The organism is Photobacterium nomapromontoriensis, assembly GCF_050336815.1.
Taxonomy (GTDB): Bacteria; Pseudomonadota; Gammaproteobacteria; order Enterobacterales; family Vibrionaceae; genus Photobacterium; species Photobacterium nomapromontoriensis.
On sequence record NZ_JAKJSL010000044.1, the window covers coordinates 1 to 56,484 of the forward strand.

At 46.3% G+C, this 56,484-nt stretch carries 59 protein-coding genes and 2 tRNA genes (1 of these 61 only partly in view); 38 read left to right on the forward strand and 23 right to left on the reverse strand.

Features of this window, described 5'->3' with window-relative positions:
* Positions 1-302: 302 nt before the first annotated feature.
* The 4 genes from frsA (at position 303) to L4D12_RS18505 (ending at position 4,742) form a co-directional block, all read left to right on the forward strand.
* Positions 303-1,562: an esterase FrsA gene (gene frsA, locus L4D12_RS18490; protein ID WP_428449311.1), complete on the forward strand. Its 1,260-nt coding sequence runs from the start codon at positions 303-305 to the stop codon at positions 1,560-1,562.
* A gap of 186 nt (positions 1,563-1,748) precedes the next feature.
* Positions 1,749-2,153 carry a sigma factor-binding protein Crl gene (crl, locus tag L4D12_RS18495; RefSeq protein ID WP_428449312.1) on the forward strand — a complete coding sequence of 135 codons (405 nt, stop codon included), beginning with the start codon at positions 1,749-1,751 and terminating at the stop codon, positions 2,151-2,153.
* Positions 2,154-2,306: 153 nt separating this feature from the next.
* On the forward strand, positions 2,307-3,452 hold the full coding sequence (gene proB, locus L4D12_RS18500; protein ID WP_428449313.1) for a glutamate 5-kinase: 1,146 nt from the start codon (positions 2,307-2,309) through the stop codon (positions 3,450-3,452).
* A 33-nt stretch (positions 3,453-3,485) separates the two neighbouring features.
* The gene (locus L4D12_RS18505) at positions 3,486-4,742 is read left to right on the forward strand and encodes a glutamate-5-semialdehyde dehydrogenase (RefSeq protein WP_428449314.1); all 1,257 of its coding nucleotides are present in this window, start codon (positions 3,486-3,488) and stop codon (positions 4,740-4,742) included.
* Positions 4,743-5,037: 295 nt separating this feature from the next.
* Here L4D12_RS18505 and L4D12_RS18510 read toward each other — a convergent pair whose 3' ends face one another.
* From L4D12_RS18510 to L4D12_RS18525, 4 genes are read right to left on the reverse strand one after another with little or no spacing between them, the layout of a single operon-like run.
* Positions 5,038-5,253, reverse strand: a complete 216-nt coding sequence (locus L4D12_RS18510; protein WP_428449315.1) for a DUF2897 family protein — start codon at positions 5,251-5,253, stop codon at positions 5,038-5,040.
* Positions 5,254-5,961 carry a M15 family metallopeptidase gene (locus L4D12_RS18515; protein WP_428449316.1) on the reverse strand — a complete coding sequence of 236 codons (708 nt, stop codon included), beginning with the start codon at positions 5,959-5,961 and terminating at the stop codon, positions 5,254-5,256.
* Positions 5,961-7,091, reverse strand: a complete 1,131-nt coding sequence (dapE, locus tag L4D12_RS18520; protein ID WP_428449317.1) for a succinyl-diaminopimelate desuccinylase — start codon at positions 7,089-7,091, stop codon at positions 5,961-5,963. The genes L4D12_RS18515 and dapE overlap by 1 nt, the downstream gene beginning before the upstream one ends.
* Before the next feature lie 14 nt (positions 7,092-7,105).
* Entirely contained in the window at positions 7,106-7,459 is a 354-nt protein-coding gene (locus L4D12_RS18525) for an ArsC family reductase (protein ID WP_428449318.1), read from the reverse strand.
* A gap of 314 nt (positions 7,460-7,773) precedes the next feature.
* On the opposite strand from L4D12_RS18525, the gene L4D12_RS18530 reads away from it, so the two are divergent.
* Positions 7,774-8,055 carry a winged helix-turn-helix domain-containing protein gene (locus L4D12_RS18530; protein ID WP_428449319.1) on the forward strand — a complete coding sequence of 94 codons (282 nt, stop codon included), beginning with the start codon at positions 7,774-7,776 and terminating at the stop codon, positions 8,053-8,055.
* 32 nt (positions 8,056-8,087) lie between these two features.
* On the opposite strand, the gene L4D12_RS18535 is transcribed toward L4D12_RS18530, so the two are convergent.
* The 3 genes from L4D12_RS18535 to narQ are packed head-to-tail and all read right to left on the reverse strand — an operon-like array spanning position 8,088 to position 10,755.
* Positions 8,088-8,426: a DUF4156 domain-containing protein gene (locus L4D12_RS18535; protein WP_428449320.1), complete on the reverse strand. Its 339-nt coding sequence runs from the start codon at positions 8,424-8,426 to the stop codon at positions 8,088-8,090.
* A complete protein-coding gene (locus tag L4D12_RS18540; RefSeq protein WP_428449321.1) occupies positions 8,426-9,052 on the reverse strand; it encodes a response regulator in 627 nt (208 codons plus the stop codon). Before L4D12_RS18540 ends, L4D12_RS18535 begins: the two co-directional genes overlap by 1 nt.
* Positions 9,049-10,755: a nitrate/nitrite two-component system sensor histidine kinase NarQ gene (narQ, locus tag L4D12_RS18545; RefSeq protein ID WP_428449322.1), complete on the reverse strand. Its 1,707-nt coding sequence runs from the start codon at positions 10,753-10,755 to the stop codon at positions 9,049-9,051. Before narQ ends, L4D12_RS18540 begins: the two co-directional genes overlap by 4 nt.
* Before the next feature lie 302 nt (positions 10,756-11,057).
* Here narQ and napF point away from each other — a divergent pair, with 302 nt between their 5' ends.
* The 6 genes from napF to L4D12_RS18575 all read left to right on the forward strand — a co-directional run bounded on the left by napF (position 11,058) and on the right by L4D12_RS18575 (position 15,615).
* On the forward strand, positions 11,058-11,552 hold the full coding sequence (gene napF, locus L4D12_RS18550) for a ferredoxin-type protein NapF (protein ID WP_428449323.1): 495 nt from the start codon (positions 11,058-11,060) through the stop codon (positions 11,550-11,552).
* A complete protein-coding gene (locus tag L4D12_RS18555) occupies positions 11,552-11,824 on the forward strand; it encodes a chaperone NapD (protein WP_428449324.1) in 273 nt (90 codons plus the stop codon). Before napF ends, L4D12_RS18555 begins: the two co-directional genes overlap by 1 nt.
* Entirely contained in the window at positions 11,821-14,307 is a 2,487-nt protein-coding gene (napA, locus tag L4D12_RS18560; protein WP_428449325.1) for a periplasmic nitrate reductase subunit alpha, read from the forward strand. Before L4D12_RS18555 ends, napA begins: the two co-directional genes overlap by 4 nt.
* 113 nt (positions 14,308-14,420) lie before the next feature.
* Positions 14,421-14,864, forward strand: coding sequence for a nitrate reductase cytochrome c-type subunit (locus L4D12_RS18565; protein ID WP_428449385.1), 444 nt, complete (start codon positions 14,421-14,423; stop codon positions 14,862-14,864).
* A gap of 28 nt (positions 14,865-14,892) precedes the next feature.
* A complete protein-coding gene (locus tag L4D12_RS18570) occupies positions 14,893-15,468 on the forward strand; it encodes a NapC/NirT family cytochrome c (RefSeq protein WP_428449326.1) in 576 nt (191 codons plus the stop codon).
* 12 nt (positions 15,469-15,480) lie between these two features.
* A complete protein-coding gene (locus L4D12_RS18575) occupies positions 15,481-15,615 on the forward strand; it encodes a TIGR02808 family protein (protein ID WP_428449327.1) in 135 nt (44 codons plus the stop codon).
* A 98-nt stretch (positions 15,616-15,713) separates the two neighbouring features.
* On the opposite strand, the gene L4D12_RS18580 is transcribed toward L4D12_RS18575, so the two are convergent.
* The 3 genes from L4D12_RS18580 to L4D12_RS18590 form a co-directional block, all read right to left on the reverse strand.
* Positions 15,714-15,905 carry a hypothetical protein gene (locus L4D12_RS18580; protein ID WP_428449328.1) on the reverse strand — a complete coding sequence of 64 codons (192 nt, stop codon included), beginning with the start codon at positions 15,903-15,905 and terminating at the stop codon, positions 15,714-15,716.
* Positions 15,906-15,969: 64 nt separating this feature from the next.
* Entirely contained in the window at positions 15,970-16,449 is a 480-nt protein-coding gene (locus L4D12_RS18585; RefSeq protein ID WP_428449329.1) for a DUF1499 domain-containing protein, read from the reverse strand.
* Positions 16,450-16,474: 25 nt separating this feature from the next.
* Positions 16,475-16,819 (reverse strand): DUF2956 domain-containing protein, encoded by a 345-nt coding sequence (locus L4D12_RS18590; RefSeq protein ID WP_428449330.1) that lies wholly within the window; start codon positions 16,817-16,819, stop codon positions 16,475-16,477.
* Positions 16,820-17,319: 500 nt separating this feature from the next.
* Here L4D12_RS18590 and L4D12_RS18595 point away from each other — a divergent pair, with 500 nt between their 5' ends.
* Positions 17,320-17,772, forward strand: a complete 453-nt coding sequence (locus tag L4D12_RS18595) for a DUF2919 domain-containing protein (RefSeq protein ID WP_428449331.1) — start codon at positions 17,320-17,322, stop codon at positions 17,770-17,772.
* A 14-nt stretch (positions 17,773-17,786) separates the two neighbouring features.
* Complete coding sequence (locus L4D12_RS18600; RefSeq protein ID WP_428449332.1) at positions 17,787-18,197, forward strand: hypothetical protein; 411 nt, start codon at positions 17,787-17,789, stop codon at positions 18,195-18,197.
* A gap of 4 nt (positions 18,198-18,201) precedes the next feature.
* Here L4D12_RS18600 and L4D12_RS18605 read toward each other — a convergent pair whose 3' ends face one another.
* The gene (locus L4D12_RS18605; RefSeq protein ID WP_428449333.1) at positions 18,202-19,263 is read right to left on the reverse strand and encodes an ABC transporter substrate-binding protein; all 1,062 of its coding nucleotides are present in this window, start codon (positions 19,261-19,263) and stop codon (positions 18,202-18,204) included.
* A 175-nt stretch (positions 19,264-19,438) separates the two neighbouring features.
* On the opposite strand from L4D12_RS18605, the gene L4D12_RS18610 reads away from it, so the two are divergent.
* Positions 19,439-20,335: a Dyp-type peroxidase gene (locus L4D12_RS18610; RefSeq protein WP_428449334.1), complete on the forward strand. Its 897-nt coding sequence runs from the start codon at positions 19,439-19,441 to the stop codon at positions 20,333-20,335.
* Between the two features lie 310 nt (positions 20,336-20,645).
* On the opposite strand, the gene crr is transcribed toward L4D12_RS18610, so the two are convergent.
* From crr to cysZ, 5 genes are all read right to left on the reverse strand, one after another.
* Positions 20,646-21,155, reverse strand: a complete 510-nt coding sequence (crr, locus tag L4D12_RS18615; RefSeq protein WP_428449335.1) for a PTS glucose transporter subunit IIA — start codon at positions 21,153-21,155, stop codon at positions 20,646-20,648.
* A gap of 40 nt (positions 21,156-21,195) precedes the next feature.
* Positions 21,196-22,923: a phosphoenolpyruvate-protein phosphotransferase PtsI gene (ptsI, locus tag L4D12_RS18620; RefSeq protein WP_428449336.1), complete on the reverse strand. Its 1,728-nt coding sequence runs from the start codon at positions 22,921-22,923 to the stop codon at positions 21,196-21,198.
* 52 nt (positions 22,924-22,975) lie between these two features.
* The gene (ptsH, locus tag L4D12_RS18625; RefSeq protein ID WP_428449337.1) at positions 22,976-23,233 is read right to left on the reverse strand and encodes a phosphocarrier protein Hpr; all 258 of its coding nucleotides are present in this window, start codon (positions 23,231-23,233) and stop codon (positions 22,976-22,978) included.
* Positions 23,234-23,542: 309 nt separating this feature from the next.
* Entirely contained in the window at positions 23,543-24,511 is a 969-nt protein-coding gene (gene cysK, locus L4D12_RS18630; RefSeq protein ID WP_428449338.1) for a cysteine synthase A, read from the reverse strand.
* Positions 24,512-24,628: 117 nt separating this feature from the next.
* Entirely contained in the window at positions 24,629-25,402 is a 774-nt protein-coding gene (gene cysZ, locus L4D12_RS18635; protein ID WP_428449339.1) for a sulfate transporter CysZ, read from the reverse strand.
* 444 nt (positions 25,403-25,846) lie between these two features.
* Between cysZ and zipA the strand changes: the two genes are divergently transcribed.
* From zipA to L4D12_RS18655, 4 genes are all read left to right on the forward strand, one after another.
* Positions 25,847-27,034, forward strand: a complete 1,188-nt coding sequence (gene zipA / locus L4D12_RS18640; RefSeq protein ID WP_428449340.1) for a cell division protein ZipA — start codon at positions 25,847-25,849, stop codon at positions 27,032-27,034.
* Between the two features lie 296 nt (positions 27,035-27,330).
* Complete coding sequence (locus L4D12_RS18645) at positions 27,331-29,277, forward strand: BRCT domain-containing protein (RefSeq protein ID WP_428449341.1); 1,947 nt, start codon at positions 27,331-27,333, stop codon at positions 29,275-29,277.
* A gap of 732 nt (positions 29,278-30,009) precedes the next feature.
* Positions 30,010-31,035, forward strand: coding sequence for a porin (locus tag L4D12_RS18650; protein WP_428449342.1), 1,026 nt, complete (start codon positions 30,010-30,012; stop codon positions 31,033-31,035).
* An 83-nt stretch (positions 31,036-31,118) separates the two neighbouring features.
* The gene (locus tag L4D12_RS18655) at positions 31,119-31,811 is read left to right on the forward strand and encodes a YccT family protein (protein WP_428449343.1); all 693 of its coding nucleotides are present in this window, start codon (positions 31,119-31,121) and stop codon (positions 31,809-31,811) included.
* A gap of 133 nt (positions 31,812-31,944) precedes the next feature.
* Here the strand turns inward: L4D12_RS18655 and L4D12_RS18660 are convergent, their stop codons facing one another.
* Positions 31,945-32,136 (reverse strand): hypothetical protein, encoded by a 192-nt coding sequence (locus L4D12_RS18660; RefSeq protein ID WP_428449344.1) that lies wholly within the window; start codon positions 32,134-32,136, stop codon positions 31,945-31,947.
* A gap of 250 nt (positions 32,137-32,386) precedes the next feature.
* On the opposite strand from L4D12_RS18660, the gene gltX reads away from it, so the two are divergent.
* Together gltX and L4D12_RS18670 are read left to right on the forward strand one after the other, a co-directional pair.
* Positions 32,387-33,811 carry a glutamate--tRNA ligase gene (gene gltX, locus L4D12_RS18665; RefSeq protein ID WP_428449345.1) on the forward strand — a complete coding sequence of 475 codons (1,425 nt, stop codon included), beginning with the start codon at positions 32,387-32,389 and terminating at the stop codon, positions 33,809-33,811.
* 197 nt (positions 33,812-34,008) lie between these two features.
* Positions 34,009-34,084, forward strand: a tRNA-Ala gene (locus tag L4D12_RS18670).
* 36 nt (positions 34,085-34,120) lie between these two features.
* Here the strand turns inward: L4D12_RS18670 and L4D12_RS18675 are convergent.
* The 3 genes from L4D12_RS18675 to L4D12_RS18685 form a co-directional block, all read right to left on the reverse strand.
* Positions 34,121-35,449, reverse strand: a complete 1,329-nt coding sequence (locus tag L4D12_RS18675; RefSeq protein WP_428449346.1) for a mechanosensitive ion channel family protein — start codon at positions 35,447-35,449, stop codon at positions 34,121-34,123.
* A gap of 174 nt (positions 35,450-35,623) precedes the next feature.
* A tRNA-Arg gene (locus tag L4D12_RS18680) sits at positions 35,624-35,700 on the reverse strand.
* A gap of 40 nt (positions 35,701-35,740) precedes the next feature.
* Positions 35,741-36,883 (reverse strand): flagella assembly protein FlgT, encoded by a 1,143-nt coding sequence (locus tag L4D12_RS18685; protein ID WP_428449347.1) that lies wholly within the window; start codon positions 36,881-36,883, stop codon positions 35,741-35,743.
* Positions 36,884-37,107: 224 nt separating this feature from the next.
* Between L4D12_RS18685 and L4D12_RS18690 the strand changes: the two genes are divergently transcribed.
* Complete coding sequence (locus L4D12_RS18690; RefSeq protein WP_428449348.1) at positions 37,108-37,743, forward strand: FlgO family outer membrane protein; 636 nt, start codon at positions 37,108-37,110, stop codon at positions 37,741-37,743.
* 9 nt (positions 37,744-37,752) lie between these two features.
* Complete coding sequence (locus L4D12_RS18695) at positions 37,753-38,178, forward strand: LPP20 family lipoprotein (protein WP_428449349.1); 426 nt, start codon at positions 37,753-37,755, stop codon at positions 38,176-38,178.
* A 21-nt stretch (positions 38,179-38,199) separates the two neighbouring features.
* Here L4D12_RS18695 and L4D12_RS18700 read toward each other — a convergent pair whose 3' ends face one another.
* From L4D12_RS18700 to flgA, 3 genes are all read right to left on the reverse strand, one after another.
* Positions 38,200-38,628 (reverse strand): flagella synthesis protein FlgN, encoded by a 429-nt coding sequence (locus tag L4D12_RS18700; RefSeq protein WP_428449386.1) that lies wholly within the window; start codon positions 38,626-38,628, stop codon positions 38,200-38,202.
* A 24-nt stretch (positions 38,629-38,652) separates the two neighbouring features.
* Positions 38,653-38,976 (reverse strand): flagellar biosynthesis anti-sigma factor FlgM, encoded by a 324-nt coding sequence (gene flgM / locus L4D12_RS18705; RefSeq protein WP_428449350.1) that lies wholly within the window; start codon positions 38,974-38,976, stop codon positions 38,653-38,655.
* Positions 38,977-39,084: 108 nt separating this feature from the next.
* Complete coding sequence (flgA, locus tag L4D12_RS18710) at positions 39,085-39,774, reverse strand: flagellar basal body P-ring formation chaperone FlgA (protein WP_428449351.1); 690 nt, start codon at positions 39,772-39,774, stop codon at positions 39,085-39,087.
* A 188-nt stretch (positions 39,775-39,962) separates the two neighbouring features.
* Here flgA and L4D12_RS18715 point away from each other — a divergent pair, with 188 nt between their 5' ends.
* The 16 genes from L4D12_RS18715 to L4D12_RS18790 all read left to right on the forward strand — a co-directional run.
* Positions 39,963-40,880: a chemotaxis protein CheV gene (locus tag L4D12_RS18715; protein ID WP_428449352.1), complete on the forward strand. Its 918-nt coding sequence runs from the start codon at positions 39,963-39,965 to the stop codon at positions 40,878-40,880.
* 20 nt (positions 40,881-40,900) lie between these two features.
* Entirely contained in the window at positions 40,901-41,731 is an 831-nt protein-coding gene (locus L4D12_RS18720; RefSeq protein WP_428449353.1) for a CheR family methyltransferase, read from the forward strand.
* Between the two features lie 431 nt (positions 41,732-42,162).
* Positions 42,163-42,558 (forward strand): flagellar basal body rod protein FlgB, encoded by a 396-nt coding sequence (flgB, locus tag L4D12_RS18725; RefSeq protein WP_428449354.1) that lies wholly within the window; start codon positions 42,163-42,165, stop codon positions 42,556-42,558.
* A gap of 3 nt (positions 42,559-42,561) precedes the next feature.
* Positions 42,562-42,978 (forward strand): flagellar basal body rod protein FlgC, encoded by a 417-nt coding sequence (flgC, locus tag L4D12_RS18730; RefSeq protein WP_428449355.1) that lies wholly within the window; start codon positions 42,562-42,564, stop codon positions 42,976-42,978.
* A gap of 17 nt (positions 42,979-42,995) precedes the next feature.
* Entirely contained in the window at positions 42,996-43,709 is a 714-nt protein-coding gene (flgD, locus tag L4D12_RS18735; protein ID WP_428449356.1) for a flagellar hook assembly protein FlgD, read from the forward strand.
* Between the two features lie 23 nt (positions 43,710-43,732).
* A complete protein-coding gene (gene flgE / locus L4D12_RS18740) occupies positions 43,733-45,154 on the forward strand; it encodes a flagellar hook protein FlgE (protein WP_428449357.1) in 1,422 nt (473 codons plus the stop codon).
* Positions 45,155-45,361: 207 nt separating this feature from the next.
* Entirely contained in the window at positions 45,362-46,111 is a 750-nt protein-coding gene (gene flgF / locus L4D12_RS18745) for a flagellar basal-body rod protein FlgF (protein WP_428449358.1), read from the forward strand.
* Positions 46,112-46,130: 19 nt separating this feature from the next.
* Positions 46,131-46,919 (forward strand): flagellar basal-body rod protein FlgG, encoded by a 789-nt coding sequence (gene flgG, locus L4D12_RS18750; RefSeq protein ID WP_428449359.1) that lies wholly within the window; start codon positions 46,131-46,133, stop codon positions 46,917-46,919.
* Positions 46,920-46,935: 16 nt separating this feature from the next.
* Complete coding sequence (flgH, locus tag L4D12_RS18755; RefSeq protein WP_428449360.1) at positions 46,936-47,706, forward strand: flagellar basal body L-ring protein FlgH; 771 nt, start codon at positions 46,936-46,938, stop codon at positions 47,704-47,706.
* Between the two features lie 60 nt (positions 47,707-47,766).
* Positions 47,767-48,825 carry a flagellar basal body P-ring protein FlgI gene (locus L4D12_RS18760; RefSeq protein ID WP_428449387.1) on the forward strand — a complete coding sequence of 353 codons (1,059 nt, stop codon included), beginning with the start codon at positions 47,767-47,769 and terminating at the stop codon, positions 48,823-48,825.
* 152 nt (positions 48,826-48,977) lie between these two features.
* Entirely contained in the window at positions 48,978-50,003 is a 1,026-nt protein-coding gene (gene flgJ / locus L4D12_RS18765) for a flagellar assembly peptidoglycan hydrolase FlgJ (protein WP_428449361.1), read from the forward strand.
* A 186-nt stretch (positions 50,004-50,189) separates the two neighbouring features.
* Entirely contained in the window at positions 50,190-52,073 is a 1,884-nt protein-coding gene (gene flgK, locus L4D12_RS18770; protein WP_428449362.1) for a flagellar hook-associated protein FlgK, read from the forward strand.
* Between the two features lie 15 nt (positions 52,074-52,088).
* Positions 52,089-53,279: a flagellar hook-associated protein FlgL gene (flgL, locus tag L4D12_RS18775; RefSeq protein WP_428449363.1), complete on the forward strand. Its 1,191-nt coding sequence runs from the start codon at positions 52,089-52,091 to the stop codon at positions 53,277-53,279.
* 299 nt (positions 53,280-53,578) lie between these two features.
* On the forward strand, positions 53,579-54,718 hold the full coding sequence (locus L4D12_RS18780) for a flagellin (RefSeq protein WP_428449388.1): 1,140 nt from the start codon (positions 53,579-53,581) through the stop codon (positions 54,716-54,718).
* Between the two features lie 245 nt (positions 54,719-54,963).
* Positions 54,964-56,097: a flagellin gene (locus tag L4D12_RS18785; RefSeq protein ID WP_428449364.1), complete on the forward strand. Its 1,134-nt coding sequence runs from the start codon at positions 54,964-54,966 to the stop codon at positions 56,095-56,097.
* Positions 56,098-56,256: 159 nt separating this feature from the next.
* Positions 56,257-56,484 carry the 5' portion of a flagellar protein FlaG gene (locus L4D12_RS18790; protein ID WP_428449365.1) on the forward strand. 129 nt of this gene lie beyond the right edge of the window, so the window shows 228 of its 357 coding nt (coding positions 1-228); its start codon is at positions 56,257-56,259; its stop codon lies off the right edge, out of view.

Here is a 56,484-nt window from a genome sequence, read left to right on the forward strand (position 1 = left end):
TCAATGAACTTGGTTTAGTCAATATTGAACATGTTGTGACAGGGCATGTGTTCAGCACTTACGCTGAATGGAAATGTACATGAGCCGTATACGAGGTCCGTACGTACGGTTCTGTGAGAGGGATGAGGCGGCGACGCCTCACCCTACTCGATGTCTGTAAGTGGGGTCTTTGAGTTAGAAGAGCTTGTCTCTCCTGCTAGGTGGTATACTGTTGATATTACATGTGTGATTGCCGAACTCTGCTTATATGTAGAGGGTGAAAGGCAGCATTGGAGCATGCGTGACAATAACTGGAGCCTATTGTGTCTGATCCGTCTAAAACAAACCTGTCTGAAAAATTGTTTGCCCCTCGACAAACATCCAAAGAAACATCCAATTTAGTCAAGTTGGCCAATGTGGTTGATACCCCTGTTCATAATGCACTGGATGGTGATAGTGAAACAGGATGGTATCGAGTGTTACGCCGTCCGCAATGGGCATGGCAGGGTATTGATCCGATAGAAATGGAGGCGATTTTTTCCCGATTAGCGAACTCTACCGCTCCTCGTACACGTGACGATCAGCTTGATACGGTGATTGGCTATAAACCGGGTAACTGGGTCTATGAATGGTGTCAGTCTGGTGCGATGTACCAAAAAACCGCCCGTGAATTGCTAAATAATGGTAAAAATAAAGAAGCGGCGGCTCAACTGCTAATGGCGAGTATGTACTACAGCATTGGGGCATACCCGCATCTGAAAGGCGATGATCTTGCGGCTCAGGCTGAAGTTCAGGCGAACAAAGCTTACCGTGAGGCAATGGACAATCTGCCGCATCAGATGCGTACCATTGATGTGAAGTATGACAATAAGACATTTCAAGCCTTCATTCACCTGCCGTGTACCGACAAACTGTTGCCAACGGTGATTGTGAGTGGTGGGCTGGAAACGCTTCAGTCTGATTTATGGCGCTTATACCACGAATATTTAGGTCCTGCCGGATTTGCCATGATCACCCTAGATATGCCATCAGTGGGCCACAGCAGTGCTTGGTCATTGACTGAGGATACCAGCCGTTTGCATCAGGCATTACTACAACAAGTGAAAGAGATTCCTTGGGTGGATCATACTCGGGTGGCGATGCTGGGGCTGCGCTTTGGTGGTAATGCAGCGATACGGCTTGGCTTCCTTGAACCGTCACGACTGAAAACGTGCATCAGTGTGGGTGGGGTTATTCATAGTGCATTGGCCGATCCTAAACGGCTTGATGCTATGCCGCGGATGTACCTTGACATGATCGCTTCACGGATGGGTAAGCATGGGGTGTCGAAAACCAGTCTTATTTCCCATTTACCGGCTTGGTCATTAAAACTGCAGGGTTTAGTTGGCCGGCGTAAACTGGATATACCGATGTTAGGCATCGGTTTAAAAGGCGATCCGGTTTGCAGTGAATTTGATAATCAGCTGATTGCGATGTCAAGTCGAGGAGGCAAGGCGGTTTTATTACCCGAAAAACCCCTGCATGATGGCTATCATCGCGCCATGTTAACCGTTGTCGAATGGTTGAAGGAAAAATTGGTCTAGCTTTTATTCAACCGGTTGATTATTACGATCAATGTAAATAAAATGTTGCTATAGACATGATTTATGGCTTAAATGGAATATACGAAACGGATTGTCAATAATTGTGCCGTTTCCAAGCCGACTACTTGGCCGTCAATCAACCAGACGCGCGAGTAGATGACGTATCGCTAGGGATGGAGATTGATTATGACGACAGAAACAACCTTTCCACCACACGGGCGCCTGATGACTAAACTGACAGCGTTAGGTCCTTATCTGCGCCAGTTACAGTCATCAGAGGGTTACTTTTTCTTTGACTGTCTCTCAAGCTGTATTAGTGCCAAGAAATCACCAGAAGACCGTGAATTTTGGGGGTGGTGGTTGACGATGGAGAAAACGAATAACGGTTTTGAATATCAATATAACTTTGGTCGTTATAATGATGCTGGTGAGTGGGTAAAAGATGCGCTACCAGCCAAGCATGAGAAGGCAGTGTTGCAAACTCTCGATGATTTTTACCCTAAATTAAAGGGTTTGTTACACGATGAGTTCAAGCTGACATTAACTGCAGCTAAATCACTGCAAGAGCCTGAGTTGGGTAGTGCCGCTTAATCAATCCTTACTATTTAGTTGAAGAAAAATGCGCCTAATTGGCGCATTTTTCTTGTGATTTAATAAGGGTATTGATACAACATCTGTCTATTTCGCATTTTTTGATTGATCCCAATGGCAGAGACAAATTCCCTAAATGTACAGAAGATAAACATGGCTGGTACACAGGCTGCGCAACATGCCCAAGCGCTCGTCCATTCTTCGCAAACTATTGTCGTTAAGTTAGGTACCAGTGTATTGACTGGCGGCACCCTTAAGTTGAATCGTGCTCACATGGTTGAACTGGTTCGACAGTGCGCATTGCTACGCCAACAAGGACACAAGGTGATTATTGTGACCTCGGGGGCAATTGCTGCCGGTCGTCAACATTTAGGATACCCCGAACTGCCCAAAACGATGGCGAGCAAGCAGCTACTGGCTGCTGTTGGCCAGAGTCGTTTGATCCAAGAATGGGAAAGCTTGTTTGGTATCTATGGGTTGAATGTCGGTCAGATGCTACTGACGCGCGCTGATCTTGATGACCGTGAACGTTACCTAAATGCCCGTGACATGATTGTTGCCTTGCTTGATAACGGTATTATTCCCGTTGTTAATGAGAATGATGCGGTGGCGACCACAGAGATCAAAGTGGGTGACAACGATAACCTGTCGGCCTTAGTCGGGATATTAGCCGGGGCAGATAAACTCCTGCTGCTTACTGACCAGCCTGGTCTGTTTACCGCTGATCCGCGTAATAATCCAGATGCAGAATTGATCCGTGAAGTGCACACCATTGATGAGACCTTGCGTAAAATTGCGGGTGGCAGTGTCGGTGGCCTAGGTACCGGTGGTATGGCAACCAAGCTCCAGGCGGCAGATGTTGCTCGTCGCGCCGGCATTGAAGTGATCATTGCCGCAGGCAGTCGTCCTGATGTGGTTGCTGATCTGGCAAAAGGTGAATCAGTGGGGACTCGTTTTCTGCCTTTAGAGTCACCGCTAGAAAGTCGTAAGCGCTGGATCCTTGCCGGTCCTCCACCAGCAGGGGATATCGTTATTGACGATGGTGCCGCCGCTGCGGTTCAACTGCGAGGCAGTAGCCTGTTGTCAAAAGGGATCACTGCCGTAAAAGGTAATTTTGAACGTGGTGAAGTTGCACGTATTTATAATACTAAAGGTGAACTCTTAGCACGTGGTATCAGCCGTTACTCCAGCAACGATCTGTTAAAGATTGCAGGTAAGCATAGCAAGGATATTTATCAGGTACTTGGTTATGAGTATGGTCATGTGGCAGTTCACCGTGACGACTTGGTCGTTATTTAACGAGAATGGACACCGTTTGTAAGGAACAAAGTAATGAATCTTGAACTGATGGGCCAAGCCGCGCAACAGGCTGCGTTTGAATTGGCAACAGCAGCGACGAAGCAAAAGAATTTGGCTCTGGCTATTATTGCCGATGAGCTCGAAGCCAACGAAGCCGCTATTTTGGCCGCGAATGAAAAAGATATCTCAGCAGCCAAAGAATCAGGTATGAGCGATGCATTGGTCGATCGCCTGTTGTTAAATACCGAGCGTTTGGCAGGGATCGCGAATGATGTTCGTAATGTAATTGGTCTCAATGATCCCGTCGGTGCAGAACTAGACAGTAAGGTGCTGGAAAACGGTATGCGTCTTAGCCGCCGTCGAGTACCTCTGGGTGTCGTGGGCGTGATCTATGAAGCTCGCCCTAATGTGACCATTGATATCGCAGCACTCTGCTTGAAAACGGGTAATGCGAGTATTCTGCGTGGTGGCCGTGAAACCTTCCATTCCAATATGGAACTGGTGAAAGTGATCCAATCAGCGCTGGAAAAAGCAGATCTGCCAGCAGCATCAGTGCAGTACATTGAAAAGCCGGACCGTGATTTGGTCTCCCAGCTACTGAAATTGGATCAGTACGTCGATATGATCATTCCGCGTGGTGGTGCAGGCTTGCATAAAATGTGTAAGGAAAACAGCACCATTCCCGTGATCATTGGTGGCTTTGGTATCAGCCATATCTATGTTGATGCAACCGCAGATCTTTCACGCTCACTGGATGTCGTAGAAAACGCTAAAGTACAGCGTCCTTCAGCCTGTAATGCCCTTGATACCCTGCTGGTTAACGAGAGAGTGGCAGAAGCCTTTTTACCTCGTCTTGCAGAGCGTCTTAACCTTAATAAAGTCGCATTTGTTGCCGATGAAGCTGCTTATGATCTGCTAGAAGGTAAAGCATCCAACCTGCGTAAAGTTGAAGACGGTGATTTCGATACCGAATGGCTAAGCTATACCCTAGGGATCAAAATTGTCAAAGATGTAGAAGAAGCCGTAGCGCATATGCGTAAGCATAACGCCAGCCATTCCGATGCTATTATGACCAATGATATCCATGCTGCCGAGCGTTTTGTCAATGCTGCAGGTTCCGCCGCTGTGTATGTAAATGCGTCCACCCGCTTTACCGATGGCGCACAATTTGGCCTAGGCGCAGAAGTCGCAGTATCAACCCAGAAACTCCATGCCCGAGGTCCAATGGGGCTGGAAGAGCTGACGAGCTACAAATGGGTGGGCATCGCTGACTACCTTTCCCGCGCTTAACGGTTGTTGCGTTGCGAGATATTCACGATACCTGCAAAGTGCTCATTTACGAGCAGTAGGGGAGAGGAACGAGGAAAAGAAGGGACGAGTTTCGAGATAAAAGCGGTAAAGCTATTTCAGGCAAGATGAAAATACTTGATATTTTCTTCTTATATTTCATTTTGCCGAACCTCGAACCTCGAACCTCGAACCTCGAACCTCGAACCTCATATCTTTTGCTCTTCCTAGTCCCTCGTTCCTTGCTCTCCGCTCTTTCTCGGAGCGAAGAGATACTCGCCACTCGTCCCTTTATGCGCTATTTCTCATCACGTTTGATGTTTTGATCATTGATGGCTTGCTTCTTGATCAGATCATCCAACTCTTGTTCGCGTTGGTTTTTCTCATGAGTGCCTTTGATTTTTCCACGATAACCAAATTTCATGTGGGCGGTGTATTTCAATGCGGCGATATTACTGACGATCACCGCGACCACGATGAAACTGATCACCCAAGGGTTGAATAGCCATTCCATTTACACCTCACCGATATTCGCAATGTACCTATTATAGAGGTTATCAAGGTTTGCCAAGATGTGCGACTTTCCCGCAATATCACTGTGGCTAAGTGTGTTGTTGAGCAAGTCGGGGGAAAGCTGCGTCAGTAAGTCACAGCTGATAGGGAAATAACTGATATGCCAGGGTTCACAGGCAACGCCTTGGCGATCTTCTGCGTAGGGCAGGTAGAAACCATATTCGTGCATATGTTGATGGAGCCATTGGGCAAAGGCATGTTGATGACCACCGATCTCATATTCCCATGGCTCTAATTGTAAAGTGGTGCCTTCAGGTAAGTTGTTAGCGGCGTACACATCGACATCGGTGCCCCAGTGATGGCGGCTGGCACCGGGTAGAGCAGACCAGCGCAGGATGGCACAAATCTTTTCAAGCTCGGTTAAGGTATTGGGATCTAACGGTTGGCTATTACTGTCTAGAATCGGGCGTTGGCCCGTGAATTTATTGTTCCAAATCCACAGTTGGCGGTCGAATGGGCGAAAGGCGCTGGCCAGTTTCATGTCAAAACCAGCGGCTTTTGCCGCTGCTTGCAGCGCACGGATTGCCGGGGCCATGTCTTGATGTACCTGTTGACCGGTATCCGGGTTAATGACTACAAGGTGGCTGGTATCTTGACCAGTCAGTTGCCCGGCGCTATGTGGCCGGGCTGAGGTTGGGTGGATAAGCATTAAAGCACTTTTTCCAATACTTTTTGATACATGTCGGTCAACTTTTCCAAGTCAGCGACCTTCACGCATTCATTGACTTTGTGGATGGTGGCATTAACCGGGCCGAGTTCGATAACTTGCGCCCCGGTACGGGCGATGAAACGGCCATCTGATGTGCCACCGGTTGTGAGTAGCTCCGGTGCTTTGTGGTTGACCTCTTCAATGGCGCTGATCACGGCGTTAAGTAAACTGCCTTTATCTGTCAGAAACGGATGGCCACTGAATGTCCAGTTTAGCTCATACTCAAGACCGTGGGCGTCCAGTACAGAGTGGACTTTGCGCTTGATATCATCAACGGTCAACTCGGTACTGAAGCGGAAGTTGAACTGAACGTGGAATTCTCCCGGAATGACATTGGACGCCCCCGTGCCTGCTGACAGGTTCGCGATCTGAAAGCTGGTGGGCGGGAAGTATGCATTACCGTTATCCCAGGTTGTTGCGGCCAGCTCGGCAAGAGCGGGCATGGCACGGTGCACCGGATTATCGGCTAAGTGTGGATAGGCAACATGGCCTTGGATGCCTTTGACGATGACGTCGCCTGTGATGGAGCCACGCCGTCCGTTTTTTACCACATCACCCACGGTCAGGGTGCTGGAGGGTTCGCCAACAATGCACATGTCGATTTTTTCGTTACGTGCTTCTAAGGTGTCGATCACTCGAGTGGTCCCGTTAATGAACGGACCTTCTTCATCGGAGGTGATCAACAGCGCAATCGAACCTTGATGATCCGGGTGTTCGGCAAGGAAGCGCTCAATCGCGACAATCATGCAGGCCAGTGAGCCTTTCATATCTGCCGCGCCACGGCCATGCAGATACCCATCAATGATGGTTGGCTCAAAAGGTGGGGTATGCCAATGCCCCAGATTACCGGCTGGAACAACATCGGTATGGCCGGCAAATACAAACAGCGGCGCTTCAGTACCACGGCGTGCCCAGAGATTGGTGGTGTCTTCGAACACCATGGTTTCAACGCTAAAGCCGAGTTGTTTCAGACGTGAAATCATCACATCCTGGCAGCCTGCGTCTTCGGGTGTGATCGACTGGCGGCTGATAAAGTCTTTCGCCAGCGCGATGACCGGACTATCTGACATCCTTGTATCCTTCATTAACGAGTGTGGAAAATTTCTTGGTATTGGGCTGGCTTAAAGCCAAGGTAGTAGCTACCGTTGTGCTCCAGCAGTGGACGCTTGATCATTGCAGGATATTCGAGCATAAGCGTCATCGCCGACTGCTGATCAAGACCGGCTTTTTGCTCGTCACTGAGCTGGCGGAAGGTGGTGCCACGCTTGTTAACCATGGCTTCCCAGCCAAGCGCTGCTTCAAATTGCTCTAGCATTTCGCGGCTAAGGCCATCGGTACGGTAATCGTGGAAGGTGTAGCTAATGTTTTCGGTATCCAGCCATTTCTTCATCTTCTTGATGGTGTCGCAATTTTTAATGCCGTAAGTGATCGTACTCATGATTGTTTTAGACTGACTTATAGTATGTGAATTGAGTTCCCCCTTTATAGCGGGAATGAGTAGGGTTCGCAATGGGATCAATACGGATGGGTTATTCAAGCTGAATGTTATATCTGGAATGATAATTGTATGACTTTTCAAGGTGTTGATTATTTGTTACTTTTTCTTTTTCAAGATGAAGAATCAACCATTGTTGTGATCCCCCTCACCTAAACGCATTTACCTGACGGCAAAATCGTGCCTCATTTTGATCAAACTCAACATCCCTTTTGCAGAAGTCGGAATAATGAAACTCTCATTTTATGGAGGTCTCAATGGAATTGAATCCGGTTTTTGCTCGTCGTCTTTATCTTGCTTTATTGGTTGAACAGCTCGAGCGTCCCAACGTTCCGAAATTGATTGAAATTACGGGATGGCCACGACGTACCATTCAGGATGTATTAAAAGCATTGCCGGGGTTTGGCATCGAATTGGCTTTTGTTCAGGACGGTAAGCGCCATAATGATGGCTATTACCAGTTGAGCGACTGGGGACCTTTTGATGTGCAGTGGGTTGAATCCCGCGAAAAGGACATCATTTCATCTGTCTCTTGCTAATAAAAAACCGCAGTGATGCGGTTTTTTATTGCTTATTGCTCAGGGCATCGGTAGGCATTACCTATCAAGGTCACCGATGTACTGAAGACGGGTGGGGGGTACAGAGATAGTGTATTGGCACCTGCCTGTGATGATTGATTACGTAGTTGGTTGATGGCACCGATTGTCAGATCATGATCGCTGATAAACCAAAAGTTATACCAAGTGCCTTGTGAGCCGACAAAGGTTCCTCGTCTTTCACAGGTATTTATAGCATCCCGAGTATCCCAGGTGACAATCACTGCTTGCGCTTCTGGGGCGAGTGGCGTGGTACTACAACCCGAAAGAATAATTCCGACCAGAGTTAATATCCCTATCTTAATGGTATTCATTACTGTCCCTGCATCTCCAGATAAAGTACGGTCGCGGCCGTTCGTGATTTGACCTGCAATTTTTTGAGTAGGCTTTTCATATGTACCTTTACTGTTGCTTCAGAAATAAACAGATCATCGGCAATTTGTTTATTTCGGTAACCGCGAGCGACTTCTTTCAGGATCTGCATTTCTCGGTCTGTCAGGGTATCAAATAATGAATCCTGATCAGTATTACTGGTTAGGTACTCCCGTACTAACTCACTGTAGGCTTTGCCCCCCTGCAAAGCTTGCTTGAGTAGGCTTATAAGTTGATCGGGCTCAGTATCTTTTAGCAGATAACCATCCGCGCCGGCATTGATCAGTGCTTTGATGTCCGAGCGGCTATCAGAGACAGTGAGCACCACAATTCGGCCTTGAACACCTTCTATCCGCATCGCGTTGAGCGTGTCGAGCCCAGACATCCCTTTCATGTTGAGATCTAGCAAGATCAGATCAGGTTCTTTTTCAAGCGCCAGTTGCACCGCATCAGCACCATTGCTGGCTTCGCCAACCATCTCAAAGTCACTTTCCAGGCTAAGAAGCTGACTGATCCCCCGCCGCATCAGCGGGTGGTCATCAACAATCATTATTTTCCAACACGTCATAATTCGTATCCTTGAGGTGCTGGCTGAAAGTGCAGAATGACTTCGCAGCCGCCACCTTGGGCAGTAATAATATCCAGTGTGCCGTGCAGGCGCGATGCCCGCTCGGTCATAATTGCTAGGCCGTAGTGATTGAGCTTTTCCTCGGCCGGGTTAAATCCATCCCCATCATCTTTGATACTGATCGTTACATTATTCCCATCTTGTTGGCAAGACACGAGGATTTCATCCGCATGAGCATGCTTAATCGCATTGAGTACCGCTTCTCTGATCAACTGAAGTAAGTGTACTTGATGATGAGCATCTAAATTTAGTGATGACAGATGGTTATCGATAATTATCAGGGCATTGGTCTGATCTTCGAGTGGTTTTAGCATTTCGATCAGTGCTTCACCTAAATTCGCTTCCTTTATTGTCAGGCGGAAAGTACTCAAGAGTTCACGAAGTTGGGTATAAGCCCCTGATAACCCCTGATCGATATCACCGATAATGGCCATTGCCCCCTTTTGGTCATTATCACTGAGCTGGCGCTTGAGTAATGTGACTTGAATTTTTAGGTACGACAAGGATTGAGCTAATGAATCATGCAGCTCTCTCGCAATCGTAGCACGCTCTTCCATCAGTAATAATTGTTCAGCTTGTTTTTGTGCTCGGTTGTAATAGATCCCTCGGGCGAGGATACGGCTAATATTCTCGATAAGGTTTTGATCCGGGCAGGGAAGGGTATATTGCCACCAAAGCTGCCCCTGGATCTGGCCATCCATCTCTAAATCCTGATAGTGCCAGTTGTCCCCCTCCGGGGTTCCTGAGGTGATCTCAGTGTTAGCGCCGTTGGCTTCTTCTATGATGAGTTTCGTTGCGGTTAGCCCTTCGATAGCCAGTAAGGTATCAAGCATGGTGGAGAAGTTTTTGGCACTCAGGCGACTTTCCGTGAGCTCTTGTGAACAGTCATAGAGTACCTGCAATGAGTCATTGGCTTGGCGTAAGCGACGTGTTTTTTCATGAACTGATATTTCAAGATTGCGATACAGCTTACCCAGTTCAGCAGCCATGGTTGAAAAGGTGCTGGCAAGTATACCGAGTTCATTATCGCTTTTTAGGTTGAGATTGAGATCAAATTGACCGTTTTGGATCTGTTCGCTGGCGATAACCAGCTGGTTCAAGGGGCTAACAATTTTCCGTTGGGTGAAATGAATGGTGAACAACGCGACGATCAAAATCAGCCCCAGCCCCAGCCCGCCAACAATTGACAGGATCTGCAGTTTGATAATGGAAAACTCTTGTAGCTCATAAACAAATTGGTCAATGCGATCAACAAAGCGAGCCACCTCGGTGAGAAACTGTTGTTCATTGCCGTTATAAAGCAAGGGGTGAAGATCCTCCCATCGTTCGATGAGCTTGTAGTAATGCAGTTTGATATCAGTGGGAACTGTCCAGTGTTCAAGGGCTGTCATTGACGGGGAAAATAGTGATTGTTCAAATGAATCTAGGTGTTCACTCAGTTGGGGAGAATGCGTTTGGATATCGTATGCAAGCCGATAGCTTTGCATTCGTAATGATCCAGAAACATTGACCGCTTCGGCGTCATTGAGGCTGGATGCAAGTGTGAGTAAGGCAAAGCTGGTGGTCACAACGGATAGTAGCAAGATTGCGAACATCGCTCTTGCTATTGTGGTCGTTACGGGCTTGAGAGGCCGATTTTGCACGTATTACCCTTATAAGTTGTTGGTGATTTGTTATACAAATGAGGCGGTAGGTATTGTTTGTGCCGTATAGTGTGAGGTTTGTCATTTAAATTTATTGATCCAAAACAAACTACGCCCCTAATTAGCCCTTACTGGGTATTTAAGCATTTGTGACTATATTTACACTAACCATATAAAAAGATGAATAGTTATTAATGATTGGTCTTCGTTGTGTTTTGTTTTACTGCTTTTAGCAATTAATACCGATGAATGTTACTGGTCTGAAATATTTGATTAATGCGCCTTTACTAAGGGATGAGTCAATGTTTGATCGCTCCCGCCGTCGATTACTGACACAGCGTCCACAGCCAGATGCTCAACGAATGCCTTGGGTTGTTGCTGACGAACTATTTACCGATCAATGTACCCGTTGCAATAAGTGCATTGATGCCTGCGAGACTCACATCATAGCGAAAAGTGACGGCGGATTCCCCGCTGTCGATTTTCATCGTGGTGAATGCACGTTTTGCTACCGTTGCGCGCAAGCATGCCCGGAGTCGTTGTTCAACCCACAATCTGATCAGCCATGGTTATTACAGGCACAGGCAAATGAGAAATGCCTAGCGCAACAGAAGATAGAGTGCCGTAGCTGTAGTGATGCGTGTGAGGGACAGGCAATTCAATTCACACTTCAGGTGGGCGGGGTGGCAAAGCCAAATATTAATCCTGAAGCATGTACGGGTTGCGGCGCATGTGTGTCGCTATGCCCGATATCGGCAATCAGTATCGTGGCAGCCCCTAATCAAGAGAATCTGTAATGGCACTACAAGAAGTACACATATCGAGCCTGGTTGTTCATGTGAAGCCATCTTATTTGGTACAAGTGAAGTCGCAAATAGCGGCTATGCCCAATACTGAAATATACGGTGATAGCGAAGAGGGAAAGGTTGTCGTTGTTCTGGAAACAGAAAATCAGGGTTATGTGACTGACACAATTGATGAAATTAATAATTTAGAACACGTTTTAACGACGTTTTTAGTGTATCACCAAATTGAACACTTTGACTCGCAATCTGAGGATGACTCATGAAAATGACAAGACGCGCGTTTGTGAAAGCAAACGCCGCTGCATCGGCAGCAGCTGTGGCAGGGATCTCGCTGCCAGTATCAGCAACGAACTTAATTGTGAGTTCTGATGAAACCAAAATTAAGTGGGACAAAGCGCCTTGTCGATTTTGTGGTACGGGTTGTTCCGTATTGGTTGGCACACAGAAAGGCCGGGTGGTTGCGACTCAGGGCGATCCCGAAGCGCCAGTAAATAAGGGGCTGAACTGCATTAAAGGTTATTTTCTTTCAAAGATCATGTACGGCAAGGATCGTCTGCAAACCCCCATGTTGCGGATGAAAAATGGTCAATACGATAAAGACGGTGATTTTCAGCCAGTTTCTTGGGATCAGGCTTTTGATGTGATGGCTGAAAAATGGAAAGCCGCCCTGAAAAAGCAAGGCCCATCCGGTGTGGGGATGTTTGGTTCTGGTCAGTGGACCGTGATGGAAGGTTATGCCGCTTCCAAGATGATGAAAGCCGGTTTTCGTTCTAACAATATCGACCCTAATGCTCGCCATTGCATGGCATCAGCGGTTGTTGGCTTCATGCGTACCTTCGGTATCGATGAACCAATGGGCTGTTATGATGATTTCGAACATGCAGATTCATTCGTGCTATGGGGCTCAAACATGGCTGAGATGCACCCGGTATTGTGGACGCGTATCACGGATCGTCGCTTGAGTAATCCCCATGTCAAAGTGAACGTGCTGTCTACCTATTATCACCGCTCATTTGAATTGGCAGATAATGGCATGATTTTCGAGCCGCAGACCGATCTGGCGATTGCTAACTTTATTGCTAACTACATCATTCAAAATGATGCAGTGAACTGGGATTTTGTGAATAAGCATACCCACTTCAAGCGAGCAGAAACGGATATCGGTTATGGTCTGCGAGACGAGCACCCGTTACAGCAACAAGCCAAGCATGCTAATTCTGGTGCTATGCACCCGATGACTTTTGACGAATACAAAGCGTCGGTTGCTGAGTATACGGTTGAAAAAGCCTCTGAAATGTCTGGGGTTCCGCAAGACAAGCTGATTGAGATGGCGAAGCAGTATGCAGATCCAAACCGTAAGGTTATGTCACTGTGGACCATGGGCATGAACCAGCACACTCGCGGTGTTTGGATGAATAACCTGGTTTATAACATTCACTTATTAACCGGTAAGATTTCTCAACCGGGTAATAGCCCGTTCTCACTCACTGGTCAGCCATCGGCGTGTGGTACGGCACGTGAAGTGGGGACATTTGCTCACCGACTTCCTGCCGATATGGTGGTCGCGAACCCGAAACACCGCGCCATTGCCGAGAAAATTTGGAAGCTGCCTGAAGGTACGATTCCGCCGAAACCGGGCTTTCATGCCGTATTACAAGATCGGATGCTAAAAGACGGTAAGCTCAATGCGTATTGGGTGATGTGCAACAATAATATGCAGGCCGGTCCAAATATCAATGAAGAGCGTCTGCCTGGCTATCGTAACCCTGCGAACTTTATTGTCTGTTCAGATCCTTACCCGACAGCAACTGCTCAGGCGGCCGATTTGATTTTGCCAACGGCAATGTGGGTTGAGAAAGAAGGGGCGTACGGTAATGCTGAGCGTCGTACCCAAGTGTGGTATCAGCAAGTTGAAGCCCAAGGCGAGGCTAAATCTGACTTGTGGCAGATCATGGAGTTTTCAAAGCGCTTTACGGTGGAAGAAGTGTGGGGCGAAGAGCTACTGGCTAAAGCACCGCAATACCGCGGTAAGACTATGTATGACGTACTGTTTCGTAATGGTCAGGTGGATAAGTACCCGTTATCAGAAGCGCAGACACTTAACGATGATGCCAAAGCGCAAGGTTTCTATGTTCAGAAAGGCTTGTTTGAGGAATATGCAACGTTTGGCCGAGGGCATGGCCATGATTTGGCACCTTATGATCAGTATCACAAGGTAAGGGGGTTGCGTTGGCCTGTTGTGAACGGTAAGGAAACCCAGTGGCGCTTTGCAGGAGGTTTTGATCCGTATGTTCCTGCCGGTGAGAAATTCCGCTTTTATGGCCATAAAGATGGTAAAGCCAATATCATTTTTGCCCCGTTTGAGCCTGCACCGGAAGTGCCTGATAAAGAATATGACTTGTGGTTATGTACTGGCCGAGTGCTTGAACATTGGCATACGGGCACGATGACCCGACGTGTGCCTGAGCTGTACAAGGCGGTGCCGGATGCACTGTGTTATCTCCACCCAGATGATGCTAAGTCACGAGGCTTACGCCGTGGTGATGAGGTGTTGCTGGCATCGCGACGGGGTGAAGTACGTTGTCGCGTTGAAACGCGTGGCCGTAACCGCCCACCCGTGGGACTGGTTTTCGTCCCATTCTTTGATGCTCGCATTTTGGTCAACAAATTGATTTTGGATGCGACCGATCCGCTATCAAAGCAGACTGATTTCAAAAAGTGCCCGATTAACATCACTAAAGTATAAATATTCAATCTAATGATGAGCTTGGCTGCCAGATAAGGCGCTGGACAGCCAAACTCTGACCTGAATTTAGCCTGTAGGCGGAGAACATAATGAAACGACTAGTCTTAGCTGTCATGGCAATCGGTATGATGCTGGCCAGTGCCGTGCAAAGTGCAGAAGAATTGCATAATCCAGGTGGGATCGGCGGGCTGGAATCACTACGTGGTGCTAGCGAACTAGAAACAACCCGAGCGGCCGATCCGATGAAGCGCTACCCGCGCGATCAGGGGACGATTGATAGTGATTATGTCTATCAACCCCCCTTGATCCCCCATACGATCCGTAACTACGAAGTATCACAAAATGCGAATAAATGCTTGGCTTGCCACAGCTGGAAGAATGCCAACGAAATGGGGGCGACCAAGATCAGTGTGACTCATTACCAGTCGCCACGAGAGGGACAGGTGCTGTCAGATGTTTCACCAGCACGGTATTTTTGTTTGCAATGTCATGTCCCGCAGGCAGATGCCAAGCCATTAGTTGAAAATGATTTTCAGCGTGTTGATGCACTGCGCTAGTCATAGCCAGCATAGAGAGAGGCTATAGATGAAAATATTGAAAACGTTTTGGCGCCGATTGACCTCACCAAGTAAGGTCGCTGTAGGGCTGGTGTTGTTCATGGGGTTTATGGGCGGTTTACTGTTCTGGGGAGCATTTAACACTGGGATGGAAGCCACCAACACGGAAGAGTTTTGTTCTGGCTGCCATGCTCCTATTGTCAAAGAGATCCAGGAAACGGTGCATTACTCTAACCGTTCAGGCGTGCGGGCGATCTGTTCTGACTGTCATGTGCCACATAATTGGACCGATAAGATGGTGCGTAAAGTGCAGGCATCGAAAGAGCTTGTCGCGCACGCCATGGGGACCATTGATACTGACGAAAAATTCCAAGCGCGTCGTGGGCATTTGGCAAGCCGTGAGTGGCAGCGAATGAAGGACAATGACTCTCAGGAATGTCGGAACTGCCATGAATTTGAGTACATGGATTTTTCCGAGCAGGGCGCTCGAAGTGTGAAACAGCACTCAACGGCCCTGGCTTCTGGTGAAAAAACCTGTGTTGACTGTCATAAAGGTATTGCTCACAAACTGCCTGATATGAAAGGTGTTGAGGGTTGGCAATAAGGAAGGTAATGAATGAGCACATTTGAATCGATTTTTTGGCATGTGCTTGGCTATGCAGCCATGCCTGTGATTATCTTAAGCGGTTTCGCTGTTGTTGCTGCGGTGTCTGTTTGGCTACTGTCGATGGGTAAAGATAAGAATATCTAATCGTATTTTGCATTGTACCACTGAACACTATCAAGCCATGTCACGTGACATGGCTTTCTTATCGTGGGTTGGTAGCCCAGTAAGTACAGATGGGTATTTCATATTTGTCGCTGGGAATGGTGTTGATAGAGGCTGAATATGAGCAAACCTGACCAGACGATATCGAGAGCGGCCCATTCCAGCATATATTGGGAAAAAGATGAACTGCTGGTAAATGTATCAATAACTTGAAGTAGGGCGATACAACTGACACCTAATACACTAAATAGCAAAAAGCCCATCGTATTCATGAGATAACCCTTAAAAGCAGATAATACCAAAAGTATAAATGCAAATGATAATTGTTATCAAGCGTTAGTTGTTGAGATTTGTTTTAAGGTAGCCTGCATCACTGAGCTGTTGACGGAAAGCTTCCGCGCGTTGGCGGTTGACCCCAAAATCCGAGTAGCCCACACGGGACTCAGAACGCACCGTCAGGCTATCGCCTTCACGCTTTACCTCGAAATCATCCACGAAGCGAAAGAATGAGCTGGTGCATTCGATCCGAAAGTAGTCGGGTTGGGTACTTGCCAGTTTGGCACCCGGCAATTGTAATGCAACATTTTGTATTAATGGCCAGTTAGCAATGCCTTGCTCTGATAGCTGGAAAGGCGTAAGCAAATGCTCAGCTCTATTATCTAAGGTGGAAACACAATTAGGTTTAGTCTTACATGGCTGATTTATCAGGTAATGATCGGCGCCTTTGCTGTCAGCCTGACGATCAGGATCACTGCAACCCACTAATAAGCCAGTGATGATAATCGCAATATAATGCTGGTAGTGGGTATGAGTCATTAACATCGCCTCTTTATGCTGACGCTTAAAATTGTGAATAAGTAATAAAACCGATCCATGACACTGCGAGTAGCAACCAAGGAAGCCAAGCTTGGCGAGATTGTGATACAGGGGCTGCGGTTGACGAATCAGCGATGGGCTCACAGCGTTGGTCGGATTGTTGCTTGGTCTGTTTTTTCCGTAGCTTATCACGTTCCCGTGATTTGGCTTTCTGTTGTTTTTTATACAGATCAATACCGTGTTGGATCCCTTGCGCGATCAGTTTAGTTTGTTCTTTGGTTTGGCCTTGCTTTTGGGAGGCGCGGGCAATTTTCATCGCCTCTGTTTGGGTTTCTGGTGATGGTACCCCTGATTGCTTTTTGTTTGTCATAGAGCCTGCATTCGTTGTGATATATGTCTTTAAGATTATACCGTTGAGAGCGGTAATTGATACTAGTCGGGTGAAAGTCGCCTTACACAAAGTAGGAATATTTCAATATATGTACAGTTAGTGAGTGTTACATTAATAATCGATAGTTGGTGTAAGTTATTGAAATGACTTGGCGGCTCATTAAATGGTCCCATTATGCGCACGAGGGATTTTGATGTGATTTATGTAATAAAATTAGAAAAACATTGTTTTAAATTCTAAAAAACGTGATCTTGGCTGGATTCCGAATACCTAAAGAGTGCGTTGAACCACAGAATTTACCACAGTGGGTGGTGGTGGCAGCTCAATAGATTATCGTATTACTCAAGCACTATGGTTATCAGCTATCGAATATCATTCTAGCGATAAACGCGTAAATTGAGCGATTGAAAGCCTTCGCTATTGAAAAATTGCCCTTGAACCACCATTGCACTGTAAGTGATGAGGATTGAGGAAAGAATGTGCTATATCCGATAGAAGCTTATGACAAGCATGGCTTGTTGAAACCCTCTGCCATGTTATGGCTCTGTATGTTATTCAGCGCCAAGGCTTGGATTGTGTTTATCATGGCAGGTGCGAGTCGCCAGCATGGTGCCGAGGTTCTCGAAATATTATATCCGTTGCGAGAGAGTTTATATCTGGCAATGGTCATTGGCCTACCTGCCGTCATATTGATGTGGTTGGCCGGTCATAGACATAAAAATAATAAATTAACCAATTCAGTATGGCGGCATGGGAAATTTATTTTGCTGCTGACCTATACGATAGATTGTGTTTTGCAAATGTACCAGTTGATATTGACCCATGGGGCGTTCAGTTGGACTCGCGCCGTTAGCTTACTGCTGACGATATGGTTGGGATGCTACCTCTACCGGAGTTCGCGAGTGAGAAATACATTTGCAGATAAGCCTTAGAGAGGTAAAGACAAATGAATGAATGGGGTAAAGGTTTCGTCCTGTTTAGTGCGTTATTAAGTCCGTTGGCTATGGCTGACTGGTTGCTTGATGTAAATTTTGAACTCAAAGGTGCAACGGGCCAGACCCAATCTGTGAATACATCGTTATCTTTGCTGCCTGGTGAAGAGACTGTATTTTTTGGTACCTGCGATGATCTCAACTCAAGTATGCACCAGCTGGTGGGCAGTGCTGAATTGCTTGAGGTCTCAGCTGATGAGGTTAAGATCGCATTTAAGGTGCAAGAGCGTCAGGATGATGGCGGTTGGCGAACCTTGATTTCACCAACGTTGTCTGCCGGCCTAAATGCCCCATTATTGTTTGAAAGTGTTGATGATAGTGGTGATACACAAATGAAGCTTCAAGTTGAAGTTACATCAGTGTAATCCTTTATATCGTTTGATTTTGATTGATAAAGCGCTCCTGACGGGAGCGTTTTTTGTTGTGGTACATTTTACTGTCAGCCCGTGATAGGAAGTAGTCAGGCGTATCACCATTGCGATAAAAAGTTGTTCCCACACTCGCCCCGATACAAATGGTGAGCTCACCGATGATGAAAGGTTTGGTGGCTTGTTGGATGATCATCGCCGCTAATGCTTCGGCAGTTGATTCACTGGTGGTTTTGAGCAAGACGACAAATTCATCGCCAGCTAAGCGGGCGAAGAAGCTGTCCGTTTGAGTGAGGACTGAATTAACACGGTTACAAAATTGCTGCAGTACCTTATCCCCGGCTTGATGGCCATAAGTATCATTAACCGCTTTGAAATTATCAAGATCAATAAACAGCAAGGCTGGAAGTGATTGGTTTGGGCGCATCTGTATGACGGTGAGGTGGATCTCTTTTAACAGGGCGTAGCGATTAGCAATGCCAGTTAGGGTGTCTATTCTGGCCATATGCATGGCTTGTTGCTCGGCAAGTTTGTGTTGTTCAACTTGGTGCTTGAGCCGTCGATTCGTATGGTATAAATAGCCAGCAAGTAACGATACGATAAGTAATAGGGCGATGCCGCCTTGCTGCCAAGTGTTCAGTGGAGAGCAGAGATTGTCTTTGCGTTGACTAAATAAAAATGGCTCATCAATTTGAGTGGGTGGAATAATATTTAGCTGGGTGAGTTGATTGGCAATATGTTGCCAGCGTTGGGGGGTCATATGCCCAATATCGACGAGATCCGCCGTGCCAGAGAACATCATAATACGTTTATCTTTTAGGTCATGGATTGTCTGAATATCTTGGCCATTGAGTAGCTGATGTAAAGGGGAAGTGTTGCCATTGCCGGCAAGGATTGTGATATCAATGCCCTCATCATGATAAAACCCCTTTGCTTCTGCCACATAATAACCCGCAAATTGCGCCTGATGCAGCCAGCGAAGTTGAAGCGTCACTTCGTCCAGCGCGAAGGCAAAACGAGGGACTAAAATCAGGGGAATGAGCAAAATTAATCGAATAATCACAGTGCGCAACAATTGGCATATACAGCATGTGATTGTTAACGACTTGATTGGGGATGTAAAGGGAAAGTCAGGTTATTTGAGAGCTCTGACAACGATCAACTTTAGTTTGCTAAATCACGTTATAATCCGTGGTGATAAGATGAATATCTTAATAGACGCTATTTAGGAGAATAATATGGCAACAGTACAACCTTTGATTTTACCTGAGGCTGGTCCATTTGCATTGTATGTCGTAATGAAGCTAAAGGGGGCATCCCCACAAGTGATTAAGCAGTGCCAGCAAATTCATAACTTGGTCGCTGCGTTGAATGATCAGCAGCCGAATTCTGATTTACGAGCCAGTATCGCATTTGGTAAAGAGTTTTGGTTGTCTCTTGATAAGGGTTGCCCTGCCGGTTTTGATGAGTTTGAGCCTCTCGGACAGGGGACGATTACAGCACCTGCTACGGGTGGAGATATTCTATTACATGTGAATTCAAATCGACTTGATCTTAACTTTTTACTGTTACGCCAGTTTATCGAGCCGATTGCCGAATGGGTTGAGATTATGGATGAAACCTACGGGTTTAAGTATCTTGACTCTCGAGACATGACAGACTTCATTGATGGTACGGAAAATCCGAAAACACTGGAAGCTCGCCAAGATGTTGCCTTGATCAAAGAAGGGGATTTTGCCGCGGGCAGCTTTGTGATGGTGCAGCGTTTTACCCATAACATCCCGGCTTGGAATCGCTTGAACGTCCAAGCACAAGAGAAGGTGATTGGTCGCAGCAAACCTGATTCTGTTGAGTTGGATAATGTACCTGCTGCCTCACATGTCGGTCGTGTGGATATTAAAGAAGAGGGCAAAGGGCTGAAAATTGTTCGCCATAGCTTGCCTTATGGCACCGTGAGTGGTGATCATGGCCTACTATTTATCGCTTACTGCCATACTCAGCATAATTTTAAGGCCATGCTTGAGAGTATGTATGGTGAAACGGATGGTAAAACCGATCAGTTATTACGTTTCACCTCGGCAGTGACTGGAGCCTATTTCTTTGCGCCATCGATGGACATGCTTGAGTGTCTGTAAGGGATTTGTAGGGATTAGGGGCGAGTCTTAAGGGACGAGGAAGAGCAAAGAACGGGTCTATGGGAAAAGCGGTCCTATGGCCCTAAGGGTTGTGCAGGGTGGGGCTGAGAAAAAAGGTTTGCTTTGTATTTGCAACTTGAAGAGAACCGCAGAACCTATCTCTTGCTTTTTCTCGTCCCTAGTCCCTTTAAACTCGAAACTGACCCTGCTCTTAAGTGCTCTTCCGCTTCTACTCGCTCCTCACCCCTATATCCCACCCATAAAAAAACGCTACCATAGGGTAGCGTTTTTATCGAAGCTTAGATAAATCTTACTTCTTGATGCGTAGAACTGGCGTTTCACCGACAGTAATCGTACCAGATAGCTTGTTCAGCTCTTTAATTTCATCCATGTTAGAGATAACAACTGGAGTAAGAGTTGACTTCGCTTTCTCTTCTAGAAGAGCAAGATCGAATTCGATGATAGTATCGCCTACTTTCACTGTTTGGCCTTCTTCCGCGATGCGAGTGAAGCCTTCACCTTTCAGTTCAACAGTGTCAATACCGAAGTGAACGAATAGCTCGATGCCGTCGTCAGACTCGATAGAGAAAGCGTGGTTCGTTTCAAAGATCTTGCCAATAGTACCGTTTACTGGTGCAACCATTTTGTTGCCAGCAGGTTTGATAGCAATACCATCACCAACGATTTTTTCAGCGAAAACCACATCTGGCACATCTTCGATGTTTACGATTTCACCAGAAAGCGGTGCGATAATTTCAATTGCACCTTTTTCACTGCTGTCATCAGAAACCAGCTTCTTCAATTTGTCAAACAGACCCATATCGTTGCTCCTAAGCGTTGTTATTTTATCTGCTGCTATATTAGCAGATGGTCTTTTCTGCGATGAATTTTTCTACGTGTGCTTCGATTTCAGCAGCCGTAGGCATAGCAAGCGCTTGCTCAGCCATAGCTTTAACATCAGCAAAATTAGCGTTGCGGATAATTTTCTTAATGCGTGGAATAGAAATTCCGCTCATGCTGAACTCGTCCAGCCCCATACCAAGCAGGAGTAGGGTGGCACGTTCATCACCTGCTAACTCACCACACATCCCTGTCCACTTACCTTCTTTGTGAGAAGCATCAATAACTTGCTTGATCACAGTCAGAACTGCAGGTGATAGAGGGTTATACAGGTGAGAAATTAGCTCATTACCACGGTCAACGGCAAGAGTATACTGGGTTAAGTCGTTTGTACCAATACTAAAGAATTCAACTTCTTTCGCTAGGTGGTGCGCAATCGCTGCTGCGGCTGGTGTTTCAACCATAACACCGATCTCGATGTTTTCGTCAAATGCCAGACCTTCAGCGCGAAGCTCAATTTTATATTCCTCGATTGCCGCTTTTAATGCGCGGATTTCTTCAACAGAAATAATCATCGGGAACATGATACGGATTTTACCGTGTGCAGAGGCACGCAAGATGCCACGCAGTTGATCACGCAGGATTTCACGGCGATCCAAGCTGATACGTACTGCACGCCAGCCAAGGAATGGGTTCATCTCTTTTGGAAGATCCATGTATGGTAGATCTTTGTCGCCACCGATATCCATAGTACGGATGATCACTGACTCACCATGCATGGCTTCAGCCACTTCTTTATACGCGGTGTATTGCTCTTCTTCTGTAGGAAGTGCATCTCGATCCATGAACAGGAATTCAGTACGGTAAAGGCCAACACCTTCGCCACCGTTACGGTTGATACCGTCACAGTCTTTAACTGTGCCGATGTTACCGCAAACTTCAACCTGCTTGCCGTCAAGAGTAATTGCAGGAAGATCCTTTAGCTTAGCCAGTTCTTCTTTTTCAGCAAAATATTCATTACGGATCGCTTTGAATTTAGCCAACTCATCTTCGGTCGGGTTGATCACAATCACGTTGTTGATTGCGTCAAGAACAAGCATATCGCCGTTCTTTACCTGAGAGGTGATGTTGTTAGTACCGACGATAGCCGGTAGCTCTAGAGAACGAGCCATGATAGAGGTGTGCGATGTGCGGCCACCAATATCAGTAATAAAACCAAGAACATAGTCTAGGTTGATTTGGGCTGTTTCTGATGGTGTCAGATCGTTAGCAACCAGAATAACTTCTTCGTTAATTGCGCTAAGGTTAACAATGCTGATACCAAGGGCGTTTTTCACGAAACGGCTACCGATATCACGGATATCCGTTGCTCGCTCTTTTAGGTATTCATCATCAAGAGATTCAAGCGTCATTGCTTGCTCTTCAATGATCGAGTGAATAGCCAGTGCGGCGGTCGCTTTGTTCTCTTTAATGAAGGCTATGATTTCCTCTTCAAGCTCTTCATCTTCAAGCAACATGATGTGGCCTTCAAAGATGGCTTCCTTCTCTTCACCGAAGGTGACGCGTGCTTTTTCTTTGATTACTTCCAGTTGCTCAGAAGATTTTTTTCGAGCGTTGAAGAAACACTGAATTTCGTTATCGATTTGGTCTGCAGCAATCGGAGTTTTGTTTAGAACAATCTCTTCTTCCTGTAGAAGTAGTGCTTTACCAAAAGCAATACCTGGAGATGCCAGGATACCTGAAATCATAGCCTTACCTTAAATTGACTTAAAACTAGGGGAGTAATAGATCGATTACAACTTAGTGTAGTTCGTCCATCAGGGCAACTAGGTGGTCAACAGCTTGCTGTGCTTGTGCACCTTCAGCAGAGATAGTAACTACTGTGCCTTTTACAAGACCTAGCGTCTGAAGCTTAAATAGGCTCTTAGCGCTAGCACTTTTGCCGTTTGAGGTCACTGTGATATCAGCTTCGAAAGCTTTTGCTTCTTTAACGAACTGAGCGGCTGGACGTGTATGTAGGCCGTTTTCTGCAGTGATTTCAACTTGCTTCTGATACATTTTTCACCCCGATATATATTATTAATTTAATTGTAACGTAACTGAGAGTAAGCTTACCTTGTTCCGGCTTAGCTCGCTAATCGAGTAATAAACTACCTAACAGTTCGGTGCTTGAGATTAATCTAAGTCAATTTTTTTGTGACTTTTCTCTCTTTTCTTCTTCAAAGTGGTCATGTTGTGACCTTTTATTTTGAAGCTGGAAATAAAACACAACGGATTTATATTAAAGCTAGAGCTAAAATGCAACAAAAAGCCCCCAGAGGGGGCGTTTTTAGGTAATAATCGTGTGCTCAATCTTTAAAAGTGTGATCACTGTTGGGTTTCTTTTTCAGTGAAGATACCAGCAAACAGTGCCGTTGATAGATAACGCTCACCAGAGCTAGGTAACACGACCACAATATTCTTGCCTGCATATTCAGGTCGCTCTGCGATACGGTTGGCGGCAATCACGGCGGCACCGGATGAAATTCCCGCTAAGATCCCTTCTTCTTCCATTAAGCGGCGTGACATTTTAATCGCATCGTCTGAGCTGACTTGCTGTACTTCGTCAATCAGGTCAAGATCCAAGTTACCAGGGATGAAACCAGCGCCAATACCTTGAATTTTATGAGGTGCCGGCTTTATCTCTTCCCCGTTGAGTGCTTGGGTGATCACTGGCGACTCACTTGGCTCGACGGCGACAGTGGTAATGGCTTTGCCTTTGGTCTGCTTTATAAAGCGACTAACTCCTGTTAGCGTACCGCCAGTACCGACACCAGAAACGAAGACATCAATCTCACCGTCAGTGGCATCCCAGATCTCAGGTCCAGTGGTTTTTTCATGGATTTCAGGGTTCGCAGGATTATTGAACTGCTGCAGCAGTAAGAACTTATCTGGGGCGGCGGCAACAATTTCCTCTGCTTTTTCAATCGCCCCTTTCATGCCTTTAGGTGCTTCTGTCAATACTAGATTAGCACCGAGAGCTTTTAGCAGTTTACGGCGCTCAAGGCTCATGCTTTCAGGCATGGTGAGAGTGAGCTTATAACCACGAGCGGCAGCAACAAAGGCAAGGGCAATACCGGTATTGCCACTGGTTGGCTCAACCAGTTCTATACCTTCTTTTAGAATGCCTTTTTTCTCTGCATCCCAAATCATGTTTGCGCCAATACGGCATTTAACGCTGAAACTTGGGTTACGAGCTTCAATTTTTGCTAACACGTTACCTTTGCTTACCCGGTTTAGGCGAACCAGCGGAGTGTTACCAATAGTCAGGGAGTTATCTTCGTAAATCTTGCTCATGGTTGTCGTTCCTTCGTAACACGTTTAAAAATAAATGACACACTAAGCATAACCCCTATGTATGCATTGAAAAGGAATTTGTGGTTATATCTTATTGTTATAGAAGAGGGGCATCATTTAATACTGTTTATACTGTTCACGGAAATTATCGACCCACATTGCAGTGGCGCCACAGACAGCAACGGGCATCACGAACAAGTTAACAATAGGGGTCATGGTGCATAGCATCACGAGGCTGCCAAAACTGAGTGACTTGCCACGCTTGACCTTTAACGCATCACGCATGGTTGGGAATGGGACTTTATGGTTGTCAAAAGGATAATCAGCATATTGTATGCTCATCATCCAAGCGCTGAACAAAAACCAGAGAACAGGACCGATGGTTTGACCAATTGCCGGGATCCATAGCAAGATAAACAGACCAAGTGCTTTAGGCAGGTAATATTTTAGCTTTATCCACTCGCGGTGCATGATCCGAGGGAGGTCTTTCATAATAGCAGCAATACCAGCGTCTGGGGCTTTTTTCCCGGTGATTTTTGCCTCGAGATGCTCAGCTAGCAATCCATTGAACGGCGCGGCAATCCAATTGGCGATAGTACTGAATAAGTAGGAAAACGTCACAAGTGTCGCAATTGCCAGTAATGGCCACAGTAGGTAAGACAGCCACTCCATCCACTGTGGTAAACTTGCCATCCAGCCATCAATCCACTCCCCAAGTTGACTCAGCACAAAACCGAATGCAGAGCCAAATAACACAATATTAATTAACAAGGGGAATAGCACAAACCGGCGGGTACCGGGTTGCATCGCTAGTGATATGCCACGGAAAAAGTATCCGGCGCCACTAAGCGGGGTCTGTCGCGATGGAGTGCGTTGACTTGAATGTTGCATAAAAGCTCCTGAGCAAAAATCTGAAATCTATTTACATTTGGCAATACCATGACTATCACTGATAGTAACGGTGTTAGGTTGCTAGAAGCAAATTGAGAGAGTAAGCCGGCATTCTTGATAGGGAATGAATTGATTATGGAATAGCCGTTTTTGTGCTCGATAGCATTATCTTGCACGAATTACCATATTCGCCTTCTCATTATCATTTGAGTTTTGATACATTAGAGAGAGTTGAAACTTCATGAATGGTATGATGGCCTGACATGAAATAAAAAGTACAAGCATTGCTCCTTCTCTTTGACACAAGCCATACCCATCTATGGTAGAAAAAGAGGCATAAGGATGTGTAGTGATAGTGGTAGTGCCTGAAGGAATGCCCAGACAGGCGGTGCCAGATATGTTGATTCACCCGTGATGGGTAACAAGTAAATTCAGAGTATTCGTATGCAGGAATTGCGTCTGGTTCTTATTATTGTCGGTACACTCGCGATTGCAGCACTTTTGCTGCATGGTCTATGGAGCAACCGGAAGGAAAACCCCGCTAAATTTGGCGAAAAGCCAATTGGTAAATTGGATGAATCTAGTCGTGATTCGGCTGGATTTGATCGGGATGGTGTTGGCAGTGTCCGCGTGGTGAGTGAGCCGGTGAGCACACCACCCAATGATGCTGTCCGTCCTGAAAGAAAAGAGCCAGCGCTGCACTTCGGTAGCAAATTAGAGGCCGATCCGCTGTTAGAACCGCAGCAGATTACCGAGCCTGTGCGTGATGAACAACCAGTAATGACAGCTCAAGAGGTTGCATCGCCGGTTGCTGTGCGACAGTCGTTCCCAGCACCTGATGTGTCAGCGGCAACGGCTAACGCCAATAGTGCTGCTGTGCCCGCTCAACCAGCAGCTCCGACGCTAGAATCTTCTGTTAGTGCTGAACTGGAATCGACGTTAACGATTGAAGATATCGAGCGTGATCAGCATTTAGCTTCTGATACGATGCATGTTGCCCAGCCTTATGAACAAGCACAACCTGCAGCCAGAGTAGAATCTGCGATTTCTCATCAGTTGCTTAAGCAAGAGATGGCGGCTCCTGAAGTGACTACATCAGAGACAGTGGCTGAACAAATGGTGACAGAAACCATTTCTTCAGATGACATCGCTGCAAAGACCGATGTAACGGCTGCGATGAGTGAGCCAATGCAACAACCCGTGAAAGCAACCTTACCGCCAGACTATATTGTACTGAATGTGCATGGACGAAAAGGCGAGCTTTTACGTGGCAGTCGGTTGTTTAATGCTTTCGAGCAACAGAACCTGATCTTTGGTGAAAACGCGGTTTACCACCGTCATACTGATATGGCTGGAACCGGGCCAGTGGTCTTTACGGTGACGAACATGGTTCACCCTGCACATTTTCCGGAAGGGGGCAGTGACAGTTTTGAAACGCCGGGCGTGGCATTCTATCTGATGTTGCCTTGTGAGAGCGGTAGTGCTGATCAGGCCTTTAAGTTGATGTTACAGACGGTACAACGGATTGCTGATAGTTTGGGTGCTGATGTGCTCGATCATGAACGATCATTGATCACTCCGCGTCGAATCGGTGAATACCGAGAGAAAGCACTACGCTATACTACCGCCTAGGTCTGCCGGAGTAACCGGTGAATATTGGCCCTTGATATATGATTGGCCCTTTATACAAATAGGTATAAGGGGCCTTGTTTTTATATAACTAGATGGTAACTGATTATTTCTTATGGCGTTACGTTAAATGACTTAGCGGTGGGTTGATGAGTGTAGAGAGGGTCACTTTAGCCAGTACGGTTTCCAGCAGATTATAAGCCCTACTTGCTAAGTTGAACCATGCCTGCCTAGTAACTCACTCTTTATTCAGTGGATAGCTTTTAGGGCTGAACGAAAAACCGAATTGGTAATAAATAATGACAGAATTTAAGTTTAATAATGATCAGCTTTCCATCATCAGTGAATTGGGCGTGGATCTTGATTTAAACCGTATAGAAGCCACGTTCAGAAATAATGCTTTCGATGAGCTGAGCAACAATGATCAGCTATCATTTTTGATTGTCTCTAACGCATGTTATCGCGCGGGCTTCCCTGTGATCAACGATGCTCAATATGATGAATTCAGTAAAAAATTTGCTGAAAATAATCCTGATCATCCGTTTGTCACTTCTGTCGAATCAGAGGTGTTGAGTCTGGGTAAAACCGTTTCGTTGCCTCAAAAAATGTTATCCACAGATAAAGCTTATTCCAAGGATGAAATACAGAAATGGCTTGATCGCATTCTTAAAGCAGCAAATGAATTGGATATCGATATCAAGGATATCAATATTCGAGTGACCCCCAAGCTAGATGGTTACGCCGCTTTTGATGATGGAGAAAAGCTATACACCCGAGGAGACGGTGTAAAAGGTCAGGATATTTCGAGAGCATTCGAGCGTGGGCTTAACGTCGCCAATAATGGCGAACGAGGACTAGGGGCTGGCGAGATCGTTATCGATAAAGCCTATTTTGAAGAGAAGTTAAGCCCGTACTTTGAGAATTCACGGAACATTCAAGCTGCGATAATTGCTGAGAAGAACGTTGATAGCCGCGTTCAGCAGGCGATCAATGATGGTGCTTGTGTGTTCTATCCATTTAGCTTGATTAAAAACTGGACAGGTCATTATGAAGAGCTCATGGCGGGTTTTGACAGCATCATAGATAAAATTTGGAATGCCGTAGGTTACGATGTGGATGGCGTTGTTTTAGAAGCAACCGATCTTCGCATTAAAGAATACATGGGGGCAACGCGGAAGTTTCATCGTTGGCAGATTGCCTTCAAGGTTAATGAAGAAGCCGCTGATGTAGAAGTTTTGAATGTTACGCCACAAACCTCAAGAACAGGACGTGTTTCACCTGTTGCTGAATTAGTGCCGACTAAGATCAGCGGGGCAACGATAAGTCGAGTGACGGTTCACCATTACAGCATGGTGAAAGCAAATGGTGTCGGTCCTGGTGCAATCGTTCAAATTGTTCGAAGTGGCTTGGTGATACCAAAGATTGAAAAGGTTATTAAGCCGGTAGAACCTCAAATTCCAACGAACTGCCCAAGTTGTCACTCACATTTAATCTGGGAATCGGATCATTTGATTTGCCCTAATAAGAGTGATTGCCCAGCACAAACCGAGAATACCTTGATTCACTTCTTTAAAACGTTAGGCAATAACGATGGATTTGGCCCTAAGGTTGTTGAGAAGTTAAGTAACTTTGGCGTTAAGCATATACATGACATCTATGCCCTTAAAGCCCATCAGTTTGCAAGTTATGGCTTTGGCGATAAAACGGCTAAAAATCTATTTGATCAACTTCAAGTGAGTCGTGACGTTGCGGTTGAAGATTGGCGCTTTTTATCTGCATTTGGTGTCAGCCGGTTAGGTGGCGGGAATTGCGAAAAGCTCCTACAGCACTACTCGTTAGCCCAGCTTTTTGATCTTTCGGCGGAAGATATCGCTAAGCTTGATGGTTTCGCAACATTGAGTGCAGAAGCGATTGTCGAAGGATTAGCCAATATTAAAGATGAATTCTTTAACGTCTATGACCTTGGTTTTAACTTGAGCATTACCGCAAAAGCATCCGATAACGATAATGCTTCGTCACCGATTGCGGGCGCTGTTATTGTTTTCACCGGTACGATGGTTCAAGGTTCCCGAAGTGATATGGAAAAACAGGCGAAGGGTTTGGGGGCTAAAGTTGCTAAATCAGTAACCGGTAAAACCACCTATCTTGTTGCTGGGGCTAAAGTTGGAGAGACCAAAATTAACAGCGCCAAAGAGAAGGGGGTCAACGTACTCTCAGAGCAAGAGTATTTAGATTTGCTCAACTAAGAAGATAGGTCCCATTTTAGCGGGCATCTATTGGTGTTTATTACGGTATGGATTTGCAGATACAGTGACTTTACGTCAAAAATCTGTGAAACAGGATGGAAGCCTCCGGGTAAAACTGGCAAAAGTACAGGGAACCAGTATTGAGATCTGGGATATACCGATGCCATCGACATAATGTCTCGTTAATTACGTCAAAAATATTTTTTTAGTTTTTTGACGTATTAAAAGCCCCTAAGCCTCTGCTTGGGGGCTTTTTTTACAAGCAGCCATAATACGACTGGTTTTTTTTTGCTGCGAATTCTAACGATAAATATTGCATTAGATGAGGCGTTAGTCTGCGCTGTAATCAATTACAACGTGAAAAATTAAATTCGACGCAGATCTCTTATTTATACCTCTTTGGTATCTATTTCATTGAAATAAAAGGTTATTTTGATTTTTCTGTCACTTGTCTAATCAAGGTTGATCATGATCACTAATCTCAGGAAAGTTTGCACTGAGTCATATTTTTTAAACAAGAAATTAAGTTCTGTTTGATGTTTTTTGCTGTGGACGTAGTCTAGTAGGCAAGCAAGACAAACGTTGAACCAAGAGGTTCAACAAAAAAGTAAAAAAATATGAATTGGTCGGTATTTGAGCCGACTGACATATCGGGAGAGTTACTTGTTGTCCTCGGCGGCCAACCTTTAGGACACAAGTAAACACAGCTAGTATTTTTGAGGAGTTTTTTCCATGGATAAAATGTTTACACGTACTCTACTTGGCGCAGCAATTGCTCTTGCAGCTGCATCTGGTTCTGCAAATGCGGCTATTGACCTTCTTGACGGCAACGTTCAGCTTTATGGACAGGCAGCGGGTGGTCTAATCATCGCTAATCCAGAGGGTGAAGACACTAACGTAACCGCAGATATCGAATCTCGCATTGGTTTCCGTGGTACGGTTGATTTTGATAATTTAGCTCCAAACTTCATCTGGCAGATTGAATCTGGTAACGCAAATGCAACACCAACAGATAAGCCTAATGGTCAAGGTGTATTTGGTTTCCGTGATACATATGTAGGGCTAGATTTTGAAGGTGTAGGTTCTATCAAGTATGGCCGTCAGCTTACTGCTGCTTATAACTATGTTGACTGGCCACACTCAAACCCTGGTATTGGTGGTGTATTTGACCGTAGCTGGGCTCCTGATGTTGGTGGTTCTTTCCAAGACCGTGCTGACCACGTAATCCGTTTTGATTCAGCGAATTTTGGTGGTTTTAACTTCCAAGGAACATTGAGCGGAATGGAAAAGACCACTGATGATATGGCAGTCAGTGTAGCAGCATCTTACACCGCTGATGCGTTTACGGTTCACGGTGGTTACTATACTCGCGACCTTAATACTGCAACAATTAATAGCAACTCATACTTCATTTTAGGTGGTGCTGCGTATCTAGGTGATATCACTCTAACGGCTGCGGCTAAGTACATGGAAGCTGACCATGTTGCTGATGCTGATGCTGACCAGTGGGCATACTCTGCAACTGCACAGTATGTGGCTGATGGTACTTGGCTGTACAAGCTTGGTCTAGCTTATGCCGCTGAACTTGAGCAAGGTGGCAGCGTTTCAGATACTGAAGATTTAGCAGTAACTGGTCGTGTTGGTTACCTACTACCAAGCGCAATTTTGTATACAGATGTCCGTTATGCTGATTTTAACGGTTCATCAGAAGCTGGTGATGGCACAAATATTCACCTAGGTGTTGAATATTACTTCTAATTCTTTCTTGGAATAGAAAGTTTAGATGATAAAATATTAAGACGGGCATTGTTTTCAATGCTCGTTTTTTATAGGAGAGATTAATGAAATTTGGAAAAGCAGTACTATTGGCGAGTGTGTTTTCTGTGGTAGGAAGCGCAAATGCAGCGGTAAATGTCGAGTTTGCCACTGGCGTTGAGTCGATGTTCGTTAATGGAGACAAAACATTTAATCTTTTAGAATCAACAGAAAATGTCACGTTAGATAATGGATTAAACCAAGTGGTTGTCCGTGTGTCTAAATTGATTGAAGGGCAAGGACAGTTAGAAAAATATCGCTCTGATCCTATAGTGTTAACCTTTTCGGCTAAAGATCAGACCGTACTTATAAAACCAAGCCAACGTATTATTAATTCAGTGGATATGAGTAATTTCAATGCCAATCCAATGATGAAACTGACCTCAAAAAATGGCGATTTGGTTGATGTAAAAATCGATGTACTGCCAAAAAATAAAATAGGGGATTCATCAACTGTTTTTGGCCGTAATTACCAAAAAGAATTATCTGCGTATAATCTTGCTCAAGGTTATGTGATAGCTAAACCAGAAGTTGTGAGTCAACCAGAACCGAAGGCCATCAAGCTAATTGGGGCATCTCACGCTACAGTTAAGATACCAACCGCTGCGGAGAAGCAGCCTGTTTCTGGCAGTAATGCGATGATTCTTCTTCAAGCGGATTTCATTCGTTTGTCAGCAGAGCAACGTCAAGCATTCTTAAAGTGGGCTAAGCAGCAGTAAGAATTCACAGGGCGTGGACCTCTGCTCCCTTCTCATCGACTAAGTCTTTCAATATTGTCATATTTCAATGTGATGTCATTACTAAACTAATGCGTAGGTAAAATCCCTACGCATTATTATCTGCGGTCATGCCTTAAAACTGATATTTCCCTTTCTTAATTTCACAGAACATGGCAGGCATGTATTCAATGTCGCCAGACGGTAATTTACAATCAACAAAAGGGCCAGTTGGGTTGTTTTGAGCGCCACCTGAAGAGTTTGATGCGTGTAGTGATAATGGGGCAAAAAGTATGATTGCAGTACAAATGCCTAGTAACTTTTTCATAGGTTTCTCCATTGTTATTAAGGTTTGTTAGCGATATCAATGTTCCCACGTTATTAGTTTTGGTCGGATTGTGACATTGTGCAAACTTTTGCATTAAATTTATTGAAAATTGATTTTATAGCACATGATTGGCGTTGTGACGGTGGCGTATTCTTATTGTGGAATTACCTTACAATGCTAAAATGCACGGTATCAGACTTAGCGCACTGTACTGACACGATGCGCATTTTCATCAATTAGGTAATGTTCAATGACGGTTAAAACTCGCTTTGCACCAAGCCCAACAGGCTTCTTGCACGTAGGTGGTGCGCGTACGGCGCTATATTCTTGGTTGTTTGCTAAACACATGGGTGGCGAATTTGTACTTCGTATTGAAGACACTGACCTAGAGCGCTCTACACAAGAAGCGATCGATGCCATTATGGAAGGCATGGAATGGTTGGAGCTTAATTGGGACGAAGGACCTTATTACCAGACCAAGCGTTTTGATCGTTACAACCAAGTGGTTGATCAGCTATTAGCTGAAGACAAGGCGTACAAATGCTACTGTCCGAAAGAGCTACTTGACGAAATTCGTGAAGAGCAAATGGCTGCGGGTGTAAAGCCTCGCTATGATGCTAACCATCCTAAAATTGTTGCGGCAAATGCAGCAGCGACTGAAGAGAGCCCATTCTGCATTCGTTTCCGTAACCCTAAAGAGGGTACGGTTGTTTTTGACGATAAGATCCGTGGTCGTATCGAAATTGCAAACAGCGAATTGGATGATCTAATCATCCGTCGTACTGATGGTAGCCCAACTTACAACTTCTGTGTTGTTATCGATGACTGGGATATGGGGATTACTCAAGTCGTCCGCGGTGAAGATCACATCAATAACACCCCTCGTCAAATCAACATTTATGAAGCATTGGGTGCACCTGTACCTGAATTCGCACACTGTGCGATGATCCTGGGTGATGACGGTGCGAAACTGTCTAAACGCCACGGTGCGGTAGGCGTTATGCAATACCGTGACGAAGGTTACTTGCCTCACGCGCTGCTTAACTACCTAGTACGTCTTGGCTGGTCTCATGGCGATCAAGAAATCTTCTCACTGCAAGAGATGATTGATCTGTTCACACTTGAATCAGTAAGCAAGTCAGCTTCTGCATTTAACACTGACAAGCTATTGTGGTTGAATAATCACTACATTAAAACCGCTGAACCTGAGTATGTCGCTAAGTACCTACAGTGGCACTTAGATCAAAAAGCGATCAATACCGACAATGGTCCAGCAGTGACTGACGTGATCAAACTGGTTGGTGAGCGTTGCAATACGTTGATTGAACTGGCTGAGCAGTCTCGTTATTTCTATCAAGACTTCAGTGAGTTTGAAGCGGGTGCCGCGAAGAAACACCTTCGTCCAGTGGCAAAAGAAGCACTGGAATTGGCACTGGCTAAAGTCGAAGTATTGGATGCTTGGACCACAGAAAATCTGCACCAAGTGATCCAAGATACTTGTACTGAACTTGAGTTGGGTATGGGTAAAGTGGGTATGCCTTTGCGTGTAGCCGTTACTGGCCAGGGTCAGTCACCATCGGTTGATGCAGTTATGCAATTGGTGGGTAAAGAACGTGTTGTTGCTCGAATCAAGATGTCGCTTGCTTTCATTGCTGAGCGTGAAGCAAACAGCTAAGTTGGTAGTTTGACCGAGTAACGAAAAAGCGGAAGTGCTCGATAGCACTTCCGCTTTTTTATGGGCATGGTAGTGATAGTGAAGAACATGATGATCTATCTGTGATGCGATTCACAAATTTGCAGCTGGAAGCTACCTTGCAGGTTGTGTTTTATTGACATGATTTCACTATGTTTTTATTATCAGCCCAACATTTTGGGGCTATAGCTCAGCTGGGAGAGCGCTTCGCTGGCAGCGAAGAGGTCAGCGGTTCGATCCCGCTTAGCTCCACCAAATTTTCAAAAGGGTCTGACATAGTCAGGCCCTTTTTTATTTCTGGGGCGTTGAATTGATACCGGGTTGGCTAGCATGACTTCGGCTACCTATTAATGTTGCGTCATGGCTGCCCATCGCTTGATATGGGCGTAGCCCAAACATTGGCATGACTGAGTAGATATGGTCAAAAATATCCGCTTGTACCCCTTCGTAATACGCCCAGTCGGTATTGTTAGTAAAGGCATAAACTTGTAACGGGAGCCCCTCCTGGGTTGGTGCTAACTGTCGAACCATGAGCAGCATATAGGGGTGAATATCGTTGTGGGCTCGCAGATAGGTGCTTAAGTAAGCGCGAAATGTCCCTAAATTTGTCAGTTGTCGGGTATTGAGGGGATTGGGAATATCATCAAACGTATCGTTGAACGCTTTGACTTCTTTCGTTTTTTCAAACAAATACTCACGGAGTATTCTGACTTCCTTTAATGTTTCAATTTCATCTGTGCTCATAAAGCGGATTGATGTGACATCAATAAAGACAGAACGCATGATCCGTCTTCCTCCGGACTCAGACATTCCCTGCCAGTTGACAAAGGGATTTTGTACCAGTGCATAAGCGGGCAGCATGCTGACCGTATTATCGAAATTGCGTACTTTGACTGTTGTCAGTGAAATTTCCTCGACCGTACCGTTTGCACTAAAACCGTCCATTTCAATCCAGTCATTGAGGCTGATCATTCGATTGGCCGAGAGCTGGATCCCAGCCACAAAGCCTAAGATAGTATCTTTGAACACCAGCATCACAAAGCCCGTCGCCACACCTAACCCGCTAAGGAAAAAAACCGGTGATTCATTGGAGAGAATTGAGATGGCAACGATGATCCCTACGAGAAAGGTAAAGAGCTTTGTCAATTGAACAAAGCTTTTTATCGGCATTCTACGGGTGACACCTTTGACCGTTGCTATTTCATTGAGGGCATCAAGCAGCGCGAATAGCATCCAGATAAAGATGATCACGAAGATGACGCTGAGGGAACGATCCGTGATGGTTGCCAGTAATGGATTATGGCTCAGTATCTGAGGGATCAGTTGATCGAGGATCATGACCGGGACAAGCAGGGCAAGTTTTTCCAGTACCTCGAAGTTTGTCAGGCTATTTCCCAGGGTTTTTTTATTTCGTTTTAGGATGGAGTTAACCATGCGGACCAGGATCCGAAGCACGATCAAGTAAATAATGACGGCCAGACCAATGGCGGCAAAAATGAACACCGCCGTGAGTTCGGTATCATACGGATCATGCTTGATGTCCGCCGTGTTCAATTTCTTGGTGATATATTCTCGCAGAGTGTGATTCAGTAAAAGCTCGTCTTTTGCTTTCAAAGTCATAGGACGTTCCATCATTTGAGAAGGTGAAGATTGTGGTGCGGCGATTATTTATTGCGCAATTGTCTGACCACTTACTTATTCTGATTGGTATAAGTCTAGTTGTGATCTTTTAAGGTAACTTGGGTGTAGAAAGCAAAAAGCCAACAGTGATGACACTGTTGGCTTTTAAAATGATGGCGCTCCCTGCTGGAGTCGAACCAGCGGCCTTCCCCTTAGGAGGGGGACGCTCTATCCATCTGAGCTAAGGGAGCAGAATGCCATTATACAAAATAAATTTAATATATTAAGTAATTAGTCATATTTTTGAATCTGTTTGGTTAGCAAATCACCAGGTTGAATGCTGCTGGCCAATTCGGGTTGATCGACGTTTAGTTCGGCTGACTTCTCATAGACGCGATCAACGGTCAACGTGATGTCGGTCTGGACCATTCGGTTTCTTGGGATTCCATTCTGGTCAATAAAGCCGGCGGTGTGCCACAGGGCGAGGCGATCACCGGATTGCACACCATGGATGCGGCCTACGTTGACCTGTACTTGATTACCATGATTGTTAACGACTTCTGGAAGGCTGGCTCGGCAGGAAAGGGTCGTTTCCAAATCAAGCATCATGTTACGACTCACCCGTTGAACCGCCTGCCCATAGCTTGACTGCCAGAAACGGGCGCTATTGGTATCGACCTGACTGATCCGAGAGAATGGCCAAGCAGCAATTTCCCGATAGTGGTTTTGCATCAGGATCTCGCCCGTTTTGCCATTCATTATTTGCAGTGTGGCAGCAAACTGACGGTTGATTTGGTCATCTTTAAGCAGTTTTTGATCCAACGTCGAGGTTAAATCGGTGATTTGACCACTAACGATGTATTGAGCGTCATGGTCAGCAGCCAGCATTGTCATCGTATTGGGCTGGCCAGCATTGATTGGAATACGGGTAATGTCGGATACCACGAAACTCTGTGATTTTTGAGCGATCTGGCGTTGTAGAATTTGGGTAAACGACTGACCAATTTGGTATATCCCCCCTAATGACGCATGCTGAGGTGCGGTAAGGGCGAACTCCCCAAGCAATAAGCCTTTCTTGTATTGGATCTTGTGGCAACTCTTTGCCGATGGATATACATCAATGCGTGCCGTCAGGTAATATTTGCCGCCTTGTTTTCGTGTTTTCAACACCGAAACATGGCGCACTTCATTACCGCTGAATTGGTATTCTTCGCGTTTGGTGGCTAAGTAGGGGCGCAAATTACTGAAACTGGCAATATCTGCCCCGGAATAACTGATCGCCTGGAAGATCGCATCTTCTAGCGCATTCTGACGAGCGAGGCTCTCACTTTCCAGCTGTACGGCGCTCCCGGTGACTTCAAACCAAGCCGCATGCAGAGGAGAAGACAGCAGAAGGGCAATAGTGCTGAGTATGGTAAAGAATTTATGACTCATTTTTTCAACTCGGGTATGAATATTGCTAGTCACTCTGGTAACTAAAGATAAAACTTGCCGTTGCTATTATTGATTGTCTAGAGGGGTTCCGCATGACATCAACGAGAATAGCTATGCAAAGAGTGTTCCCAATAGCATTTTTTAGTGTAATCGATAAAGTTTTTTTCTCTATGTACGATAACAGGCTATGAGCAACAAGTCTCTTTTCATCTGGAGCAGGTAAAATGAAAAATTGGATAGTCCTGATACTGGCGATGATGACCGTATCATGTTCCTACTCCCCGATATATAACGGCAAAGAGCCGTATACCGGTAGCTCCTTTTTATTGAAGGAGACCCCTCGCCATACGATGGACTTCTTTATAGAGGGTATGACCGACCAGCTAGTGAGCTCAAATCAATATCTAACGGCGAAAACGCCGCTGGCCGTGACATCGTTTGTTGATTTGCAGCAAATGGAAGAAACGAATTGGTTGGGTAATACCGTGACGGAAGGATTCATGTTTCAGATGCAGCAGCGAGGCTATACCGTTGTTGACTACAAGGCGACAGGCGGGATTAAGGTGACCCCGGATGGTGACTTTGCGATCAGCCGAAACTGGCGAGAGCTTGCTGCCGAACAGCCAGTTGATTACGTATTGACGGGCACGATGCTTCGCCAAGGCGGAGGCGTGTTGGTGAATGCGCGGATCATAGGCATGCGATCCCGAGTGGTTATTGCCTCGGCGCAGGGCTTCCTGCCTGCGGATCGTATTGGTCGTGATCTCGATACTTTGAATAAAATGCGGATCCAGAACGGAGTGATCATTCGTAGTGAAGCGCAGACTTTTGATCGCAATACCGTGGTATTGAAACCTTAGGAGTAAAAAATGCGTTACTGGATACTACTGGTATTGATGGTATTGGCAGGTTGTCAGCCGTTAACTGAGATTCGTAATGAGGATCTGCTTACTGCTGTTGGCTATGCTTCTATCAGCGAGCAGCGAGGCCGAACCGATGAAGAGAAGCGCATTCGAGCAATGCGTGCATCAAAAATTGACGCTTATCGTGAGTTAACTGAGCAGGTATACGGTATGCGAGTCAGTGCTCGGGCTGAGTTGAATGATCAACAGCTGGGGATTGAAACAACAGATGGTGCTGTTGATGGCATTATTCGTGGGGCAGAAGTGCTTCGCAGTTACCCAGTGGGCGATAGTTACGTTACTGAGTTGCAGCTCGACTTGCGTAAAATGGAGCGTATGAAGAGCCATGGTGAGGTCTACCATGTACCTACGAATCAAGAAACCTTATTTTAGGTAGGTTTTAGATAGCGAGATTCAGGCTTTAATATTGGTGCCTAAGGAACGGATATTCTGTGCAACCCCTTCGCTATTATAGGTCATTTGTTGCTTGCCTCGGCTCTGCTGAAACAGGTTATTGAGCTTGTGGAAGCTGAGCTGAGCGCGTTGAAGGGCTTCGCCGTTGATTTGGTTGATTTCTTTACAACGGGCAACGGTCGTTTTGATTTGTGCCACTTTAGTGGCCATCGCTGGGGACTCAGTGAGTTGTTGACGCTGTGAATGACTGGCGATTAAATGATCCTGTTGCTGAATTTTGTGGATCAATGCCAATTTATCCGAGGCAAGACGGGCTATTTCAGCCGCTTTGCGTTCAACAATGGCTGCTTTTTCTTGCTCAAGTAAACGAGAAAGAGACACCAGAGTTGCTTGTTGCAGCTCCAGTAGCTGTTCTATAGATTGTGACATCATTCTTTCTCGGTTGGTGAGGGGTTATAAGCCCTGAAGTTCATCTTCAAACTTAAGCATGTTAGAGGCCAGCTTATCGGCATCAATGACATAAGCGCCATTAGCAATCGCCTCTTTGATGGCTGCCACTTTGGCACTGTCAAAACTGGGTTCTGCTGCAAGTTGCTGATGAATTTGACCAACAGCTTTTCCTTGGGAACTGAGTGAAACGGAATCACCAATACTGCTTTCACTGACACGGTTTGGTGCACTTTTGGCAGACCCCGTTGAAGACCCGGTAGCCACACTGTGGTTATTGCGGGTGCTTGTCAGTGGTTGGCCTGATCGAAGATGATCAATACTTGCCATAAACTTAGCCCTTGGACATTTAACTGGATAATGCTTTTAATTCGGCAGCAAAACTAATAACTTTAGTCTTAATTGTAGCAATATTTTCATTTCAATTTCCGGCATTATTCAATAATTGACAGTGACTTCACCAACACCAGTGATTACCGCGTCTATCATGCGTTTAGACTTACTGTTCTGCACCTTGATTTGCTCACCGAGAGAGCCATCAGACAGCGCAACGCCTTTGGTCACAATGCTGAGACCGCTACCACCGGCTCTGATCGTAATGGCATCATTACGGCAGACCAGGCAAATATCGCTACCGAGTACGGGGTCGCCCATGTTAACGGTACGTTTAATTTTTGAACCGATAATTTGTTCTGGACGCTCAAAAATGAGGCCGCGTTGAAAACGCAGCTCAATCATTTTGATGGTTAAATCACTGCCCGTCAGCACCATTCCCCGAGCTAGTGGCTTGGTGGCGACGACACGAGGAAGCAAAAGTTGAGTGCGTACTGGCACATAAATTTGCCAATTATCAGGTTGGCAACTGATCAGTACCGTGATGTTACCGCTGAGTGATTGCTTACCGGGCATAGAGGCATTGAGCGGTTCAGGGCAGTGTGTCAGGCGTAGTCGGCTATCCAGTGTTGCTGCTTTAATATGCAGCTCTCCCTTTTCAGGTTTACTGATCTGCTGTGCGACGTATTGCTCTGCTGTTTGTTGTACTTTATCGAGGGGGTTTTGTGTTTCGGATGAAACAAATGCGCTAAAGAAAACGGCCATCAGGCCGATTATGCATAGTAAGAATCGCAAAGTTGTTCTTTGGGTCACGGTTTTCACTCAATGTTGACTGGATAAAAGACTATAGTTAGCCTCGTTGGTTAGGGGTATCAACGTGATAGCTTAAATCATATTCAGTTTGCTATCATAGGTGGATTATTATGATAATTCCCATCGAACACGTATCAAATTATAAAAACGAATAACATGGAGTCATCCTTATGTCGGGGATCCTCGATTCAGTTAACCAGCGTACACAGCTTGTTGGGCAAAACCGCCTTGAACTGCTTACGTTCAGACTAAATAGACGTCAACGCTACGGAATTAACGTCTTTAAAGTAAAAGAAGTTCTGCAGTGTCCAAGATTGACTACGATGCCAAATTTGCATCCCTTGGTAAAGGGAATTGCTCATATTCGTGGCCAGACAATTTCTGTGATTGATATGAGTTTGGCAACGGGGGGGCGCCCAATTGATGATCTGGACAACTGTTTTGTGATCATCTCTGAGTTTAACCGCTCCATCCAGGGCTTTTTGGTTTCGTCAGTCGAACGTATTATCAATATGAACTGGGAATCCATACTGCCGCCACCTAAAGGAGCAGGCAGGGCTAACTACCTGACGGCGGTAACGGAAATTGATAACGAATTGGTAGAGATTCTGGACGTTGAGAAAATTCTTGATGAAATCTCGCCTGTGAATACCGATATTACTGGTACGGTATTGGAAGAGTTGGTTGAACATTTACCAACTGTTCGTCGTGTTCTTGTGGCTGATGACTCCAGTGTTGCCCGTAAGCAGGTGCAGCGTGCCATTGAAGCCATTGGTTGTGAATGTGTGCTGGTTAAGGACGGTAAAGAAGCCATTCTAACGCTACGTGAAATGGCGAAAGAGGGGGACATTCACCAGCAGCTCGCACTGGTTATTTCTGATATTGAAATGCCAGAAATGGATGGTTACACCCTGACGGCTGAAATTCGCAATGATCCAAAACTGAAAGAATTACATGTAATTCTGCATACATCACTAAGTGGTGTATTCAACCAAGCAATGGTTGAAAGGGTTGGTGCGAATGCATTTATCCCTAAATTTAACCCTGATGAGCTAGGTGCTGCGGTTAAAGCCGCGATGGCACAATAATAATAATACTAGAGTAGTAGATGACAGCTATAACTATAAACGATCAGGAATACCGTGAATTTTGTCGTTTTCTTGAAGCCCAGTGCGGCATTGTGCTAGGAGAAAGTAAGCAATATTTAGTTCGTAGTCGCCTGAGTCCCTTGATCAACCGGTTTTCGCTATCATCAATGTCTGAGTTGCTCCAGCTGGTGATTTCTGGCCGTAATCGTGAATTGCGCGTTGCTGCGGTTGATGCCATGACCACCAATGAAACGTTATGGTTCCGTGATACATACCCGTATACGGTATTAGCAGATAAAATCCTTCCCGAGCTTGCGGCGAATAAGCGACCAATTAAAATTTGGTCGTCTGCCAGTTCTTCGGGTCAGGAGCCTTATTCCATCGCGATGACCACGCTAGAAACCCAGAGTCGACGCCCGGGGATGTTAACCAGTGGGGTACAGATCACTGCAACAGATATTTCTCAGACCATGTTGGAAAACTGTCGCAGTGGTGCGTATGACAACTTGGCGTTGAGCCGGGGGCTTTCCCCAGAGCGCCGTCGGATGTTCTTTGAGGACAACGGTGACGGGCGCATGAAGGTGAACGATAAAGTGAAGCGGATGGTGAATTTTCGACCGCAGAACCTTAAAGACAGCTATGCGTTACTTGGTAAGTTCGACATTATTTTTTGCCGTAATGTGTTGATTTACTTTTCGCCAGAGATGAAAGCTAAAGTATTGAATCAGATGGCGACAAGTCTTAACCCGGGTGGTTATCTGCTATTGGGGGCGTCTGAGTCATTAACGGGCCTGACCGATAAGTTTGAGATGATCCGCTGTAATCCAGGCATTATCTATAAGCTTAAATGAGTTAGCGAGTTTCGAGTCTGAAGGGACGAGGAGCGCGTAAGAGCGGTCCTTGCTCCTGAGGCCCTATGGAAGAGTAAGTGCGAAAGCGATTATTTTTCTGTAGGGCTTTTTTATCTTGATACTATTGCCAGAACCATAGAACCATAGAACCATAGAACCATAGAACCATAGAACCATAGAACCATAGAACCATAGAACCATAGAACCATAGAACCATAGAACCATAGAACCATAGAACCATAGAACCCTCCTATCTTTTACTTTTCTGCTCTTCCTCGTCCCTCTTTTTCTCGTTCCTGCTCTCCGCTCTTAACTGCTCTTCCGTCCCTAGCCCTCCGCTCTTCCTGCCTGTTATCACCCCTTATCGCCTACACTTTTAAAAACTGGCACACCCTTTGCTTTCAACTTACTAACAAATTTTGGAGGCAGCTATGTCCATCTCTTTTGATAAAGCATTAGGCGTACACCAGTATACCGTTGGAGTCCGAGCCAAACGGGCAGAAACACTGGCGAGCAACCTGGCCAATGTCAACACGCCGGGCTACAAGGCAAAAGATATCGACTTTCAGCGAGCATTGAATGCGGCAACGTCGGGGGCAAAGGTTGGCCTTAGTCGTACTAATAGTCGGCATATCTCTGCCTCTACATCCGTGATGGGTGAACAGAAATACCGCGTACCCACTCAGCCCGATACTGGTGATGGCAATACGGTAGATGCTCAGCTAGAGCAGAATTTATTCATGCAGAACTCGATTGAGTATCAAGCATCACTGGATTTTCTTGGTTCAAAGTTCAAAAACCTGAGCAAGGCGCTGAAAGGAGATTGATGAATGAGTTTGTTTAATATCTTTAATGTTTCGGGCTCGGCCATGAGTGCAGAATCTGTGCGCTTAAATACGACATCGAGTAACTTGGCGAACGCCAACAGCGTCAGTAGCTCAGCGGATGAGACATACAAGGCTCGTCACCCAATCTTTGCCGCTGCGCTAGAGAGTGCCAGTTACAATCGCCAAGATAGCGTGCCCGTACAGGTTAAGGGCATTGTTGAAAGTAATAAGCCTTTGCGTGCCGAGTACAACCCGGACCATCCGATGGCGAATGCAGAAGGCTATATTTACAAACCGAATGTGAATGTCATGGAAGAGATGGCGAATATGATTTCAGCGTCCCGTTCCTATCAGAGCAATGTACAGGTAGCAGATGCGAGTAAGCAGATGTTGATGAGTACCTTGCAGATGGGCAAATAGGATAAGGAGTGACAGTTATGACCAGTATTAATGGCGCAGGTCAAAGCAACTTGTCCTACCTTGAGCAGCTAAAGAGCATGCAAGGGAAAAAGTTGCAGGAAGAGCAGAAAGCCACCGGCCAGAATGAGCTCAAGCAAGAAGATTTTCTCTCGTTGCTGACGAAGCAGCTAGCCCAGCAGGACCCGTTTAAGCCCGTTGGTAATGATCAAATGATCGCCCAGATGGCATCTTTTGCCACGGTTGATGGTATCAATCAGATGAATGAACAGTTCGGTAGCCTGAACTCAGCGATGACCTCTAATCAGGCATTGCAGGCGTCATCATTGGTTGGCCGCGATGTATTGATCCCCAGTTCGACGTCAGTGAAAGCAGCCGAAGGCCATATGGCCGGCATGGTCAAGCTACCTCAGGCGCTGGATAATATGATGGTACGGATCGAAAACGAGCAAGGGCAGTTGCTGAAGTCATTCGACATGGGCGCCACGCCTCCGGGTGAACACCGTATCGATTGGGATGGGACTGATGAACAAGGCAATACCTTGCCGCAAGGTCGCTATACCATGAAGGTTGCGGGTTTAGTCGGCGGTGAAAGCCGAGAATTTGATGTATCAACGTATGCCAATGTCAACAGTGTGCTGCTTGGCAACGGCGATGGCAACGTGATGTTGAACCTTGCAGGTTTTGACTCGCCATTCAAACTATCCGACGTGCTTGAAGTCGGTCAGGTATAAACGGACAGTAGGAGATTCATACCATGGGATTTAACGTTTCACTCAGTGGTATCGGTGCATCACAGAAAGACTTGAACACCACCAGTAACAATATTGCTAACGCCAATACCTTCGGTTTTAAAGAATCCCGCGCGGAATTTGGCGATGTTTATTCAAGTTCGATTTTTTCGAACGCGAAGACCACGACCGGTGGCGGCGTGCAGACATCTGTGGTTGCACAGCAATTCCATGAAGGGTCGAGTATCTACACCAATAACCCGATGGATCTTCGTATTTCCGGTAGTGGCTTCTTTGCGGTCGCAGATGACAAACTACAGCCACAAAATAACAGTCTGACCCGTAACGGCGCATTTCACCTCAATAAAGAAAACCAGATCGTGAACTCGGAAGGTCAGTACCTCTTGGGTTATCAGGTTGATAAAGACACAGATCAGGTCTCTTCTTACGAAGCGCAGGCACTGAAAGTGCCGGATCAGTTTGGTCAACCTCGTGAGTCTAAAAATATCAATATCGGGGTGAACTTACCCGCATCAGCAACGGCTAAAAATCCGGCGGGTTTTGACTTTCATGATGCCAGTACGTACAACAAATCCACCTCGTTGACCATGTATGATTCACTGGGTCAGCCGTATAAAATGACCACCTACTATGTTAAAGATAGTGGTGGCGCATCTAAGCCCGCCGTCGATGCAGATGGTAAGCCTATTGCTGGAGAGAAAGCGGGTAGTGATGCAGAAAACCGTTGGGCCGTCTACTATACCGTTACGGATGCAACTGGCGAGAAAGCCGTTAATGTTGATCTTACACCAGAGGGTGACGGTGAAGTCGCATCCGGTGACACCGATGGTCCGGTGGCGAATGGTCAACAAGGTCACTATATTGAATTTAACACTGATGGTTCAGTGAAATCAGTGAACAACGGTAACCCGATTGTGACCGAGCCGTTGGGCGTTGGTGTTGATCAAGGTGGTGCCGGTGTTGAAATGAATGGTGCGAATGTTGAGCAGAAGCTGACCATTAATTTTGATGAACCTACCCAGTATGCCGCGCCATTTGAGATCCGCCGTTTTAACGAAGATGGTGCAACGACAGGTTATTTGGCCAAAGTTGATATTGATGCCAAAGGGTCGATTGTTGCGACGTACAGCAACGGTGAAAACGTCACCCTTGGCCGAGTTGGTATGGTACGCGTACCGAACGAGCAGGGGTTAGTGTCGAAGGGCGGCACTCAGTGGGTGGCCAGCCAAGATTCAGGTGCTACTATCTGGGGAGAAGCCACACAAGGAGCATTTGGTGCGATCAAAAGTGGCACACTTGAGCAGTCAAATATCGATATGACGCAAGAGCTGGTGGATTTGATCACCGCACAGCGTAATTTCCAAGCTAACTCCCGTGCACTGGAAGTTGATAATCAGCTACAGCAGACGATTTTGCAAATCCGTTAATCGTTGGTTTCACCGCTTTCATTATTTTGCCGCTTGCTAACAGGCAAGCGGCAATGCTTTTCCTACACTGTCGAAATTTTGTCGCTTCTTTAGCTGATTATTATTTCAGCCCTCTCCTCATCTCTTTAACTCATTGAATAAAAACCCGATGTCGTAAATGGCATAATTATTGCTTAACTATCATCAGATTATGATTGGAGAGTCGATATGGATCATGCACTGTATTTAGCCATGAGTGGCGCTAAGCAAGATATGTATGGTATGCAGGTGCATGCTAACAACCTTGCTAACGTGAGAACAACAGGTTTTCGTGCCGATCTGGAGCAGGCTAGAAGCATGCAGGCGTATGGTGAAGGGTTACCAAGTCGCGTTTTCGCCATGACTGAACGTCCGGGACAAAATTTTGCCCAAGGTTCGGTGATGACTACCGGTCGCAACCTTGACGTTACCGTGGAAGGTGATGGCTGGTTGGCCGTACTCGATCCTTCAGGTCAGGAAGCTTATACCCGCGCAGGGAATCTGAAAATTGATCAAACTGGCATGCTGCAAAATGGCAGCGGCCATCTCATGATGGGCGAAAGTGGCGGGCCCATTTTCATACCTCTACCAATCGATAAAATTCAAATTGGCACCGATGGTACGATCTCAGTGTTGCCTCAAGGGGCGCCACCCGATGCGATGGAAGTGGTTGATCGTCTTAAATTAGTGCGACCAGATAATCGTGCTCTGTACAAAGATGTCAACGGTTTGTTTAAGTCTAAGAACCCTGGTGAGACATTCGATGCGGATGCCGGTGTGAGCTTACTGACAGGGGCTATTGAAGGCAGTAACGTGAATGCGGTCGGTGAAATGACCAGTATGATTGATCTCCAACGCCATTTTGAAATGCAAGTCAAACTCATGAAAACTGCAGAAGAAATGGATAGTGCTTCATCTTCTCTGATGCGTTTAGGCTAACCGATAAAAGGAAATTCACATGCATCCAGCATTATGGGTAAGTAAAACCGGTCTTGACGCCCAGCAGACGAATATATCGACCATTTCGAACAACCTGGCTAACGCCTCAACCGTAGGGTTTAAAAAGAGCCGTGCGGTATTTGAAGATTTGTTTTATCAGAACATTAACCAACCTGGTGCCCAGTCAACCCAGGATACTGAACTGCCAACCGGCTTGATGCTGGGGGCGGGTTCAAAGGTTGTGGCAACCCAAAAGGTTTTCACTCAGGGTAATACCCAGACCACGAATAATGCGATGGACATGATGATTGAAGGTGAGGGATTCTTTCAGGTTCTCTTGCCAGATGGCAACATGGGCTATACGCGTAACGGGCAGTTTACCATTAACGCTGATGGCCAACTGGTTACCACCGGATCGGGTTACGTTGTTCAGCCTGAAATCACCGTGCCAGAAGATGCGGTGGGAATCACTGTCGGAACCGACGGTGAGGTATCAGCTCGTATCCGTGGTCAGCAAGAAAATCAGGTGCTGGGACAGATCACCACCGTCGGCTTTATCAATCCAGGCGGTCTTGAGCCTATTGGTCAGAACTTATTCTTGCCTACGGGAGCCAGTGGTGACGCACAGGAAGGCGTGCCAGGGCTGGAAGGTCTGGGGGCTATTCGTCAATCAATGCTGGAAACATCGAACGTCAATGTGACCGAAGAGTTAGTCAATATGATTGAAGCGCAGCGTGTCTATGAGATGAACTCGAAGGTGATCTCAACCGTTGACCAGATGCTAAGTTACGTGAACCAGCAGCTTTAAAGGAGTTAGCACCGCGATGAAAAATTATGTATTGGGTCTGACGATATTGCTGATGGCATCGGGTTGTGCTCAGTTGCCAGAAGAAGAGTCTGACGTCGCGAAAGCGACGACCACCGTCGATGCTGTTGAAGGAACACCGCAGCAAGATGGCGGTCTTATCGATATGTTACGTCGCCGTGAAGACCCTCAAGCCGGGGATCCCGCATGGGCAGCGGTGCGCCCTCAGGAAAAACCAGAACATTATGCGACAGCAACCGGATCGCTGTTCAGTGCCGGTCAAGCGCAAGATTTATATGACGATACTAAGCCTCGCGGCTTGGGTGATATTGTCACCGTGATGTTGGAAGAAAAAACCCAAGCCAAGAAAAGTGCCAGCGCTGATCTGGATAAGTCGACGGATTTGTCGATGGATCCGCTGATGCTTGGCGGTAAAGCGCTTAAAATTGGTGAACGTGAGTTGTCTTACGAACTGAGTAATGGCAATAAGTTTGCCGGTAGTACATCAGCGGATCAGAGTAACAGTATTCAAGGCTCGATCACCGTAGAGGTGGTTGACGTTTTACCCAATGGCAACTTGTTGGTACGTGGCGAAAAATGGTTAACCCTCAATACTGGCGATGAATATATCCGCCTAAGCGGGACCATCCGTCCGGACGATATCACGCAAGACAACACCATTCCGTCAACCCGTATTGCGAATGCTCGGATCCAATATTCTGGTACGGGAGAACGTCAGGATGTGCAAGAGCAGGGCTGGCTCGCCCGTTTTTTTAACGTCAGCATTTAATTCACCTGCTGCATATAGGACTCAACTGTGAAACTGAAACTATTATTTGGCGCATTATGCATGTTACTGATGCTACCTGCTCAGGCCGCACGGATCAAAGATGTGTCTGAAGTGGCCGGGGTGCGAAGTAACCAGCTAGTCGGCTATGGTTTGGTGGTGGGGCTGCCTGGTACCGGAGAAACCACGCCATTTACCGATCAGAGTTTCAATGCCATGCTGCAAAATTTTGGGATCCAATTGCCACCCGGTTCAAAACCAAAAACCAAGAATGTCGCCGCCGTCGCGGTTAATGCGACCCTGCCAGCCTTCACTAAGCAAGGCCAGAGTATTGATATTACCGTCTCTTCGATCGGGTCAGCCAAGAGTCTTCGTGGTGGTACCTTGTTGCAGACATTTCTGAAGGGTTTAGATGGTAAAGTTTATGCCGTTGCTCAGGGAAGTTTAATGGTCGGGGGCTTCAGTGCGACAGGGGCTGATGGTTCTAAGGTGGTGGGAAATACCCCAACGGTTGGACGGATCACCAATGGTGCAATGGTTGAGCAAGAGGTGCCTAACCCGTTTGGCCGTGGTGATTTTTTGACCTTCAACTTGTTTGAATCTGATTTCACTACCGCACAGCGCATGGCGGATGCGATCAATCAGTTTTTAGGTCCGCAGATGGCAGCCGCGGTTGATGCGACGTCAGTGCGTGTGCGTGCCCCTCGGGATATCAGTCAGCGAGTGGCTTTTCTGTCTACTATTGAAAATCTTGAATTTAACCCAGCAGAAGGTGCGGCTAAGATTATCGTTAACTCGCGCACTGGGACTATCGTCGTGGGTCAGCATGTCAAACTCAAGCCAGCGGCCATCACCCATGGCGGTATGACCGTATCGATAAAGGAAAATTATTCGGCCAGTCAGCCAAATGCATTTTCCGGCGGAAAGACGGTGGTTGTCCCAAACTCTGATGTTAGTGTGAAAGAAGAAGATGCCCGAATGTTTAAATTTGAGCCAGGTGTGACATTGGATGAATTAGTGCGTGCAGTTAATCAGGTAGGGGCCGCTCCTTCTGATTTAATGGCTATTTTGCAGGCGCTAAAGCAAGCCGGTGCGATTGAAGGCCAATTGATCATTATTTAACACTGATTTTCTCGCACTAACGTTATGCTGGTTATCAAAACTTGTTGCTGGACTATCGTAGCTAGCGACTTGTTTTTTGCTTTTGCTCTCAGACTTGACACTCGTACCTTGGGCCTCGTCCCTTGCATGATGTCTCCGATACGTGAGGTTTTATGAAAACAACATCGCCGGGTTTTATAAATGATCTTGCTGGTCTTGATCGGCTTCGTGCTGGGATCGGTGAAGATGAAGCGAAGTCGCTACGTGCGGCCGCCCAGCAGTTTGAAGCGATCTTCACTCAGATGTTGTTTAAATCAATGCGTCAGGCCAATGAAGCGTTTGAATCGGATCTGATGAGTAGCAGTAATAGTAAGTTCTTTGAGCAGATGCACGATGAGCAGTTGGCCAGTGAACTGAGCTCAACGGGGTCTTTGGGCTTAGCTGATTTGATTGTTCAGCAGCTTGGTGGGGCGATCGAGCCCAAAGAGAAAGAGGCCAAGCCGGCCGATCCCCAGTCGACGACAGCTAAGTCGGAGGGGCGTGCCGCGGATGAATTGATAGTCCGCCAAATTTTCAATGATGCACCGCTTAAACTTCCTGTTGATGCAACGCCTGCCGCCAAGGCATCAGAGGATGCCTATAAACTGATGCTTAAGCAGCGTTATCTCAATCAACAACAAACGTTGGCGATGGGTGGCAGCGCGCCACTGACCCCGACGAGTACTGAACAAGGCTTCGGCTCACCGAAAGATTTTGTCTCGCGTTTGAAGCCTTACGCTGAAAAAGCGGCACAGGCATTGGGAACCGATCCTTCCGTATTGATAGCGCAAGCGGCTTTGGAAACCGGCTGGGGACAAAAGGTGATTAAAAATGCAGCGGGTTCGAGTAATAACCTGTTCAATATAAAGGCCGATCCCCGTTGGTCAGGCGCTAAGGTTGCGACTAACACCCTAGAGTTTCATCAAGGGATCCCGGTGCAAGAAAAAGCGGCTTTTCGCTCTTACGATACCTACCAAGACAGTTTTAATGATTATGTGCGTTTTCTTAACGATAACCCTCGTTATAGTAAGGCGTTAGAGCACCCTGCTGATCCGAGTCAGTTTATTCGAAATATTCATCAGGCAGGCTATGCGACTGACCCTAAATATGTCGATAAGATCATCAGTGTCATGGAAGCAGTAAAAGGTTATATGAAATAAAACGGTAGGCCCTAGTCTCAGGGGCCTTATCGTTTACTACCCCTAGCATTGTTCCGGCAAGCCCTTGCCCCTCCCTTGATTAAATATAGTTAAATGAATAGATTACCTCGCGATCATCTATTGGAACGTATTTTGCATATAAAACAGCAGTGATTGTATTTATTCCCCCTACAGCCTGGAGGCTTCATGGCGTTTGACTTGCTCAATATGGGCTCGCAAGGTGTGCTGACCGCGCAGCGGCAGCTTAATACCACCAGCCATAACATTAACAACGTTAATACCGAAGGGTATAGCCGTCAGTCTGTCGTGCAGGAAAGCAACGATCCTATTTGGTGGGGGGGCAGTCAGTACGGAACGGGGGTGCATGCGGCAGAAGTTCGCCGTGGGTATGACCAATTTGCCACTAATGAGCTCAACCTGACGACCACTAATCTCAGTTATGCCTCAGAGCGGAACGGTCAGCTCGGACGGCTCGATGATATGTTATCCAATAGCGCCAAGAAAATTCCTGAAGACATGAATAGCTGGTATGACGCAGTGAAAGCCATGTCTGATACTCCCAATGATATTGGTTCCCGCAAAGTTGTTTTAGAAAAAGCCAAGCTGGTGGCGGCTGGGCTCAACGAAAATTATGATGTGCTTTCTCGCCAGAAATCAGAGACCAATGAAGTGCTGTCTCGGACGCTGAACCGGGTCAATGATATAGCGAAAGAGCTGGTCGATGTTCATAAAGCATTGGTGAAAACGCCAGCGTCAGGGCATGACAATGATTTGCTTGACCGTCATCAGGCTCTGATTAATGAACTGTCTGAATACACCAAGGTCACCGTAACACGTAAGAATGATGAGAGTTTCAACATCATGATCGGTAGTGGCCACACGCTGGTATCGGGTACCGAAGCCAGTGAGTTGCGAATGGTCAATGGTAAGCCTGATCCGCAGCAGACCCAGCTGGCCATTGTTGAAGGCAAGTCTTTGAAGACGATCCGTAATGATGGGATTGGCGGCAAAATGGCGGCCTTGTTTCAGTTCCGCGATGAAACGTTGCCACAGGCGATGGATGAGATGGGGCGAATTGCGCTTGGCTTTTCGCATTCCATTAATAAGCTGCAGCAGCAAGGCATGGATTTGAACGGTCAGGTTGGCCAAGATATGTTTCGTGACATTAATGATCCGGCACTTGCGGCTTCGCGAGTCATGCTGCCTGCGGGATCAACGGCTGATCTTAAGGTATATATCGACGATCTCAGTGCGCTAAAAACCGGTGAGTATGATTTAAAATTTGATGGTAGTCAGCACACGCTGTCACTGCCAGATGGTACCCGCCAGAAGGTGATTCCGAGCGGCGATCCCGCTGCTTTCTCCATTGACGGGTTCCGCGTTGAAATGGACGCGCCGATGCGAGCAGGGGAGCACATTGTATTGCGGCCGACCCGCACTGGGGCGGGGGATATCCGTGTGGCAATGACTGATCCATCGAATATTGCCGCGCAAAGTTATCTTAGCTCGGCCAGTCATGTTCAAGGTAATGCCGATTTCAACGTTACCCAACGGGGTCATTTAACCGAGTTTCAGGTAGCGATCTCGCCAGACGCTAATCAATATGCCGTATTGGATATGAAAGGCAACATATTGCAGCCACCGGCTGCGTATCCACCCGTGGGTGAGGTGACAGTAAATGGTACCGGTTTTACCCTGAGTCGTGGTGCCAGTGGTGGCGACGTCTTTGCGGTAAACTTGATGCCAGCTGATGGTGATAACGGCAATTTGCTTCGGATGCAGGATTTACAGGCTAAGAAAGTGATGGATGACGGGCGATCGACCATGATTGATGTCTACCAGGGGCTGAATACTGAAATTGGTACCCAGAAAGCGTCGGCGTCTCGCTTACAGGATGTGGGGCAGGTTGAGAAAGAAGCGGCATCGAGCCGAGTGGCTGAGATTTCCGGGGTGAACCTTGATGAAGAAGCCGCGAATATGATGAAATTTCAGCAGGCTTATATGGCGTCATCACGCATCATGACGGTAGCGAATGAAACGTTCGATACCTTGCTTAACGCATCCCGCTAAGGAGACTGAATAATTATGATCAGCCGTATTGCCAGCTTCCATAACTACCAGTCAGTAACGAATGATATGAACCGCCAACAAGCAAAAGTGGCGGAGAATCAGGAACAATTGGCCTCTGGTAAGCGATTGCTTACCGCCGGTGATGATCCTGTGGCCTCAATTTATATCCAGAATTTTGATCAGCAAAATACGCAGATTGACCAATCGATTAAAACTATCACATTGGCGCGAAACCGGTTAAATAACGAAGAAACCGCCATTGCAGAAGTTGAAAACTTGCTCGATGACGCTAAACGCAAATCGATGTTAATGGTCAATGGCTCATTGTCTGGCGATGATCGTATCGCCCATAAACAAGATATGCAGGGCCTGTTTGATTCGTTTATCAATCTGGCGAACAGTCAGGATGAGTCCGGGAATTACGTTTTTGCCGGTAATCGATACAGTACACAGCCATTTTTCCGAGATAACAATGGTGAGGTGACATACTCCGGTGACAGCTACCAGCGAATGGCCCAAGTCGCGCCAGCGATAGAGGTTCCCGTCAATGATGCTGGCGACAAGCTGTTTATGGACGTGTCGAATCCTTTTGGTGATTATCAACCGGATTATCATTTACAAAGCGGATCACTACTGTTGTTGTCGCAAGCAACCAATACCAACAATGCTGATCAGTCTGCCTACCGAGTGAGTTTTTCAACGTCACCAACAGGGACGGCTTATGAGCTGTATCAGAATGACACCTTGGTAAGTAGTGCGGCGTTTGACCCCAGTAAGGGTATTCAGTTTAACTCGTTGAATATTGCCGTTGAAGGTGAAATTAAAGATGGCGATACCATTGATCTATCGCGGCAAGACAAGGTCAATATTTTTGATGCATTTCGTCGGGGTATTGAACTCTCTGACAGCGATGTCTCTGATGCTTCGGCAACCGCAGAACTACACCAAGTGGCTGCAGAGCTGTCTGAAGGTTTCAAGCACACCAACCGAGTGAGATCAGAAATTGGTACGCGGTTGCAGACATTAGACCGTCAAGAAGATATGCATAAGGATTTTAGGATCGTGATGAGCGAGTCTCGAGGCACCCTGGAAGATCTGGATTATGCCAGCGCAGTGATTGATCTCAATGAAAATATGATGGCGTTACAGGCGTCGCAACAGGCGTTTGCCAAAACCAAAGATTTAAATCTATTTAATTATATTTAAATAGGAAGACCCAAAGAATATAAAACGGCAAATTTCGTCAGCCGCATAGGCATCGGGTTGCCACTTTTTATAAAATTGCCACAAATTAAGATCTAACCTTTTGATTTAAAATAGTTTGATTTGTGGCATGGAGTTTGCAAAGTAAGGCTTGGTGGCAACATCATTGCCAAAAATTAATATTATAGCTGGCCCCGCTTCACTGTCTTTTATACTGACTGTTGCGGGTAGGCTGTTTCGCCGCATGGCGAAAGTCAAAGGAGAGCAAAATGGGTGTAACAGTAAACACCAACGTGTCTGCCATGACTGCGCAGCGTTACCTGGGCAAAGCAACAAGTGATTTGAATACGTCGATGGAACGCTTATCGACGGGTAGTAAGATCAACAGTGCTAAGGACGATGCAGCGGGTCTACAAATTTCAAATCGCTTGGTCGCACAGACTCGTGGTTTGAACGTGGCAATGCGTAATGCAAATGACGGCATCTCTATCGCTCAAACAGCGGAAGGTGCAATGCAGGAATCAACCAGTATTTTGCAGCGCATGCGTGATTTGTCCTTGCAATCATCGAATGGTGCCAACTCAGACGATGATCGTGACGCTATTCAGCAAGAGGTCGGCGCACTTCAGGATGAGCTTAACCGAATCGCTGAAACCACCTCTTTCGGTGGCCGTAAGTTGCTGAACGGTACGTTTGGCGAAGCGGCTTTCCAGATTGGTGCGGATTCTGGTGAAGCCATCATTATGGGAATCACCAGTGTTCGTGCTGATGATACGCGTATGGGCGGTCAAATGGTGGTGGGCGGTGGTCAGGCAACGCCTGACTGGCAAGCTGCCGCAGGTGATAAAGTCGCCTTTTTCGTCGGTGATAAGGCTGATCCAAAAAATGAAGTGGTGATTGATCTGGTCGATGGCGATGACATTGAAGAGGTTGCTACTCGTATCAATGGTCAGAACAATCGTGTTTCCGCTTCCGTCAGTGAAAAGGGCGAATTGCAGCTGTTTTCCGAACAGGGGCCGGTAGAAATTTCATCTAAAACCGTGATTGCCAATACGGGTTTAGCGGATCGTAATGATCCGGCCAGTGCGGCCACAGCCATTTTGACGGCTGGGGATAAGAGTGCCAACACAACAGTACAAGATATTGATGTGAAAACTGTTGGCGGTGCACAACAAGCTGTCGGTATTATCGATGCCGCGCTTAAATACATTGATAGCCAGCGTGCAGATTTAGGTGCGAAACAGAACCGTCTTGGTCATACGATTAACAACTTGGCGAATGTCTCTGAGAACGTGTCTGAATCAAATAGCCGTATTCGCGATACTGATTTTGCTAAAGAAACCACGGAAATGACAAAGAATCAGATCCTACAGCAAGCCAGTACGTCGATTTTAGCCCAAGCGAAACAAGTACCGCAGGCGGCGATGAGTTTGCTGCAATAATAGTTTAGTTATAGGTGCTAACGTTGCGGGATGACTGCAACGAACGAGCAAGAAAACGGCAAGGGGGCAACCTCTTGCCGTTTTTCGTTTTACTGTTTTGGACGTATTTTAGTCGTATTTAAAATTTTTCTAAAAAAAATCTTAAAGGTTTTTCAAACCATGCCGTTACAAACCATGTAAAGATAATAATAAGGTTTTTCCGGCTGGGCTGGTCAAGCCATTTTGAATACACAAGGAGATACATTATGGCAGTTACAGTAAACACTAACGTTTCTGCAATGACCGCTCAGCGCTACTTAGGTCAGGCGACTGACGCGACAGCAAAATCAATGGAGCGCTTGGCAACAGGTAGCAAGATCAACAGTGCCAAAGACGATGCCGCTGGTCTTCAGATCTCTAACCGTTTGATGACACAAAGCCGTGGCCTTGATGTTGCGGTACGTAACGCCAACGACGGTATCTCAATGGCGCAGACAGCTGAAGGTTCAATGCAGGAAAGTACCAGCATCCTACAGCGTATGCGTGACTTGTCTCTACAATCTTCAAACGGTGCGAACTCAAAAGATGACCGTGTTGCTATTCAGCAAGAAGTAACGGCACTAACTGATGAATTGAACCGTATCGCAGAAACCACATCGTTTGGTGGTACAAAGCTGATCAACGGTACGTTTGGTAGCCGCTCTATTCAGGTAGGTGCTGACTCTGGTGAAGCGGTACAGCTTTCTATGAGCAATCTGCGTGCAGATGCGATGAGCAGTAATACCATGGTAGGTACCGCTAAAGCGGGCTCTGACTGGGAAGTCGGCAAGAAGCTGGATGGTACTGATGAGACAGCAGCTCAGACACTTACAATCAACGGTAAAGATGTGGGTGTTAAAAAAGGCGATGATATTGAAGAGCTCGCGACAAAAATTAACGGTGCCGTTGATAATGTAAACGCATCTGTTGCGAAGAACGACGATGGTAGTCTTTCTCTGCAGCTGGTTTCTGATACTTCAGAGCCAATTACGGCATCAGGTACACTACAGACAACATTAGGTCTGGCTGCATCAAGTACGACAAGTACTTCTGTTCAGCAACTTGATGTGACCACTGTCGGTGGTTCACAGCAGGCGGTTGCGGTATTGGATAACGCACTGAAGCAAATCGATTCAGACCGTGCAGATTTGGGTGCGTCTCAGAACCGTCTGAACCACACTATCAATAACCTGAATAACGTAAACGAAAACGTATCGGCTTCTAATAGTCGCATCCGTGATACAGACTTTGCGAAAGAAACCACGAATATGACCAAGAACCAGATCCTGTCTCAGGCTTCTACGTCAATTCTTGCTCAGGCAAAACAAGCACCACAGGCTGCATTAAGCCTTCTAGGTTAATCGTCGTACAAGCGGTAAGGGAATCATCTCTTGCCGCTTAACGCTGTCAGAAGGTGACAGAATATGGATGTCAAACCGGTTTCTACGTCTTCACTTCCCCCTCATGGTTCATCTTTTGGAACACAACCCCTTGTTGGCACAAATGTTGCTAATGAAGTAATGAATCATTCAAAGGGGACAGTTGTTGCCTCTTCATCCCAGCATCAGTCGAATCACTCAAGTTACGATAATAGGACAGATGTCCGTCGTATTGAGCAAACCGCTAATGTGGATAAGCAACATCAGCTGCAACGGGAAGAGCTGGAAAAAGTGGTTCAGCGTATTGAAGAATTTGTCGGCTCTACGTTGAATAAAGGACTAGCATTTCGTATTGATGAAGAGTCTGGC

Bases quoted from the DNA above. Each gene is read 5' to 3' on its own strand.
- crl (WP_428449312.1), top strand. From the start codon at position 1,749: ATGACGACAGAAACAACCTTTCCACCACACGGGCGCCTGATGACTAAA.
- proB (WP_428449313.1), top strand. From the start codon at position 2,307: ATGGCTGGTACACAGGCTGCGCAACATGCCCAAGCGCTCGTCCATTCT.
- L4D12_RS18505 (WP_428449314.1), top strand. From the start codon at position 3,486: ATGAATCTTGAACTGATGGGCCAAGCCGCGCAACAGGCTGCGTTTGAA.
- L4D12_RS18510 (WP_428449315.1), bottom strand. From the start codon at position 5,253: ATGGAATGGCTATTCAACCCTTGGGTGATCAGTTTCATCGTGGTCGCG.
- L4D12_RS18515 (WP_428449316.1), bottom strand. From the start codon at position 5,961: ATGCTTATCCACCCAACCTCAGCCCGGCCACATAGCGCCGGGCAACTG.
- dapE (WP_428449317.1), bottom strand. From the start codon at position 7,091: ATGTCAGATAGTCCGGTCATCGCGCTGGCGAAAGACTTTATCAGCCGC.
- L4D12_RS18525 (WP_428449318.1), bottom strand. From the start codon at position 7,459: ATGAGTACGATCACTTACGGCATTAAAAATTGCGACACCATCAAGAAG.
- L4D12_RS18530 (WP_428449319.1), top strand. From the start codon at position 7,774: ATGGAATTGAATCCGGTTTTTGCTCGTCGTCTTTATCTTGCTTTATTG.
- L4D12_RS18535 (WP_428449320.1), bottom strand. From the start codon at position 8,426: ATGAATACCATTAAGATAGGGATATTAACTCTGGTCGGAATTATTCTT.
- L4D12_RS18540 (WP_428449321.1), bottom strand. From the start codon at position 9,052: ATGACGTGTTGGAAAATAATGATTGTTGATGACCACCCGCTGATGCGG.
- napF (WP_428449323.1), top strand. From the start codon at position 11,058: ATGTTTGATCGCTCCCGCCGTCGATTACTGACACAGCGTCCACAGCCA.
- L4D12_RS18555 (WP_428449324.1), top strand. From the start codon at position 11,552: ATGGCACTACAAGAAGTACACATATCGAGCCTGGTTGTTCATGTGAAG.
- napA (WP_428449325.1), top strand. From the start codon at position 11,821: ATGAAAATGACAAGACGCGCGTTTGTGAAAGCAAACGCCGCTGCATCG.
- L4D12_RS18565 (WP_428449385.1), top strand. From the start codon at position 14,421: ATGGCAATCGGTATGATGCTGGCCAGTGCCGTGCAAAGTGCAGAAGAA.
- L4D12_RS18570 (WP_428449326.1), top strand. From the start codon at position 14,893: ATGAAAATATTGAAAACGTTTTGGCGCCGATTGACCTCACCAAGTAAG.
- L4D12_RS18575 (WP_428449327.1), top strand. From the start codon at position 15,481: ATGAGCACATTTGAATCGATTTTTTGGCATGTGCTTGGCTATGCAGCC.
- L4D12_RS18580 (WP_428449328.1), bottom strand. From the start codon at position 15,905: ATGAATACGATGGGCTTTTTGCTATTTAGTGTATTAGGTGTCAGTTGT.
- L4D12_RS18585 (WP_428449329.1), bottom strand. From the start codon at position 16,449: ATGACTCATACCCACTACCAGCATTATATTGCGATTATCATCACTGGC.
- L4D12_RS18590 (WP_428449330.1), bottom strand. From the start codon at position 16,819: ATGACAAACAAAAAGCAATCAGGGGTACCATCACCAGAAACCCAAACA.
- L4D12_RS18600 (WP_428449332.1), top strand. From the start codon at position 17,787: ATGAATGAATGGGGTAAAGGTTTCGTCCTGTTTAGTGCGTTATTAAGT.
- L4D12_RS18610 (WP_428449334.1), top strand. From the start codon at position 19,439: ATGGCAACAGTACAACCTTTGATTTTACCTGAGGCTGGTCCATTTGCA.
- crr (WP_428449335.1), bottom strand. From the start codon at position 21,155: ATGGGTCTGTTTGACAAATTGAAGAAGCTGGTTTCTGATGACAGCAGT.
- ptsI (WP_428449336.1), bottom strand. From the start codon at position 22,923: ATGATTTCAGGTATCCTGGCATCTCCAGGTATTGCTTTTGGTAAAGCA.
- ptsH (WP_428449337.1), bottom strand. From the start codon at position 23,233: ATGTATCAGAAGCAAGTTGAAATCACTGCAGAAAACGGCCTACATACA.
- cysK (WP_428449338.1), bottom strand. From the start codon at position 24,511: ATGAGCAAGATTTACGAAGATAACTCCCTGACTATTGGTAACACTCCG.
- cysZ (WP_428449339.1), bottom strand. From the start codon at position 25,402: ATGCAACATTCAAGTCAACGCACTCCATCGCGACAGACCCCGCTTAGT.
- zipA (WP_428449340.1), top strand. From the start codon at position 25,847: ATGCAGGAATTGCGTCTGGTTCTTATTATTGTCGGTACACTCGCGATT.
- L4D12_RS18645 (WP_428449341.1), top strand. From the start codon at position 27,331: ATGACAGAATTTAAGTTTAATAATGATCAGCTTTCCATCATCAGTGAA.
- L4D12_RS18650 (WP_428449342.1), top strand. From the start codon at position 30,010: ATGGATAAAATGTTTACACGTACTCTACTTGGCGCAGCAATTGCTCTT.
- L4D12_RS18655 (WP_428449343.1), top strand. From the start codon at position 31,119: ATGAAATTTGGAAAAGCAGTACTATTGGCGAGTGTGTTTTCTGTGGTA.
- L4D12_RS18660 (WP_428449344.1), bottom strand. From the start codon at position 32,136: ATGAAAAAGTTACTAGGCATTTGTACTGCAATCATACTTTTTGCCCCA.
- gltX (WP_428449345.1), top strand. From the start codon at position 32,387: ATGACGGTTAAAACTCGCTTTGCACCAAGCCCAACAGGCTTCTTGCAC.
- L4D12_RS18675 (WP_428449346.1), bottom strand. From the start codon at position 35,449: ATGACTTTGAAAGCAAAAGACGAGCTTTTACTGAATCACACTCTGCGA.
- L4D12_RS18685 (WP_428449347.1), bottom strand. From the start codon at position 36,883: ATGAGTCATAAATTCTTTACCATACTCAGCACTATTGCCCTTCTGCTG.
- L4D12_RS18690 (WP_428449348.1), top strand. From the start codon at position 37,108: ATGAAAAATTGGATAGTCCTGATACTGGCGATGATGACCGTATCATGT.
- L4D12_RS18695 (WP_428449349.1), top strand. From the start codon at position 37,753: ATGCGTTACTGGATACTACTGGTATTGATGGTATTGGCAGGTTGTCAG.
- L4D12_RS18700 (WP_428449386.1), bottom strand. From the start codon at position 38,628: ATGTCACAATCTATAGAACAGCTACTGGAGCTGCAACAAGCAACTCTG.
- flgM (WP_428449350.1), bottom strand. From the start codon at position 38,976: ATGGCAAGTATTGATCATCTTCGATCAGGCCAACCACTGACAAGCACC.
- L4D12_RS18715 (WP_428449352.1), top strand. From the start codon at position 39,963: ATGTCGGGGATCCTCGATTCAGTTAACCAGCGTACACAGCTTGTTGGG.
- L4D12_RS18720 (WP_428449353.1), top strand. From the start codon at position 40,901: ATGACAGCTATAACTATAAACGATCAGGAATACCGTGAATTTTGTCGT.
- flgB (WP_428449354.1), top strand. From the start codon at position 42,163: ATGTCCATCTCTTTTGATAAAGCATTAGGCGTACACCAGTATACCGTT.
- flgC (WP_428449355.1), top strand. From the start codon at position 42,562: ATGAGTTTGTTTAATATCTTTAATGTTTCGGGCTCGGCCATGAGTGCA.
- flgD (WP_428449356.1), top strand. From the start codon at position 42,996: ATGACCAGTATTAATGGCGCAGGTCAAAGCAACTTGTCCTACCTTGAG.
- flgE (WP_428449357.1), top strand. From the start codon at position 43,733: ATGGGATTTAACGTTTCACTCAGTGGTATCGGTGCATCACAGAAAGAC.
- flgF (WP_428449358.1), top strand. From the start codon at position 45,362: ATGGATCATGCACTGTATTTAGCCATGAGTGGCGCTAAGCAAGATATG.
- flgG (WP_428449359.1), top strand. From the start codon at position 46,131: ATGCATCCAGCATTATGGGTAAGTAAAACCGGTCTTGACGCCCAGCAG.
- flgH (WP_428449360.1), top strand. From the start codon at position 46,936: ATGAAAAATTATGTATTGGGTCTGACGATATTGCTGATGGCATCGGGT.
- L4D12_RS18760 (WP_428449387.1), top strand. From the start codon at position 47,767: ATGTTACTGATGCTACCTGCTCAGGCCGCACGGATCAAAGATGTGTCT.
- flgJ (WP_428449361.1), top strand. From the start codon at position 48,978: ATGAAAACAACATCGCCGGGTTTTATAAATGATCTTGCTGGTCTTGAT.
- flgK (WP_428449362.1), top strand. From the start codon at position 50,190: ATGGCGTTTGACTTGCTCAATATGGGCTCGCAAGGTGTGCTGACCGCG.
- flgL (WP_428449363.1), top strand. From the start codon at position 52,089: ATGATCAGCCGTATTGCCAGCTTCCATAACTACCAGTCAGTAACGAAT.
- L4D12_RS18780 (WP_428449388.1), top strand. From the start codon at position 53,579: ATGACTGCGCAGCGTTACCTGGGCAAAGCAACAAGTGATTTGAATACG.
- L4D12_RS18785 (WP_428449364.1), top strand. From the start codon at position 54,964: ATGGCAGTTACAGTAAACACTAACGTTTCTGCAATGACCGCTCAGCGC.